The sequence below is a fragment of the Leifsonia sp. PARNA 1/14 genome (genome assembly GCF_055720965.1).
In genome coordinates, this window is the sequence record NZ_JBVQSP010000001.1 from 863,689 (window position 1) to 920,532 (window position 56,844).

59 protein-coding genes (1 of these 59 only partly in view) are annotated in these 56,844 nt (G+C 70.2%); 56 read left to right on the top strand and 3 right to left on the bottom strand.

Annotated features, from left to right (window positions below; genetic code table 11):
• The 12 genes from AC0HS0_RS04310 to AC0HS0_RS04365 form a co-directional block, all read left to right on the top strand.
• Nucleotides 1-342: beta/alpha barrel domain-containing protein (locus AC0HS0_RS04310; protein ID WP_472961880.1), on the top strand; the 342-nt coding region annotated here is incomplete at its 5' end.
• A gap of 10 nt (nucleotides 343-352) precedes the next feature.
• Entirely contained in the window at nucleotides 353-973 is a 621-nt protein-coding gene (pdxT, locus tag AC0HS0_RS04315) for a pyridoxal 5'-phosphate synthase glutaminase subunit PdxT (protein WP_472962129.1), read from the top strand.
• 39 nt (nucleotides 974-1,012) lie between these two features.
• A complete protein-coding gene (locus AC0HS0_RS04320) occupies nucleotides 1,013-2,674 on the top strand; it encodes an FAD-dependent oxidoreductase (protein WP_472961882.1) in 1,662 nt (553 codons plus the stop codon).
• Nucleotides 2,675-2,797: 123 nt separating this feature from the next.
• Nucleotides 2,798-3,559, top strand: coding sequence for a YebC/PmpR family DNA-binding transcriptional regulator (locus AC0HS0_RS04325; protein ID WP_472961884.1), 762 nt, complete (start codon nucleotides 2,798-2,800; stop codon nucleotides 3,557-3,559).
• A 15-nt stretch (nucleotides 3,560-3,574) separates the two neighbouring features.
• Nucleotides 3,575-4,168 carry a crossover junction endodeoxyribonuclease RuvC gene (ruvC, locus tag AC0HS0_RS04330; protein ID WP_472962131.1) on the top strand — a complete coding sequence of 198 codons (594 nt, stop codon included), beginning with the start codon at nucleotides 3,575-3,577 and terminating at the stop codon, nucleotides 4,166-4,168.
• Nucleotides 4,165-4,800, top strand: a complete 636-nt coding sequence (gene ruvA, locus AC0HS0_RS04335) for a Holliday junction branch migration protein RuvA (protein ID WP_472961885.1) — start codon at nucleotides 4,165-4,167, stop codon at nucleotides 4,798-4,800. The genes ruvC and ruvA overlap by 4 nt, the downstream gene beginning before the upstream one ends.
• A complete protein-coding gene (gene ruvB, locus AC0HS0_RS04340) occupies nucleotides 4,797-5,834 on the top strand; it encodes a Holliday junction branch migration DNA helicase RuvB (RefSeq protein ID WP_472961886.1) in 1,038 nt (345 codons plus the stop codon). Before ruvA ends, ruvB begins: the two co-directional genes overlap by 4 nt.
• 57 nt (nucleotides 5,835-5,891) lie before the next feature.
• Nucleotides 5,892-6,299 (top strand): preprotein translocase subunit YajC, encoded by a 408-nt coding sequence (gene yajC / locus AC0HS0_RS04345; RefSeq protein ID WP_472961887.1) that lies wholly within the window; start codon nucleotides 5,892-5,894, stop codon nucleotides 6,297-6,299.
• Between the two features lie 65 nt (nucleotides 6,300-6,364).
• Nucleotides 6,365-8,104 (top strand): protein translocase subunit SecD, encoded by a 1,740-nt coding sequence (gene secD, locus AC0HS0_RS04350; RefSeq protein WP_472961888.1) that lies wholly within the window; start codon nucleotides 6,365-6,367, stop codon nucleotides 8,102-8,104.
• On the top strand, nucleotides 8,104-9,120 hold the full coding sequence (gene secF / locus AC0HS0_RS04355) for a protein translocase subunit SecF (protein WP_472961889.1): 1,017 nt from the start codon (nucleotides 8,104-8,106) through the stop codon (nucleotides 9,118-9,120). Before secD ends, secF begins: the two co-directional genes overlap by 1 nt.
• 9 nt (nucleotides 9,121-9,129) lie before the next feature.
• On the top strand, nucleotides 9,130-9,471 hold the full coding sequence (locus tag AC0HS0_RS04360; protein ID WP_472961891.1) for a rhodanese-like domain-containing protein: 342 nt from the start codon (nucleotides 9,130-9,132) through the stop codon (nucleotides 9,469-9,471).
• A 21-nt stretch (nucleotides 9,472-9,492) separates the two neighbouring features.
• Complete coding sequence (locus tag AC0HS0_RS04365) at nucleotides 9,493-11,742, top strand: RelA/SpoT family protein (RefSeq protein WP_472961893.1); 2,250 nt, start codon at nucleotides 9,493-9,495, stop codon at nucleotides 11,740-11,742.
• Here AC0HS0_RS04365 and AC0HS0_RS04370 read toward each other — a convergent pair.
• The 3 genes from AC0HS0_RS04370 to AC0HS0_RS04380 form a co-directional block, all read right to left on the bottom strand.
• A complete protein-coding gene (locus tag AC0HS0_RS04370; RefSeq protein WP_472961894.1) occupies nucleotides 11,721-12,347 on the bottom strand; it encodes a type IV toxin-antitoxin system AbiEi family antitoxin in 627 nt (208 codons plus the stop codon). The genes AC0HS0_RS04365 and AC0HS0_RS04370 overlap by 22 nt on opposite strands.
• Nucleotides 12,348-12,457: 110 nt before the next feature.
• Nucleotides 12,458-13,636, bottom strand: a complete 1,179-nt coding sequence (locus AC0HS0_RS04375) for a DUF349 domain-containing protein (protein WP_472962132.1) — start codon at nucleotides 13,634-13,636, stop codon at nucleotides 12,458-12,460.
• A 107-nt stretch (nucleotides 13,637-13,743) separates the two neighbouring features.
• Entirely contained in the window at nucleotides 13,744-14,514 is a 771-nt protein-coding gene (locus AC0HS0_RS04380) for a peptidylprolyl isomerase (RefSeq protein WP_472961895.1), read from the bottom strand.
• A 142-nt stretch (nucleotides 14,515-14,656) separates the two neighbouring features.
• Here AC0HS0_RS04380 and AC0HS0_RS04385 point away from each other — a divergent pair, with 142 nt between their 5' ends.
• The 44 genes from AC0HS0_RS04385 to gltB all read left to right on the top strand — a co-directional run.
• Nucleotides 14,657-15,997: a replication-associated recombination protein A gene (locus AC0HS0_RS04385; RefSeq protein WP_472961897.1), complete on the top strand. Its 1,341-nt coding sequence runs from the start codon at nucleotides 14,657-14,659 to the stop codon at nucleotides 15,995-15,997.
• A gap of 196 nt (nucleotides 15,998-16,193) precedes the next feature.
• A complete protein-coding gene (gene rpsD / locus AC0HS0_RS04390) occupies nucleotides 16,194-16,817 on the top strand; it encodes a 30S ribosomal protein S4 (protein ID WP_472961899.1) in 624 nt (207 codons plus the stop codon).
• A 162-nt stretch (nucleotides 16,818-16,979) separates the two neighbouring features.
• Complete coding sequence (locus AC0HS0_RS04395; RefSeq protein WP_208039433.1) at nucleotides 16,980-17,357, top strand: DUF948 domain-containing protein; 378 nt, start codon at nucleotides 16,980-16,982, stop codon at nucleotides 17,355-17,357.
• A 49-nt stretch (nucleotides 17,358-17,406) separates the two neighbouring features.
• Entirely contained in the window at nucleotides 17,407-17,598 is a 192-nt protein-coding gene (locus AC0HS0_RS04400) for a hypothetical protein (RefSeq protein WP_055915845.1), read from the top strand.
• Nucleotides 17,599-17,673: 75 nt separating this feature from the next.
• Nucleotides 17,674-20,331: an alanine--tRNA ligase gene (gene alaS / locus AC0HS0_RS04405; RefSeq protein ID WP_472961901.1), complete on the top strand. Its 2,658-nt coding sequence runs from the start codon at nucleotides 17,674-17,676 to the stop codon at nucleotides 20,329-20,331.
• A 2-nt stretch (nucleotides 20,332-20,333) separates the two neighbouring features.
• A complete protein-coding gene (gene ruvX / locus AC0HS0_RS04410; RefSeq protein WP_472961903.1) occupies nucleotides 20,334-20,801 on the top strand; it encodes a Holliday junction resolvase RuvX in 468 nt (155 codons plus the stop codon).
• 1 nt (nucleotide 20,802) lies between these two features.
• Nucleotides 20,803-22,428: an endolytic transglycosylase MltG gene (mltG, locus tag AC0HS0_RS04415; protein WP_472961905.1), complete on the top strand. Its 1,626-nt coding sequence runs from the start codon at nucleotides 20,803-20,805 to the stop codon at nucleotides 22,426-22,428.
• Between the two features lie 6 nt (nucleotides 22,429-22,434).
• Nucleotides 22,435-23,670, top strand: a complete 1,236-nt coding sequence (locus AC0HS0_RS04420) for a shikimate dehydrogenase (protein ID WP_472961906.1) — start codon at nucleotides 22,435-22,437, stop codon at nucleotides 23,668-23,670.
• A 7-nt stretch (nucleotides 23,671-23,677) separates the two neighbouring features.
• The gene (locus AC0HS0_RS04425; protein WP_472961907.1) at nucleotides 23,678-24,181 is read left to right on the top strand and encodes a GNAT family N-acetyltransferase; all 504 of its coding nucleotides are present in this window, start codon (nucleotides 23,678-23,680) and stop codon (nucleotides 24,179-24,181) included.
• 41 nt (nucleotides 24,182-24,222) lie between these two features.
• Nucleotides 24,223-25,431: a chorismate synthase gene (gene aroC, locus AC0HS0_RS04430; protein ID WP_472961909.1), complete on the top strand. Its 1,209-nt coding sequence runs from the start codon at nucleotides 24,223-24,225 to the stop codon at nucleotides 25,429-25,431.
• A gap of 6 nt (nucleotides 25,432-25,437) precedes the next feature.
• Nucleotides 25,438-25,947: a shikimate kinase gene (locus tag AC0HS0_RS04435; protein ID WP_472961911.1), complete on the top strand. Its 510-nt coding sequence runs from the start codon at nucleotides 25,438-25,440 to the stop codon at nucleotides 25,945-25,947.
• Complete coding sequence (gene aroB / locus AC0HS0_RS04440; protein ID WP_472961914.1) at nucleotides 25,944-27,023, top strand: 3-dehydroquinate synthase; 1,080 nt, start codon at nucleotides 25,944-25,946, stop codon at nucleotides 27,021-27,023. Before AC0HS0_RS04435 ends, aroB begins: the two co-directional genes overlap by 4 nt.
• Nucleotides 27,023-27,412 carry a hypothetical protein gene (locus tag AC0HS0_RS04445; protein ID WP_472961915.1) on the top strand — a complete coding sequence of 130 codons (390 nt, stop codon included), beginning with the start codon at nucleotides 27,023-27,025 and terminating at the stop codon, nucleotides 27,410-27,412. Before aroB ends, AC0HS0_RS04445 begins: the two co-directional genes overlap by 1 nt.
• Nucleotides 27,413-27,417: 5 nt before the next feature.
• Nucleotides 27,418-27,855, top strand: coding sequence for a type II 3-dehydroquinate dehydratase (locus AC0HS0_RS04450; RefSeq protein WP_472961916.1), 438 nt, complete (start codon nucleotides 27,418-27,420; stop codon nucleotides 27,853-27,855).
• Nucleotides 27,856-27,954: 99 nt separating this feature from the next.
• Nucleotides 27,955-28,518, top strand: a complete 564-nt coding sequence (efp, locus tag AC0HS0_RS04455; RefSeq protein ID WP_055915862.1) for an elongation factor P — start codon at nucleotides 27,955-27,957, stop codon at nucleotides 28,516-28,518.
• Nucleotides 28,518-28,940, top strand: coding sequence for a transcription antitermination factor NusB (gene nusB / locus AC0HS0_RS04460; RefSeq protein ID WP_055915864.1), 423 nt, complete (start codon nucleotides 28,518-28,520; stop codon nucleotides 28,938-28,940). The genes efp and nusB overlap by 1 nt, the downstream gene beginning before the upstream one ends.
• Nucleotides 28,937-29,659: a DsbA family protein gene (locus AC0HS0_RS04465; RefSeq protein ID WP_472961919.1), complete on the top strand. Its 723-nt coding sequence runs from the start codon at nucleotides 28,937-28,939 to the stop codon at nucleotides 29,657-29,659. Before nusB ends, AC0HS0_RS04465 begins: the two co-directional genes overlap by 4 nt.
• Nucleotides 29,660-29,736: 77 nt before the next feature.
• Nucleotides 29,737-30,291 (top strand): bifunctional pyr operon transcriptional regulator/uracil phosphoribosyltransferase PyrR, encoded by a 555-nt coding sequence (gene pyrR, locus AC0HS0_RS04470; protein ID WP_472961921.1) that lies wholly within the window; start codon nucleotides 29,737-29,739, stop codon nucleotides 30,289-30,291.
• Nucleotides 30,288-31,280, top strand: coding sequence for an aspartate carbamoyltransferase catalytic subunit (locus AC0HS0_RS04475; protein WP_472961923.1), 993 nt, complete (start codon nucleotides 30,288-30,290; stop codon nucleotides 31,278-31,280). Before pyrR ends, AC0HS0_RS04475 begins: the two co-directional genes overlap by 4 nt.
• A complete protein-coding gene (locus AC0HS0_RS04480; protein WP_472961924.1) occupies nucleotides 31,277-32,620 on the top strand; it encodes a dihydroorotase in 1,344 nt (447 codons plus the stop codon). The genes AC0HS0_RS04475 and AC0HS0_RS04480 overlap by 4 nt, the downstream gene beginning before the upstream one ends.
• Nucleotides 32,613-33,140 (top strand): PH-like domain-containing protein, encoded by a 528-nt coding sequence (locus tag AC0HS0_RS04485; protein ID WP_472961926.1) that lies wholly within the window; start codon nucleotides 32,613-32,615, stop codon nucleotides 33,138-33,140. The genes AC0HS0_RS04480 and AC0HS0_RS04485 overlap by 8 nt, the downstream gene beginning before the upstream one ends.
• Nucleotide 33,141: 1 nt before the next feature.
• Nucleotides 33,142-34,335, top strand: coding sequence for a glutamine-hydrolyzing carbamoyl-phosphate synthase small subunit (gene carA / locus AC0HS0_RS04490; RefSeq protein WP_472961927.1), 1,194 nt, complete (start codon nucleotides 33,142-33,144; stop codon nucleotides 34,333-34,335).
• Nucleotides 34,335-37,616: a carbamoyl-phosphate synthase large subunit gene (gene carB, locus AC0HS0_RS04495; RefSeq protein WP_472961928.1), complete on the top strand. Its 3,282-nt coding sequence runs from the start codon at nucleotides 34,335-34,337 to the stop codon at nucleotides 37,614-37,616. The genes carA and carB overlap by 1 nt, the downstream gene beginning before the upstream one ends.
• Nucleotides 37,613-38,494: an orotidine-5'-phosphate decarboxylase gene (pyrF, locus tag AC0HS0_RS04500; protein WP_472961930.1), complete on the top strand. Its 882-nt coding sequence runs from the start codon at nucleotides 37,613-37,615 to the stop codon at nucleotides 38,492-38,494. The genes carB and pyrF overlap by 4 nt, the downstream gene beginning before the upstream one ends.
• Nucleotides 38,487-39,425 (top strand): guanylate kinase, encoded by a 939-nt coding sequence (gene gmk / locus AC0HS0_RS04505; protein ID WP_472961932.1) that lies wholly within the window; start codon nucleotides 38,487-38,489, stop codon nucleotides 39,423-39,425. Before pyrF ends, gmk begins: the two co-directional genes overlap by 8 nt.
• A gap of 103 nt (nucleotides 39,426-39,528) precedes the next feature.
• On the top strand, nucleotides 39,529-39,789 hold the full coding sequence (gene rpoZ / locus AC0HS0_RS04510) for a DNA-directed RNA polymerase subunit omega (protein ID WP_055915880.1): 261 nt from the start codon (nucleotides 39,529-39,531) through the stop codon (nucleotides 39,787-39,789).
• A gap of 103 nt (nucleotides 39,790-39,892) precedes the next feature.
• Nucleotides 39,893-41,176: a bifunctional phosphopantothenoylcysteine decarboxylase/phosphopantothenate synthase gene (locus AC0HS0_RS04515; protein ID WP_472962134.1), complete on the top strand. Its 1,284-nt coding sequence runs from the start codon at nucleotides 39,893-39,895 to the stop codon at nucleotides 41,174-41,176.
• Between the two features lie 58 nt (nucleotides 41,177-41,234).
• Nucleotides 41,235-42,428: a methionine adenosyltransferase gene (metK, locus tag AC0HS0_RS04520; RefSeq protein ID WP_472961934.1), complete on the top strand. Its 1,194-nt coding sequence runs from the start codon at nucleotides 41,235-41,237 to the stop codon at nucleotides 42,426-42,428.
• Between the two features lies 1 nt (nucleotide 42,429).
• Nucleotides 42,430-44,448, top strand: a complete 2,019-nt coding sequence (locus AC0HS0_RS04525; RefSeq protein WP_472961936.1) for a primosomal protein N' family DNA-binding protein — start codon at nucleotides 42,430-42,432, stop codon at nucleotides 44,446-44,448.
• 72 nt (nucleotides 44,449-44,520) lie between these two features.
• Nucleotides 44,521-45,429 carry a methionyl-tRNA formyltransferase gene (gene fmt, locus AC0HS0_RS04530; protein ID WP_472961938.1) on the top strand — a complete coding sequence of 303 codons (909 nt, stop codon included), beginning with the start codon at nucleotides 44,521-44,523 and terminating at the stop codon, nucleotides 45,427-45,429.
• Nucleotides 45,426-46,802 carry an RsmB/NOP family class I SAM-dependent RNA methyltransferase gene (locus AC0HS0_RS04535; protein WP_472961940.1) on the top strand — a complete coding sequence of 459 codons (1,377 nt, stop codon included), beginning with the start codon at nucleotides 45,426-45,428 and terminating at the stop codon, nucleotides 46,800-46,802. The genes fmt and AC0HS0_RS04535 overlap by 4 nt, the downstream gene beginning before the upstream one ends.
• Before the next feature lie 52 nt (nucleotides 46,803-46,854).
• Nucleotides 46,855-47,514, top strand: a complete 660-nt coding sequence (gene rpe / locus AC0HS0_RS04540) for a ribulose-phosphate 3-epimerase (RefSeq protein WP_472961942.1) — start codon at nucleotides 46,855-46,857, stop codon at nucleotides 47,512-47,514.
• 127 nt (nucleotides 47,515-47,641) lie between these two features.
• On the top strand, nucleotides 47,642-47,905 hold the full coding sequence (locus AC0HS0_RS04545) for a phosphoribosyl-ATP diphosphatase (RefSeq protein WP_208039408.1): 264 nt from the start codon (nucleotides 47,642-47,644) through the stop codon (nucleotides 47,903-47,905).
• 61 nt (nucleotides 47,906-47,966) lie between these two features.
• Nucleotides 47,967-48,806 carry an ATP phosphoribosyltransferase gene (hisG, locus tag AC0HS0_RS04550; RefSeq protein WP_472961944.1) on the top strand — a complete coding sequence of 280 codons (840 nt, stop codon included), beginning with the start codon at nucleotides 47,967-47,969 and terminating at the stop codon, nucleotides 48,804-48,806.
• On the top strand, nucleotides 48,806-49,570 hold the full coding sequence (hisF, locus tag AC0HS0_RS04555) for an imidazole glycerol phosphate synthase subunit HisF (RefSeq protein WP_472961945.1): 765 nt from the start codon (nucleotides 48,806-48,808) through the stop codon (nucleotides 49,568-49,570). Before hisG ends, hisF begins: the two co-directional genes overlap by 1 nt.
• Complete coding sequence (hisI, locus tag AC0HS0_RS04560) at nucleotides 49,567-49,959, top strand: phosphoribosyl-AMP cyclohydrolase (protein WP_472961947.1); 393 nt, start codon at nucleotides 49,567-49,569, stop codon at nucleotides 49,957-49,959. Before hisF ends, hisI begins: the two co-directional genes overlap by 4 nt.
• Nucleotides 49,956-51,497: an anthranilate synthase component I gene (locus AC0HS0_RS04565; RefSeq protein ID WP_472961948.1), complete on the top strand. Its 1,542-nt coding sequence runs from the start codon at nucleotides 49,956-49,958 to the stop codon at nucleotides 51,495-51,497. Before hisI ends, AC0HS0_RS04565 begins: the two co-directional genes overlap by 4 nt.
• A complete protein-coding gene (locus AC0HS0_RS04570; RefSeq protein ID WP_472961949.1) occupies nucleotides 51,487-52,209 on the top strand; it encodes a Trp biosynthesis-associated membrane protein in 723 nt (240 codons plus the stop codon). The genes AC0HS0_RS04565 and AC0HS0_RS04570 overlap by 11 nt, the downstream gene beginning before the upstream one ends.
• 86 nt (nucleotides 52,210-52,295) lie before the next feature.
• Nucleotides 52,296-52,526 carry a DUF6704 family protein gene (locus AC0HS0_RS04575; RefSeq protein WP_472961951.1) on the top strand — a complete coding sequence of 77 codons (231 nt, stop codon included), beginning with the start codon at nucleotides 52,296-52,298 and terminating at the stop codon, nucleotides 52,524-52,526.
• A gap of 3 nt (nucleotides 52,527-52,529) precedes the next feature.
• Entirely contained in the window at nucleotides 52,530-53,300 is a 771-nt protein-coding gene (gene trpC, locus AC0HS0_RS04580) for an indole-3-glycerol phosphate synthase TrpC (protein ID WP_472961953.1), read from the top strand.
• On the top strand, nucleotides 53,300-54,511 hold the full coding sequence (trpB, locus tag AC0HS0_RS04585) for a tryptophan synthase subunit beta (RefSeq protein ID WP_472961955.1): 1,212 nt from the start codon (nucleotides 53,300-53,302) through the stop codon (nucleotides 54,509-54,511). The genes trpC and trpB overlap by 1 nt, the downstream gene beginning before the upstream one ends.
• Nucleotides 54,508-55,305, top strand: coding sequence for a tryptophan synthase subunit alpha (gene trpA / locus AC0HS0_RS04590; RefSeq protein WP_472961956.1), 798 nt, complete (start codon nucleotides 54,508-54,510; stop codon nucleotides 55,303-55,305). The genes trpB and trpA overlap by 4 nt, the downstream gene beginning before the upstream one ends.
• A gap of 126 nt (nucleotides 55,306-55,431) precedes the next feature.
• A complete protein-coding gene (gene lgt / locus AC0HS0_RS04595; protein WP_472961958.1) occupies nucleotides 55,432-56,421 on the top strand; it encodes a prolipoprotein diacylglyceryl transferase in 990 nt (329 codons plus the stop codon).
• Nucleotides 56,422-56,633: 212 nt separating this feature from the next.
• Nucleotides 56,634-56,844, top strand: partial view of a glutamate synthase large subunit gene (gene gltB / locus AC0HS0_RS04600; RefSeq protein ID WP_472961959.1) — the 5' end (the start) only. 4,385 nt of this gene lie beyond the right edge of the window; the window shows 211 of its 4,596 coding nt (coding positions 1-211); it begins with the start codon at nucleotides 56,634-56,636; the stop codon falls past the right edge of the window.

A 56,844-nucleotide genomic window follows, 5' to 3' on the forward strand; every position in this document is an offset into this window, starting at 1 on the left:
CAGTACGTCGCCGCGAAGGACCTCCAGGCACCGTACGAGCTGGTCGCCGAGATCGCCGAGACCGGCAAGCTCCCCGTGGTGCTGTTCACGGCCGGCGGCGTGGCGACTCCTGCCGACGCGGCGATGATGATGCAACTGGGCGCCGACGGCGTGTTCGTCGGCTCGGGCATCTTCAAGTCGGGCAACCCCGAGCAGCGCGCGGCCGCGATCGTCAAGGCGACCACTTTCTACGACGACCCCAAGGTCATCGCGGAGGTCTCCCGCGGCCTGGGCGAGGCAATGGTCGGCATCAACGTCTCCGACCTCGCTGCCCCGCACCGCCTCGCCGAGCGTGGCTGGTAGCCCCGACGGGATGCCGACGGCTGCGGCGATCGGCCCCCGCGTCGGCGTCCTGGCCCTGCAGGGCGATTTCCGCGAGCACCTCGCGGTCCTGCGCGGCCTGGGCGCCGACGCCGTCCCGGTGCGGCGCCCGGAGGAGCTGCAGCAGGTCGACGGCCTGGTGATCCCCGGCGGCGAGTCGAGCGTGATGGACAAGCTCGCCCGCGCCTTCGGGCTCGCCGAGCCGCTGAAGGCCGCGATCGGGGAAGGTCTTCCCGTCTACGGCACGTGCGCGGGGCTCATCATGCTCGCCGACACGATCGTCGACGGGATCGCGGGCCAGCAGAGCCTCGGCGGCCTGGACGTCGCGGTGCGCCGCAACGCGTTCGGCTCGCAGGTCGACTCGTTCGAGACGGACCTCGACATCCCGCAGCTGGGCGAGGAGCCGGTGCACGCCGTGTTCATCCGCGCGCCCATAGTCGAGAGCGTGGGGGAGCGCGCGACCGTGCTGGCGCGCGTGCCGGACGGCCGCGTGGTCGCTGTCGAGCAGGGCGACCTCCTCGGCACCTCGTTCCATCCGGAGATCACCGGTGACACGCGCTTCCACGCCTACTTCCTCGCCAAGGTGCGGGCGCGGGTGGCCGCCCGGGTCTGAGGATGGTGCGGGCACGCCGCGCCGCTCTATGATCGCGGCGTGTCGACCCCTTCGGCCGAGCGGCCGCCGTTCCGTGTCCCGGTCGGAACCGCGGCCAACCCCGTCCTGGAGCAGGATGTGCTCGCGCGCCTGCTCGCGCTCGGCACGCCGGAGGAGTTCGCCGTCGGCGACACGCTGTTCCGCGCCGGCGACGACGAGCTCGACTTCTTCGTCATGGAGTCGGGTCGCGTGGACATCGTGCGCGAGGCCACGGCCGACTCTCCAGCCCGTGTCGTCGCCGAGTGGCAGGCGGGGGAGTTCCTCGGCGAGCTGAGCATGCTCACGGGCCAGGCCTCCCTGCTCACCGCGCGGATCGTGGAGCCGAGCATCGTGCGGCGGGTCCCGAACGCTGCGTTCAAGCAGCTGATGTCCAACGACGGGTCACTGTCGGAGACCCTGCTGGGCGCGTTCCGTGCCCGTCGCCGGCTGCTGATGGCCGCGGCGGGCCGTACGACCCAGATCTTCGGGACCGAGGGTTCGGCGGGTGCCATGGCGCTCCGCAGGTACGCCGCACGGATGGAACTGCCGCACCGGTGGAACGACGTCGCGACGGATCAGGGCCGTGCCGCGCTCCAGGCGTCCGGTCATGCTGACCTGCCCCTCCCGATCGTCGTCGCGCGGGACACCGTGATCGCGGGCGCGACCCCGCTCGCGCTCGCCGAGGCGGTGGGGCTCGCCTACCGCTATCGCGACGGCGACGAGTTCGACCTGGTCGTCGTGGGGGCCGGTCCTGCAGGACTCGCAGCCGGGATCTACGGCGCCTCGGAGGGGTTGTCCACGCTGGTGCTCGACGCGCTCGCCCCGGGCGGACAAGCAGCGGCGAGCTCCCGGATCGAGAACTACCTGGGGTTCCCGGCCGGAGTATCCGGAGGGGAGATCACCGAGCTCGGCCTCGTCCAGGCGCTCAAGTTCGGAGTGCGGCTCTCGGCTCCGGCCGAAGTCACAGCTCTCGCACCGTCGCCGAACGGGCACGAGCTGACCTTGGCCGAGGGGGAGAGCATCCGCGCCAGGGCGATCGTGGTCGCCACCGGCGCCCGGTACCGGCGCCTCCCGCTCGACCGCTGGGCGGATTTCGAAGGCGGCAGCATCTTCTTCGCGACCACCGAGCTGGAGGCGCGTACCGTCGCCGGCCGTCCGGCGGTCGTGGTCGGAGGCGCGAACTCCGCCGGGCAGGCCGCCCTGTATCTCGCCGGGCTGGGGAGCGAGGTCGCCCTGGTCGTGCGCGGCGCGGACATCGCGGCGAAGATGTCGACGTACCTGGTCGACCGCGTCCTGTCGCACGAGCGGATCTCGGTGCACCCGTCGTCGGACGTGACCGCACTGCACGGCGGCGAGCAGTTGGAGGCCGTGACGCTGACGTCGTCGGCGACGGGAGAGCGTGAGGAGCTCGCCGCGGCCGCTCTGTTCTGCTTCGTCGGCGCCGAACCGCGGGCCTCGTGGCTGAGCGGAGCGGCGGTCGACGGCAGCGGGTTCCTTCTCACCGACGTCGACCTCCCGCCGGTCGAGGCCGCCGGGCGCGGGCCGCTGCCGTTCGAGACCAGCATCGCCGGGGTCTTCGCAGCGGGGGATGTGCGCCACGGTTCGATGAAGCGCATCGCCGCGGCCGTCGGCGAGGGCGCGAGCGCGGTGGCGTCCGTGCACCGCGCGCTCGCGGCGCAATAGGTCGTTGCGCAGCAGGCCACGTCTCGCGCTCCGGTCCCCGACGCTCCGCCGCCCTCGCCTTCGGGCCGGCGCCGGCCGAGGCATTATTATGGACAGGTTCAAACGCAACTCGAGGGAGCACCAGTGTCCGGGCATTCCAAGTGGGCAACGACCAAGCACAAGAAGGCGGTCATCGACGCCCGTCGCGCCAAGTCGTTCGCGAAGCTCATCAAGAACATCGAGGTGGCGGCCAAGACCGGCGGCGCCGACCTCTCCGGCAACCCGACCCTGGTCGACGCGGTGCAGAAGGCCAAGAAGACCTCGGTGCCCAACGACAACATCGACCGCGCCATCAAGCGCGGCGCCGGCCTCACCGGTGAGTCGATCGACTACACGACGATCATGTACGAGGGCTACGGCCCCGGCGGCGTCGCCCTCCTGATCGAGTGCCTCACCGAGAACAAGAACCGTGCGGCCGCGGAGGTGCGCACCGCCATGACCCGCAACGGCGGCACCATGGCCGACCCGGGCAGCGTCGCGTACAACTTCCATCGCAAGGGCGTCATCGTGGTGCCGCACGCCGACGGTGTCGACGAGGACGCCGTGCTGTCGGCCGTGCTCGACGCCGGCGCCGAGGAGGTCACCGACCGCGGCGAGAGCTTCGAGGTGCTGACCGAGGCGACCGACCTCGTCGCCGCGCGCACGGCCCTCCAAGACGCGGGGATCGACTACGACTCGGCCGACGCCGAGTTCGTGGCCACGGTCAACGTCGAGGCCGACGCCGAGGTGGCGCGCAAGGTCTTCCGCCTCATCGACGCTCTCGAAGACTCGGATGACGTACAGAACGTCTACACGAACCTCGACATCTCCGCCGAGGTGCAGGCGCAGCTCGAAGACGACGAGTAAGGCGACGCCATGACGATCCGGGTTCTCGGCATCGACCCGGGTCTGACGCGATGCGGCGTCGGCGTGGTCGACGTGCGCCCCGACCGCCGTGCGACGCTGGTGGAGGTCACGGTCATCCGCACGCCCGCGGACATGCCGCTCGAGAAGCGGCTGCTGGCAGTCGGCACCGGGATCGACGAGCTGCTCGACGAGCATCGGCCGGAGGTCGTCGCCATCGAGCGCGTCTTCGCCCAGCACAACCTCCGGACGGTCATGGGCGTGGCCCAGGTCAGCGGCGTCGCGCTGCACTCGGCCGCGCGTCGCGGCCTCCCCGTCGCCCTGCACACGCCCAGCGAGGTCAAGGCCGCCATCACCGGCTACGGCTCCGCCGACAAGCGGCAGGTGCAGGCGATGGTCGCGCGCATCCTCGGGCTGGCGGAGGCGCCCAAGCCGGCCGACGCCGCGGACGCCCTCGCCATCGCCATCTGCCACGCGTGGCGAGGTTCGCCGGCGACCGACGGCCCGGGAGCCTCCAGCTCGGGTGACGCCCAGACTCCCGCCCAGGCGGCGTGGCGCGCCGCCGAGCGCTCCGCCCGGGCGTCGGCCGTGCCCCGTAGGCTTGCCAGGTGATCTCCTCCCTCCGCGGCACCGTGCTCTCGGCGATCGGCGGCACCGCTGTGATCGAGGTGGGCGGTGTCGGCTTCGCCGTGCAACTCACCCCCGATCACGTGCTGTCCCTGCGCGTCGGCGACGAGGCCTTCGTCCACGCGACCCTGATCGTGCGCGAGGACGCGCTGCAGCTCTTCGGCTTCGCCGACCTCGAGCAGCTGCAGGTCTTCGAGCTTCTCAACGGCGTGTCCGGCGTCGGCCCCAAGTCGGCGATCGGCGTCCTGTCCGTGCTCAGCCCCGATCAGGTCGCCGATGCCGTGGCGGCCGACGACGACGCGCCGTTCCGCAAGGTGTCCGGGATCGGGCCGAAGACCGCCAAGCTCATCGTGGTGTCCCTGACGGGCAAGCTCACCGCCACCCGCCGCGCACCGGCGCGCGCGATCAAGGCCGGGGGAGCGCCCTCGGCGGTCCCCGACAGCGTGCTCGTCGCGCTGGTCGGTCTCGGGTGGCCAGAGAAGATCGCTGCGGAGGCCGTCGCCGATGTGGTCGCCGAGACGGATGAGAGTGCGCGTGATTCGGTTCAGACGCTGCTGCGGCTGACGCTCGCCCGGCTCGGGCCGGCTGCCGCGGCCCCGAAGGGCGTCTCCCGATGAGCGACGACCTGACCGCCCCCGAGCTGGAATCCGAGTCGGAGCTCGCGTTCGAGGGAGCGCTCCGACCCCGCACGCTGTCGGAGTTCGTCGGGCAGGCCAAGGTCCGGGGCCAGCTGCAGTTGCTGCTGACGGCCGCGAAGATGCAGGAGCGCACGGCCGACCATATCCTGCTCGCGGGGCCTCCCGGGCTCGGCAAGACGACGCTCGCGATGATCGTCGCGCACGAGAGCGAGCGACCGCTCCGCCTCTCCAGCGGTCCGGCGATCCAGCACGCGGGCGATCTCGCCGCCCTGCTCTCGTCGCTCACGCCGGGGGAGGTGCTCTTCATCGACGAGATCCACCGAATGGCGCGTTCGGCAGAGGAGATGCTCTACCTGGCGATGGAGGACTTCCGCATCGACATCATGGTCGGCAAGGGCGCGGGCGCCACCTCCATCCCGCTCGACCTCGCGCCGTTCACGCTCGTCGGCGCCACCACGCGCTCCGGGCTGCTGCCCAACCCGCTGCGCGACCGCTTCGGCTTCACGGCGCACCTCGAGTTCTACGACGAGGGCGAGCTGACGCAGGTGCTCTCGCGGGCCGCCGCCATGCTGGAGTTCGCGATCGACCGCGAGGCCCTCGCCGAGATCGCCGGCCGCTGCCGCGGAACGCCGCGCATCGCCAACCGGCTCCTGCGCCGCGTGCGCGACTATGCCCTCGTCCACGGCCGCCGAGCCGACCTGGAGGCCGTGCGGGCCGCCCTGGAGCTGTACGACGTCGATGCGCTCGGCCTCGACCGGCTCGACCGCGCCGTACTGCACGCGATCCTGGAGCGTTTCGACGGAGGACCGGTGGGGCTGAACACGCTCGCCGTCTCGGTCGGAGAAGAGGCGGAGACCATCGAGTCGGTCGTCGAGCCGTTCCTTGTGCGCATCGGATTGCTGTCGCGCACCCCGCGCGGGCGGGTCGCCACGCCGGCCGCCTGGCGCCACTTCGGAATGTCCAGCCCGCAGCAGGGGCACTCACAGCAACCGTCCCTGATGGATGACCTATAATTCAAGCTGGCCATTCGCCTACCCCCCTTGACTTAACCGGAAGGTTCGGCAGACTTCATGCCCATTGATCCGTTGACCATTGTGATGGTCGTCATTCTGGCGGCCCTCGTGTTCTTCATGTTCCGCAACAGCCGCAAGCGCCGCAAGGAGCAGGACGAGACCCGTTCGAAGATGGTGCCCGGCGCCGAGGTCATGACCAACTTCGGCCTCTACGGCACCCTGCTGTCCGTCGACGAAGACGACAACACCGCGCTCATCGAGACCGGCCCCGGTCACGTCGTGAAGGTGCACCGTCAGGTGCTCGCCCGCGTCGTGGAGCCCAAGACTCCTGAGCTCGACGACACCGAGGTCGCCGGCCCCGAGCTCAACCAGGATCACGCGATCTCGGTCGAGTCGTCGGAGCCGGAGTTCGGCGAGCGGATCGACGACGCGCCGAAGAAGCCCGGCGCCAAGAGCGACGACTGATAGCATCCCTGTGCTCCGCGCGCCGAGAGGGTGCGCGGATCGCTCGTAGAAAGCTGAGTTCCTAGGTGGCAAAGTCGACCCCGGTCAAAAAAGCCTGGCGTTCGCTGACGTGGCTCGGCGTCATCGTGGTGGTCCTTCTCGGGACCCTCACGGCCGGCGTCCTGTTCAGCAATGCGACGTGGCTGCCCAAGCTCGCTCTCGACCTCGAGGGCGGCACCCAGATCATCCTCGCCCCGCAGGTCGAGAACGGTCAGTCGGTGCAGCAGCAGCAGCTCGACCAGGCGGTCTCGATCATCCGTCAGCGCATCGACGCGTCGGGTGTGTCCGAGGCGCAGATCTCCACCGAGGGATCGCGGAACATCGTCGTCTCGCTGCCGGGCAAGCCCGACCAGCAGACACTCGACCGCGTCAAGGCGAGTGCTCGCCTCGACTTCCGCGCAGTGCTGCAGACCAGCGGCCCGACCAACGAGGTCGTGGGCGCCGACGGCAAGTCGACACCGGCACCGAGCCCCGCGCCGGGTTTGCAGTCCACGCCGTCGACCAAGCCGACGAACGGCAGCGACCTCGCCTGGGTGACGCCCGAGCTGCAGGCGCAGTTCGACGCGTACGACTGCTCCGCCAACAAGAACAAAGACCTGAGCGCCGCTCCGACCGACAAGCCGCTGATCACCTGTGACGACGGCAACACGGTCAAGTACCTGCTCGGCCCGGTCGAGGTCAAGGGTCAGAACATCTCCGACGCGAGCGCCGGCATCATGCAGAGCTCGCAGGGTGTGACGACGGGTCAGTGGGCCGTCAACATCGTGTTCGACAGCACGGGGACCAAGCAGTTCGCCGACGTCACGACCCGTCTCATCGGCCTCCAGGGGGCGCAGAACCAGTTCGCGATCGTCCTCGACGGCCGCGTGATCTCGGCGCCGACCACGCAGGCGGCCATCACCGACGGCAAGCCGCAGATCTCGGGCAACTTCACCGAGCAGAGCGCGAAGACGCTCGCCGACCAGCTCAAGTTCGGTGCGCTGCCCTTCAGCTTCAAGGTGCAGAGCCAGGACGACATCTCGGCCACGCTCGGAACCTCGCAGCTCATCAGCGGTCTGATCGCCGGTCTGATCGGTCTGATCCTGGTCGCGATCTACACGTTCTTCCAGTACCGCCTGCTCGGTCTGGTCACGATCTTTTCGCTCGTGGTCGCCGGCGCGCTCACGTGGCTGACGATCTCGCTGCTGTCGTGGCACTACGACTACCGGCTCTCGCTCGCGGGCGTCGCCGGCCTCATCGTGGCCATCGGTTTCACCGCCGACTCCTTCATCGTCTACTTCGAGCGAATACGAGACGAGTTGCGCGATGGGCGCAGTCTCGAATCCGCGGTGGAGGCCGGCTGGGGCCGCGCACGACGCACGATCTACGCGTCCAAGGCCACCAACCTCCTCGCGGCCGTCGTGCTCTACGTGCTGGCGGCGGCGAACGTCCGCGGCTTCGCCTTCACGCTCGGCCTCACGACGATCATCGACGTGATCGTGGTGCTGCTGTTCACGCACCCGACATTGCAGCTGCTCGCGAAGACTCGCTTCTTCAGCACCGGCCACAAGCTGTCGGGCCTCGACCCCGACGCTCTCGGCGCGGTGTACCGCGGAGCCGCCCGCTTCCGCACTCCGGCGCAGACGTCGGTGCCGGCCGGCAAGGCCGCACGCAGCAGCGGAGAGGCCGCTCGTCGCCAGACGATCGCCGAGCGCAAAGCGGCGGAGCTCACCTCCGCCTCGACCTCCTCGTCGTCGGATCGCTCGTCCGAGGGGAAGGACAACTGATGGCCAGCCGTCTCACCAGGTTCGGAAACGACCTCTACACCGGTGCCCGCTCGTTCGACTTCGTCGGCAAGCGCAAGATCTGGTACTCGATCGCGATCGTTCTGGTCGTGCTCTCGATCCTGGTCCCGATCGTCAAGGGCGGGTTCAACTTCTCGATCGAGTTCCGCGGCGGGTCGCAGTTCCTGATCAGCGACGTGCAGAGCACCGACACGTCGAAGGCGCAGGGAGCTGTGCAGAGCGTCGTCCCCAACGCCGTCTCGCACGTGAGCGTCGTCGGCAACAACGCCATCCAGGTGCAGACCGATCAGCTCTCGGAGAGCCAGACGAAGGCGGTCGGCGACGCGCTCGCGAAGACGTACGGCGTCTCCTCCTCCGAGGTCTCGTCGACCTTCATCGGCCCGTCGTGGGGTGCGGATGTGACTCAGCAGACCATTCAGGGTCTGGTCGTGTTCCTCCTGCTCGCGTTCATCGCCATGGCGCTCTACTTCCGAACGTGGAAGATGTCGGCGTCCGCGATCGTCTCGCTGTTCCACGACCTCATCATCACGGCGGGCATCTACGCCCTCGTCGGATTCGAGGTCTCGCCGGCGACGATGATCGGCTTCCTGACGATCCTCGGCTACTCGCTCTACGACACCGTCGTGGTGTTCGACAAGATCCGCGAGAACACCAAGGAGGAGCTGGAGCTCACTCGGCGGACGTTCCCGGAGGCCGTCAACCTCGCTGTCAACCAGACGCTCGTGCGCTCGATCAACACCGCTGTCGTCGCGGTGCTGCCCGTCGCGTCGATCCTCTTCATCGGCGCCTACGCGTTCGGAGCGGCGACGCTGCGCGACATCTCGCTCGCGCTGCTCATCGGAATCATCGTGGGCACGTATTCGACGATCTTCCTGGCGGCGCCGATGTACTCGCAGTTCCGTGAGGGCGAGGCGGCGATCAAGAAGCACGACCAGAAGGTCCGTTCTGTCCGCCCGAAGGCCACAGTCGCCGCTGTCGAGCCGGTCTCGGCGGAATAGCGGGGACGAGTGAGCGGTTCCTACCTGTCGGACGACGAAGTGAGCGCCGCGCGTGCGCGTGAGCTCATCGACTCCGGAGCAGCCTGGCTGCTCGACGTCCGAGAGGTGGGCGAGTGGGAGGCCGGTCATGCGCCGGAGGCCCACCACATCCCGCTCGCGGAACTCGGGTATCGCCAGCACGAGCTTCCGGAGGACGCTCAGATCCTGGTGATCTGCCATAGCGGCGCCCGATCGCGGATGGTGACGGACGCCCTGCTGCAGGCGAACTATCCGGCGGCGAACGTCGCCGGCGGTATGCTCGCCTGGCAGGCTTCCGGGGGCGCGCTGTCCGGGCCGGACCACCGGCCATAATGGACGAGAGGAGGCGCGCACATGGTTGATACATCGACACCGCAGTCTGCTTCGCTGCGCCGCCTCGTTCCGCGCATCTTCTCGCGTGCCCAGCCCGCAGGCGCGGTAGACACGCTGATCCGCACGGTGCGCATGCACCACCCGAAGGCCGACCTGTCGCTCATCGAGCGTGCGTACGCTGTCGCCGAACGCGCGCACGACGGGCAGAAGCGACGGTCGGGTGAGCCGTACATCACGCACCCTGTGGCGGTCGCGCAGATCATCGCCGATCTCGGCATCGGTGCCAAGACGATCGCCGCGGCGCTCCTCCACGACACGGTGGAGGACACCAGCTACACGCTCGATGAGCTGCGCGATCAGTTCGGTGACGAGATCGCGATGCTCGTCGACGGCGTCACCAAGCTCGACAAGGTCAAGTACGGTGACAGTGCGCAGGCCGAGACCGTCCGCAAGATGATCGTGGCGATGTCGAAGGACATCCGTGTGCTGATCATCAAGCTCGCCGACCGGCTGCACAACGCGCGCACCTGGGGATTCGTCCCGGCCGCCAACGCCACTCGCAAGGCGACGGAGACCCTCGAGATCTACGCTCCGCTGGCGCATCGCCTCGGCATCCAGACGATCAAGTGGGAGCTCGAAGACCTCTCGTTCGCGGTGCTGTACCCCAAGCTGTACGCCGAGATCGAGAGCCTCGTGAAGCAGCGCACTCCGGAGCGCGAGCGTCTGGTGCAGCAGGTGATCGACGCGATCAATGACGACCTGAAGACCGCGAAGATCCGCGGCAAGGTCGTCGGCCGCCCCAAGCAGTACTACTCGATCTACCAGAAGATGGTCGTGCGCGGTCGCGAGTTCGACGACATCTACGACCTGGTCGGCATCCGCGTGCTGGTCAACACCGTGCGCGACTGCTACGCGGTGCTCGGCTCGATCCATGCCCGGTGGACGCCGATGCCTGGCCGCTTCAAGGACTACATCGCGACCCCGAAGTTCAACCTCTACCAGTCGCTGCACACCACCGTGATCGGTCCCCAGGGCCGCCCTGTCGAGATCCAGATCCGCACGGAGGAGATGCACCAGCGCGCCGAGTTCGGTGTCGCGGCGCACTGGAAGTACAAGGAGCAGACCACAGGCAAGAGCGCCGGAGGGCCGGGCAAGGTCGACACCGATCTGGCGTGGCTCGCGCACATCTCCGACTGGCAGGCCGAGACGGCCGACCCGTCGGAATTCCTCGACTCGCTGCGGTTCGAGATCGGCGCGAAGGAGGTCTACGTCTTCACGCCGAAGGGCCGCGTGATCGGACTTCCCGCCGGCGCGACCCCGGTCGACTTCGCGTACGCGGTGCACACCGAGGTCGGGCACCGCACGATGGGCGCCAAGGTGAACGGCCGGCTGGTGCCGCTGGAGAGCGCGCTCTCGACCGGCGACGTCGTCGAGATCTTCACGTCGAAGAACCCAGACTCCGGGCCGAGCCAAGACTGGCTGAACTTCGTCAAGAGCCCGCGGGCGCGCAACAAGATCCGCCAGTGGTTCACCAAAGAGCGCCGCGACGAGGCCATCGAGCAGGGCAAGGACGCGATCGCCCGCGCGATGCGCAAGCAGAACCTCCCGCTGCAGAAGCTGATGACGCAGGACGCCCTGGTGGAGGTCGCGTCGTCGCTCAAGCACCCCGACGTCTCGTCGCTGTACGCGTCGGTCGGCGAAGGGCACATCTCGACGCAGTCGGTGATCGAGAAGATCGTCGCCTCGCTGCAGAGCGAGGTCGAGTCCGACGGCGAGCTGGAGATCCCCGTCAAAGGTCGCGCCAAGCAGCTGCGCAACAGCGACTCCGGCGTGCTCGTGCGCGGCGCCCCCGATATCCTCGTCAAGCTCGCGAAATGCTGCACCCCGGTTCCGGGTGACCCGATCGTCGGGTTCGTGACCCGCGGCCAGGGCGTCTCGGTGCACCAGGCCAACTGTCACAATGTGCAGTCGCTGCTGCAGGAGCCCGACCGAATGATCGACGTCGAGTGGGCGCCCAGTTCGAAGAGCGTCTTCCTCGTGCAGATCCAGGTCGAGGCCCTCGACCGTTCCGGTCTGCTCTCCGACGTCACGCGCGTGCTCTCCGAGCACCATGTCAACATCCTCTCTGCGACGGTCACCACCTCGAGCGATCGCCTCGCGCTGAGCCGGTTCGTGTTCGAGATGGGGGACACCACCCACCTCGACCGCGTCCTGAACGCGGTGCGGCGGATCGACGGCGTCTACGACGTCTATCGGGTCAGCGGCGGCTGAGCCGCCTCCTCGACGGTTCGGGCCGAGACCGACGGTTCCGGCGGCTCCAGCGGCCGCGGTAGCGCTGTGCGCTCGATCAGCACTATGCGGAGGGCTGCCCGTGCGCTGCCGCGCCGGCGCGTGCGAGCGATCCGATTCCGGAGGTCGTCGGGCGACGCCCGCGCGATCGCGAGCAGGTGCCGCACCTCGAGTGCCTCCGGCGAGTCGAAGCCCGGGCTCGTGAGCACGAGGTCGAGGGCGGTGCGCAGTGGCGCTGTCAGCCGGACTGAGGCCAGCTCGACGGTGTCGCCCACGGCGAGTTCGTGCTGGTGCGCGTCGAAACCGATCGGCACCCGGCCGCGCCGTGCGCGTTCGATGCAGACCTGAGGCTGAACCGGCGGAGTGGAGCGCGTGCCGTGGATCCAGGCCGCGGTGCCGCGGTCGGCGACCAGGCGGCCGGGACGGAGCGCGGCGAACGCGTGGGCGCGCAGCTCCGGAGTGTCAGGCGTGTCCGGCGTCGCGAATGCGTCACCTACGCGATAGAGCTGGCCGTCGAGCACCAGGGCGAACAGCTCGGCGAGCGGGAGAACACTGCGGTCGATCAGGAGTGGGCATGCTGTGGTCATGCCTCCAGCCTGCTCTGCGGGCGGCCGCTATCGAGCGGTGATCGGTGAACCCGTGGAGACTTCGGCGGCGACTCCCTCTGTGGAGGACCGCCGCCCTGTGGAGGACGGACTCAACCGATTGCGTCGAGCCAGATCTTGCGGGCGTCGAGCGCCTCCTGGGCCGCTTTCACCTTGGCGGAGTCGCCGCTGGCCTTGGCGTCCTCGAGCTCTTGCTCCAGCTTCGCGATGGCCGCGTTGAGCTGGCTCGCGAGGCCCTCGGAGCGGGCCTTCTTCTCGGGATTGTTCCGCTCCCAGTGCTCCTCATCGAGTCGGCGCACCGCTGCCTCGACCTTGCGCAGACGATCCTCGATCGGGCGCACCTGGTCGCGCGGCACACGGCCGATGGCGTCCCAGCGCTCCTGGATCGACAGCAACTTCGTGCGGGCGGTCTCGCGGTCCTTCTCGTGGAGGAGGGGCTCCGCCTCATCGAGCAGTGCGAGCTTGAGCTCCAGGTTGGCCTGGTACTCCTCGCTGTCGCGGGCGTCGACCTCCGCCTTCGCCGAGTAGATCGCGTCGCCCGCAGCCTTGAATCGCGCCCACAGGGCGTCGTCGTTCTTCTTGCCCGCGCGACCGGCGAGCTTCCATTGGTCGAGCAGTCGCCGGTACTCCGGCACGCCGTCGGCGCCCAGTGGCACCAGGCGCTCCGCCTGCTCGATCAGCGCGTTCTTGCGGGATCGGACGTCGCGGTGCTGGTTGTCGAGGTCGGCGAAGAAGGCCTTGCGGTTGTGCTCGATCGTCGAGCGCGCCGCTCGGAACCGCTTCCACAGCTCGTTCGCGTCGTTCTTGGGCAGACGGGGGCCGTCGTGCTGGTGCGCCTGCCAGCTGGCGAACAGGGCGTCGAGCTCTGCGGTGGTCTGCTTCCACTGCGTGCGAGCCGGATCCTGCGCGGCGAGCGCCTCGGCCTGCTCGACGATCGCGGTGCGATCGGCGATGGCCTGCTCGAGGGCGGCCTTGGCCTCGGCGCTCTGCTGCTCGGTGAGCTCCTCGACGGTGCCGCCGAGCGCGTCCAGGCGCACCAGAAGCGAGGGGAGGTCACCGACGGCGTTCGCCCCCTCGACGGCCGTGCGGAGGCTCGCCACCGACTTGGCGACGTCGGCCGCGGGAGCGCCGCGGCGTGCACGCTGCTCGAGGAGGCCGACCTGGCCCGCGAGATCGGTGTACTTGCGCTCGAAGTAAGCGATCGCCTCCTCCGGAGTGCCGTCCGGGTACTCGCCGACGGCTCGTTCGCCATCGCCCTCACGGACGTACACGGTGCCGGTCTCGTCGACGCGACCCCAGGGGTGCTGTTCAGAAGTAGCCAAGAGCCTCACCTTGCTTGCGGTGCCACGTTGGGAATCAGCCTATTGCACGCGCAGGATCACTGCAGCGTGAAGCTGTCGATCTTCGTCGTCACTGCGGGCTTGCCGTCGGTGCCGCCGCCCTGCACACCCTTGTCGGCGACGTCGGTCACGAGCGTGTCGAGCCCGCTGGTGATCTCCCCGATCACCGTGTAGCCGCCCGCGGAGTCCGAGGGGATGGTGGTGTCCTTGTACACGATGAAGAACTGGCTGCCCTGGCTGCTCGCGTTGCCGCTCTGCCGCGCCATCGCGATCGTGCCCGCGGGATACTTGTCGTCCTTCGGGGCGTTCTCGATCGGGCCGTACGAGTAGCCGGGACCGCCCGTCCCGTCACCCTTCGGGTCGCCGCACTGCAGCACGTAGAAGCCGCCGTTGGTGAGCCGGTGGCAGGTGAGCCCGTCGTAGAACTTCTTCTGGGCCAGCGAGATGGTCGATGAGACGGCCTGCGGAGCGGCGGCGCCGTCGAGCGAGACGCCGAGCTTGATCCCGTTGACCGTGAGGTCGCCTGTCCAGGTCCGTCCCTCGGCGATCGACTTCGACGGGACACCGGCGGCCGACGACGCGGACGGGGACGGCGAAGCGGAGGCGCTGGTCGCCGACGGCTTGGCGAAGAAGAGGAGCTGCGTGCCGATCGCCAGCGCGACGATGACGATGACTGCGATGCCGCCGACCCAGTTGTCGCGCGTGCGGCGCTTGGCCTTCTGCTCGTGCACGGTCTGTCGCGCCTGATAGGCGCGCAGGCGCTCGCGAGCCTGTCGTGCGTCGCGGTCGTTCTGCTTGTTGGGTGCCACGTCTGTCCTCCGGGGGCGCCGTCGAGCGGGGGATCTCCATCGAGAGGGATGGAATGCTGCACGAACCTTATCCGTCGCGGCTATGAGCACCCAAACCCGAACCGCCGACGGGGATGTCGGTGGCTGCGACTAATCTTGTCGGGTGGTCGACGTGCAACCTGGGCTCCGGACGGGAGCGACGCCTCTCGCCGTGCGCATGCGGCCGAAGTCCCTCGACGAGGTCGCCGGTCAACGTCACCTGCTGCGCCCCGGTTCCCCGCTCGTCGCGCTCGCGAGCGACAAAGAGGGTCAGAGCGGTTCGGTCTCCGTCATCCTCTGGGGTCCTCCCGGCACGGGCAAGACGACCCTGGCGCAGGCCATCGCGCATTCGTCGGGGCGACGCTTCGTCGAGCTCTCCGCCGTCACGGCCGGTGTGAAAGACGTCCGGCTGGTCATGGACGAGGCGCTCTCCACCCGCGACCTGTACGGCGTCTCGACCGTCCTGTTCCTCGACGAGATCCACAGGTTCACCAAGGCGCAGCAGGACGCCCTGCTCCCGGGCGTCGAGAACGGTTGGGTCATCCTGGTGGCGGCCACGACCGAGAACCCCTCGTTCTCGGTCATCTCGCCGCTGCTCTCGCGGTCCCTCCTGCTCACGCTCGAGACGCTCAGCGACGACGACCTCGGCGTCGTGATCGACCGTGCGGTCGCCGACGACCGCGGCCTCGGCGGTCAGTACGCCCTCGACGACGAGGCGCGAGCGGCACTCATCCGGCTCGCATCCGGCGACGCGCGCCGCGCGCTCACGGCGTTGGAGGCCGCGTCGGTCTCCGCCGCTTCGGCGACGCCCGCGACCTCCAAGAAGAAGCCGGTCATCACCGCGGAGCTCGTGGCCCAGGCGGTCGACCGCGCCCTGCTGCGCTACGACCGCAACGGCGACGAGCACTACGACGTCATCAGCGCGTTCATCAAATCGGTGCGCGGTTCAGACGTCGACGCCGCCCTGCACTACCTCGCACGGATGATCGAGGCGGGGGAGGACCCCCGATTCATCGCCCGCAGAATCATCGTCTCCGCCTCCGAAGACATCGGGATGGCCGACCCGCAGGCCCTCGTCGTCGCGATTGCCGCCGCCGACGCCGTGCAGTACATCGGGATGCCGGAGGGGCGGATACCGCTCGCTCAGGCGGTCGTGCACCTCGCCACGGCCCCGAAGTCGAACGCGGCGTACATGGCCCTCGACGCCGCCATCGCCGACGTGCGTGCCGGCAAGATCGGGAGGGTGCCCAAGCACCTGCGCGATGCGCACTATCCGGGCGCCAAGAGGCTCGGCCACGGCAAGGGCTACAAGTATCCGCACGACGACGCGCTCGGCGTGCTGCAGCAGCAGTACCTCCCCGACGAACTGCGCGACACGACCTATTACGCGCCGACCGAGCACGGCAATGAGCGCGACGTGGCCGCACGGCTCGCGAAGCTGCGCCGCATCGTGCGCGGACGCTGACGGCGATCTGCTAGAATCGACGGGCCTAGAAGCGTGTCGAGGGTGCGGCTGCCTGACACACGCTTTCGATGGGAACGGCCCTGTAGCCGGGCGTCCCTGGCGTGAATCCCTCTCTCTTGCAGGTGAAAAACCCTGCGCAGTGCGCCCCTGTGCGCCCTGCGACCAACATTCGTAGAGAGAAAACCGAAAGGAAACCGTGTCTTCACGTTCCCGCAGCAAGACCCGCGAGTCGCGCGCCCTGGGCATCGCCCTGACCCCGAAGGCGGCCCGCTACATGGAGAAGCGCCCGTACGCTCCCGGTGAGCACGGCCGCACCAAGCGCAAGGCCGACTCCGACTACGCCGTTCGTCTGCGCGAGAAGCAGCGTCTGCGCGCCCAGTACGGCATCCGCGAGAAGCAGATCCGCATCGCGTTCGAAGAGGCGCGCCGCACCCAGGGCCTGACCGGTGAGAACCTGGTCGAGCTCCTCGAGATGCGTCTCGACGCGCTGGTGCTCCGCGCCGGCTTCGCCCGCACCATCTCCCAGGCGCGCCAGTTCGTGGTTCACCGCCACATCCTGGTCGACGGCAAGATCGTGGACCGCCCGTCGTTCCGCGTGAAGCCGGGCCAGCTCATCCACGTCAAGGCCCGCTCCGAGGGCACCGAGCCCTTCCAGGTCGCGGCCGCCGGCGGTCACGTCGACGTCCTGCCGAAGGTTCCGGGCTACCTCGAGGTCGAGATCGACAAGCTCCAGGCCCGCCTTGTGCGTCGCCCGAAGCGCGTCGAGGTCCCCGTCACCTGCGAGGTCCAGCTGGTCGTCGAGTACTACGCGGCCCGCTGAGACAACCGGACTCTCGATAGGGGAGACTCCCGCGAACGGGGTCGTGGCTTCGGCCACGGCCCCGTTCCGCATTTGCACGATCCTGACGAAGCGCGGGGTTCCGGTCGGCCGCGTTCCCGATACGCTGGGGCGTATGCCCGTCTCGGAATGAAGGGAGCCGACATGTCCGGAGGCGACATCGCTGGTCTGATCGCGGCGGGTGTCTTCGCCGTGCTGGTCGGGTTCATCGCGGTCCCGCTGCTCAAGCTGGGTCGCGTACTCGACTCGACGCGCGACGCCATCAAGGAGGCCAGCGACGGCATCACGCCCATCCTGGACGAGACGGCGACGACCCTGCAGGAGACCAACAAGCAGCTCGCGCGGGTCGACGTCATCACCAAGAACGTGGCGGATGTCACCGGAAACGTGTCCGCGCTCGTCGCCCTCTTCGCCGCGACGGTGGGAGGGCCTCTGATCAAGCTGGCGGGCTTCAGCGCAGCCGTCCGCGCGGCCTTCCGGGTGCCCGGCGCGACCGGCCGTTCCCGCCGCAAGGCGGACTAGACTTGCGCGAGTGCGCCCACGCACGCATCCACGGAGGGAAGATCCTGCAATGAAGAGTTTCCTGTGGCTCCTGATCGGCGTCGCCGTCGGCTTCGTCGTCGCCCACAAGGTCAACGAGACCCCCAAGGGTCGCGAGTTCTTCGGCACGCTCGACAAGAAGGCACGCGACTTCGGGGAAGCCGTCTCCGACGGCTACCGGCAGCGCGAGGCCGAGATCCGCTCGGCCATCGACGGGGACTGAGCCCCGTCCTCTCCGCTCCTCGTCTCTTCGCACCCCCACGACTGACGCTCGCACCACCTCGAATGACCGGAACCCATGCAGACTGCTGAAATCCACCGCCGCTGGCTCGACTTCTTCGCCACGCGCGGCCACACTGTCGTCCCGTCCGCTTCGCTCGTGAGCGACGACCCGTCTCTGCTTTTCACGGTGGCCGGGATGGTGCCTTTCGTGCCGTATCTGACCGGTGTGGTCCCCGCACCCTTCCCGCGCGCCACGAGCGTCCAGAAGTGCATCCGCACGCTGGACATCGAAGAAGTCGGCAAGACACCGCGGCACGGCACGTTCTTCCAGATGTGCGGCAACTTCTCGTTCGGCGACTACTTCAAGGAGCAGGCGATCACGTTCGCCTGGGAGCTGCTGACGTCGTCGGAGGACGAGGGCGGCCTCGCCTTCGACCCGAAGGACCTGTGGGTGACGGTCTACGAGGAGGACGACGAGGCCCGTGAGATCTGGAGCCGCGTCGCCGGCCTTCCCGCAGAGCGCATCCAGGGTCTGGGCAAGGACACCAACTACTGGTCGACCGGTCAGCCGGGCCCGGCGGGTCCCTGCTCCGAGATCTTCTTCGACCGCGGGCCGGCCTACGGTATCGACGGCGGCCCCGCGACGGACGACGACCGGTACGTCGAGATCTGGAACCTCGTCTTCATGCAATATCTGCGCGGCGAGGGGACAGGCAAGAAGGACTTCGACATCCTCGGCGACCTGCCGAAGAAGAACATCGACACCGGTCTCGGCCTCGAGCGCGTCGCGTTCATCAAGCAGGGCGTCGACAACATGTACGAGATCGACCAGGTGCGCCCGGTGCTCGACCGCGCGGCGGAGCTCGCCGGCAAGCCGTACGGCAACGAGGCGCACGAGGACGACGTGCGGCTGCGCGTGGTCGCCGACCACGTGCGCAGCGCGCTCATGCTCATGACCGACGGCGTGACGCCGTCGAACGAGGGCCGCGGTTACGTGCTTCGGCGGCTGCTGCGCCGCACGGTGCGCGCGATGCGCCTGCTGGGTGTGGAGACGGCGACGTTCCCCGAGCTGTTCCCCGCCTCGCGTGACGCGATGAAGGCGGCCTACCCCGAGGTGGAGGCCGAGTTCGCTCGCACGTCGCAGCTCGCCTACGCGGAAGAGGAGACCTTCCTCCGTACGCTCGCGTCGGGCACCAGCATCCTCGACACCGCGGTCGCGAATACGCGCAAGGCCGGCAGCGAGCAGCTCGCCGGCGACACCGCGTTCCTCCTGCATGACACGTACGGCTTCCCGATCGATCTGACACTGGAGATGGCGGAGGAGGCCGGCCTCAGTGTCGATCGCGCGGCGTTCGACACTCTGATGGCCGACCAGCGCGCCCGCGCCAAGGCGGACGCGAAGGCGAAGAAGACCGCTCTCGCCGACCTGTCGGTCTACAGCGCGTTCCGCGCGCAGGGCGAGACCGTATTCACGGGCTACACCGACCTCGAGACCGAGTCGAGCGTGCTCGGCCTGATCGTCGACGGCCAATCGGTCAACGTCGCCCGCGAAGGCCAGGTCGCCGAGGTCATCCTGGGCGCGACCTCCCTCTACGCGGAGTCCGGCGGCCAGAGCGCGGACGCCGGCACGATCGTCGGCCCGGGCTTCGAGCTCGACGTGCTCGATGTTCAGAAGCCGGTCAAGGGCCTGATCAGCCACAAGGTCCTTGTGCGCAGTGGCGAGGTCGGCGTGGGCGCCCCCGCGACAAGCCTGGTCGATGCGCAGTACCGGCGGGGTGCGACGCAGGCGCACTCCGGCACCCACATCATCCACGCGGCGCTGCGCCAGGTGCTCGGCCCCAATGCGCACCAGTCGGGATCGTTCAACAAAGCCGGCTATCTCCGGCTCGACTTCTCCTGGAACCAGGCGCTGTCTCCGGAGACGCGCAGCGAGATCGAGGAGATCTCGAACAACGCGATCCGCGACAACCTCCAGGTCACCACGCGTGAACTGCCGCTCGCGGAGGCGAAGGCGCTCGGCGCCATGGCCCTCTTCGGCGAGAAGTACGGCGACGTCGTGCGCGTGGTCGACATCGGCGGCCCGTGGTCGCGCGAACTCTGCGCAGGCACGCACGTGTCCACCAGCGCGGAGATCGGGATGATCAACCTGGTCAGCGAGTCGTCGGTCGGTTCGACCAACCGCCGTGTGGAGTCGCTGGTGGGACTGGAGGCCTTCCAGGACCTCGCGGTCGAGCGCACGATCGTCTCCCAGCTCTCGGGCTCGCTCAAGACGCCGCGCGAGCAGCTCCCCGAGAAGATCGCCGACCTCATGGCGAGCCTGAAGGCCGCGGAGAAGCGCATCCAGGCGTTCGAAGCGCGCGCCGTGCTCGACAAGGTTCCGTCGCTGCTGCAGTCGTCGACGCGACGCGGCGCTGTCACGGTGGTCGCGGAGGATGCGGGCGCGCTGAACTCAGCCGACGATCTGCGCCTCCTGGTGACGACCGTCCGCGAGCGCCTGGGGTCCGACCCGTCGGCCGTCGCTCTTGCGGCCCGTGCTGCGGGCAAGCCGGTGGTCATCGTTGCGACAAACCAGGCCGCACGCGACGCCGGCGTGAACGCCGGTGCGCTCGCCAAGACCGCGGCCGGGATCCTCGGCGGTGGCGGCGGCGGCAAGGCCGATCTCGCGCAGGGCGGCGGCACGGACGCCGAGGCGATCCCCGCTGCGCTCTCGGCAGTGGTCGCGGCGATCGGCTGAGCGTGCGGATCGGAGTGCGGCTCGGCATCGACGTCGGCAAGGTCCGGATCGGCGTGAGCCGATCCGACCCGCACGGGATGCTGGCGACACCGGTGGAGACGGTCGCACGCTCCGAAGACGCTGCGGATCGTCGCAGGATCGCTGCGATTGTGACCGAACTCGGAGTTTTCGAGATTATCGTCGGGTTACCCCTGGCGCTCTCGGGCGCGCAGACAGCGTCGACGGCGGATGCCGTCTCGTTCGCCGAAGCGCTCGAAGCCGAAGTCGAGGTGCCCGTGCGACTGGTTGACGAGCGGCTCTCGACCGTTTCGGCGCACTCGGCCCTCCGAGCGTCGGGCAAGAATTCGAAAAGCGCGCGTCCGGTGGTGGATCAGGTGGCCGCCACGATAATTTTGCAGCACGCCCTCGACGCGGAGCGCGCTTCAGGCCGTCCGCCGGGCCGTCCCGTCGAACCGAGCATTGGACCCTAGTTTGTCGCAGAACCCGCAGGAGAAGCCGGAGCCGCCCGCTTTCCCCGCCGTGAACCGGCAGCCGATGACCCGCCGCGAGGCACGGGAGGCCAGGGAGGCACAGCAGGCGCAAGACGCTTGGAATGCGCAGCAGGCCGAGCAGCAGCAGGCCCAGCAGCAGCAGGCTCCGCAGGCGCAGGCTCCGCAAGCCTCCGCTGCCCCCGAGTCGCCGGCCGACGAGCGCAACCCGCGCACACCCGGGCCGTGGACCCCGCCTCCCGCCGAGACCTCCGCCCAGCGTCAGACGCTCGCCGGGCTGGACTTCGACTCCGTTGTGACCGGTCCGATCTCGGTCGACGCCGAGTCCGAGGGCGTCTCGGATCGCGTGACCGTCGCCGCGTCGACGCGGCACGAGGCGACGCACGGCGCGGCCGCGGGCGAGCACGGGCGCTTCGACAGCCCGGTGCACGCCATCTTCTCTCCGCTGTCCGACGACCGCGGCGAAGTCGGCGGACGCGACTCCGAGCACCCGCTGGCGTGGCGCCAGCAGAACTACGTCTCGCACCAGAAGCCTCCCAAGCGCAAGCGGCGCTGGGTCAAGCCGGTCGTCATCACCGTCGTCATCGTCGCGGTCCTCGGCGGACTGGCCGGAGGTGCGTACGCCGCGTTCCAGCCGCAGGTCGCCAAGCTCATCACGGCGCTGTCGCCGGTCGACAACGACTACTCGGGATCGGGGACCGGCCAGGTCGTGTTCACGGTCAAGTCGGGTGACACCGGAGGCTCGATCGCGACCAACCTGCAGAAGGCCGGCGTCACGAAGAGCTACGACGCCTTCTATCAGCTGCTGCTCCGCCAGCATCCCGAAGTCGAGTTCCAGCCCGGCGTGTTCAAGCTCGCCAAGGGGATGAGCGCCCAGGCTGCGCTCACTGCTCTGCAGGATCCCGCGAACCGCATGCAGAACACCGCGGTCATCCCCGAGGGGACGGCCGAGAAGGACGCGCTGCAGACGGTGTCCGATGCGACGAAGATCCCGCTTGCCGAGCTCCAGCAGGCGGCGGCGAACCCAGCCGAGTACGGCCTCCCGGCGCAGGCGACGACCCTCGAGGGCTTCCTGTTTCCCGCGACGTACACCTTCGCTCCCGGTGCGACGGCCCATGACGTGATCAAGACCATGGTCGACCGGTCGTTCCAGTCGCTCGACGAGGCGGGGGTCGCCCCGGCCGATCGGTGGAACACCGTGGTGCTGGCGTCGATCGTGCAACGCGAGGCGGGCCTCAAGGACGACTATCCCAAGGTCGCGCGCGTGTTCCTCAACAGGCTCGCGCAGGGCTGGGACCTCCAGTCGGACGCCACCGTCGCGTACGGCACCGGCAACACGCAGCGGGTGGAGACGACGGACGCCGAGCGCGCGGACGCGTCGAACCCCTACAACACCTATGTGCACCCAGGGCTCCCGGTGGGGCCGATCTCGAACCCGGGCGATCTGGCGATCAACGCGGTCGTCCATCCGGCCGACGGCCCCTGGATGTTCTTCGTGACCTGGAACCTCAAGACCGGCGAAACGATCTTCTCGACGACGTCCGCCGAGCACGACGCGGCGGTCGCGAAGTGGCAGCAGTGGATGAAGGACAACCCCAGCTATGGATGAGAACCGATGACCCCGGCGGCGCGAGGCGGCGCGGGGAACCGCAATCCGGCGCGGACCCCGGCGGACGACGCTCCGGCGGATGACGCGTCGATCGAGGACGGTGTGTCGGAGGCCTCGGCGGAGGCTCAGATCGCGGCCCTGGTCGAGGCCGAGCGCGAGGCGGAGGCCGAGGAGACCGCGATCGCCGAGGCCGAGGCCGCGGCGGACAGCGAGGAACCGCTGGACGACGAGGCCGACGCTGACGACGACGCGGACGCTGACTACGAGGTCGCGACCGATGACGAGGCCGAGATCACAGCCCACGAGGAGACCGAGGTCGAGCTCGACGCCGAAGCGACCGAGGCCGTGGAGGCCACCGAGGCCACCCGTCGCCTGGCCGTGCTGGGATCGCCGATCGGCCACTCGAAGTCGCCGGCCCTGCATCGCGCGGCGTACGCGGCCCTCGGCCTGCCGTGGTCGTACGAGCCGGTCGACGTCACGGAGGACGGCCTCGCCGCCTTCCTCAACGGCCTGGGCCCGGAGTGGCGGGGCCTCTCGCTCACGATGCCGCTCAAGCAGACCGTCGTCCCGCTGCTGACCTCCGTCGACCGGGTCGCGGAGCAGACCGGTGTCGCGAACACCGTGCTGCTCGACGGCGAGGCCGTGGACGGGTTCAACACCGACGTCGCGGGGATCGTGCGTGCCCTCGGCGCCGCTGGCCTGGAGAGCGCCCGCTATGTGCACGTGCTCGGCGGGGGAGCGACGGCCGCGTCCGCGCTCGTCGCCGCGGCCGAGCTCGGGGCGGAGCGCGTCGACGTGCACGTCCGCGACCTCCAGAAGAGCGTGTGGCTGGAGCCGCTCGCGCACGAACTCGGCCTGATGGTCCGGATCCGCTCGTTCGCGCAGGCCGATCGTTCGCTCGACGTGCCGGAGCTCGTGATCAGCACGCTGCCGGGCGGCGCCTCGACGGCTGCCGTCTACACCGACTCGACCCGTCGCCGTGCGGTGCTCCTCGACGTCGCATACGACCCGTGGCCCAGCGCGCTCGGGCGCTCCTGGCAGCTGGTGGGCGGCACGGTGGTCTCCGGGCTGGCCATGCTGGCCCATCAGGCGCTCCTCCAGGTGCGGATCTTCGTCTCAGGCGATCCGCTGCAGCCGCTCCCGGACGAAGACGAGGTCCTCGCCGCCATGCTCACAGCGGTGGGGATCGCCACGGACGGCTCGCCGCTCGGTGACGGCTCCGACGCGGCCGAGGCCGAGTAGCCGCTCTGTGGCCCTCGTGGAGGTCCGTCGGGCCCGCCCGGACGAGTGGATCGTCGTGGGCGGGCTGCGGTGGGATTCCAACCGGGAGTTCGGGGGAGAGCCGGAGGACACCCGGGAGGCTTTCGCGGCGCGTTTCGCCGCCTGGGCCGCCGGCCGCCGCTCCCACGAGTGCTTCGTGGCCGTCGAAGACGAGCGCGTGCTGGGCATGGCCTGGCTGGCCATCGTCGACCGGGTGCCGAGTGCCCGGCTGTTCGAGCGGGCCTCCGGCGACCTCCAGTGCGCCTACGTCGTGCCCGACCGACGCGGCGTCGGCGTCGGAGGGCGCCTGATCGACGCCGTGCTGGCGCGCGCCGCCGAGCTCGGGCTCGAGCGTGTCACGGTGCACTCCAGCCCGCGCGCCGTCCCGGTCTACGAACGGCACAGGTTCACCTCGGAGGACGACCGGTTGCTCCACGCGTTCATCGAGCACACCGACATCTTCACGACCGGTCACCGGTCGAGCGGGGCGTAACCGCGCGAAGCGGCCTCCCGCCGCTGTGCCAGAATCGAAGCATGCTTCGTTGGCTCACGGCCGGGGAATCCCACGGCCCCGAACTCATCGCCGTCCTGGAGGGACTCCCCGCCGGAGTCCCCGTGTCGCTGGACGCGGTCCGCGCCGACCTCGCCCGCCGCAAGCTCGGCTATGGGCGCGGTGCGCGCATGAAGTTCGAGCAGGACGCACTGGACATCTCGGGCGGCGTGCGCCACGGGCTGAGCCTCGGCAGCCCCATCGCCCTCCGGATCGGCAACACCGAGTGGCCCAAGTGGGTCGATGTGATGAGCGCCGAGCCGGTGGACCCCGAGAAGCTCGCCACTGGTCGCGGGGCTGCACTGACGCGTCCGCGCCCGGGCCACGCCGACCTGGTCGGCATGCAGAAGTACGGCTTCGACGAGGCGCGTCCCGTCCTGGAGCGCGCCAGCGCCCGGGAGACCGCTGCGCGCGTCGCGCTCGGAGCCGTCGCCCGCTCGTTCCTCGCCGAGCTCGGCATCACGCTCGTCAGCCACACGCTGTCGATCGGGCCGGTGCGCGTCCCCGAGGACGCCCCTCTGCCCACGCCCGCCGACGTCGCGACGCTCGACGCCGACCCGCTGCGGTGCTTCGACCCGGCGACCTCCGAGCGGATGGTGGCGGAGGTCGACGACGCGCACAAGGACGGCGACACGCTCGGAGGCGTCGTCGAGGTGCTGGCCTACGGCCTCCCGCCGGGGCTCGGCTCGCACGTGCATTGGGACCGTCGCCTCGACGGCCAGCTCGCAGCCGCGCTCATGGGCATCCAGGCGATCAAGGGGGTGGAGGTCGGCGACGGCTTCCTCACGACGACCCGTCGCGGGTCCCAGGCGCACGACGAGCTGGTCGCGGAGGACGGCACGATCATCCGCACCAGCGACCGGGCGGGCGGCACCGAGGGCGGCATGAGCACCGGCGGCGTCCTGCGCGTCCGCGCGGGCATGAAGCCGATCGCGACGGTTCCGCACGCGCTGCGCACGATCGACATCGCGACCAGCGAGGCCGCGCCGGCGCACCACCAGCGCTCCGACGTCTGCGCGGTGCCGGCTGCGGGTGTCGTGGCCGAGGCCATGGTCGCCCTGGTGCTGGCGAACGCCGTGCTCGAGAAGTTCGGGGGAGACTCGGTGACCGAGACCGCCCGCAACCTCCGCGGCTACCTCGACGCCATTCCGGAGAACCTGGCGACGGAGCGCGTCAGCGCGCCCTACGCCTGAACGGCCGTGACGATCGTCCTGATCGGCCCACCGGCGGCGGGCAAGACGCGGCTGGGCAAGCGCCTGGCGCGGCGGCTCGGCCTGCCGTTCGTTGACACCGACGCCGTGGTCGTCGCCGAGCACGGCGCCATCGCGGAGCTCTTCGCCGAGCACGGCGAGCCCTACTTCCGCGCGCTGGAGCGCGCCGCCGTCGCCGAAGCGGTCGCGCGACCCGGAGTCGTCTCGCTCGGCGGCGGTGCTGTGCTCGACCCGGACACCCGGGCCGACCTCGCCGCGACGCGGGTCGTGCTGCTGACGGTTCGGCCCGACGCCATCGCCGCGCGGATCACCAACAGCAAACGCCCGCTCGTGACCGACCTGGAATCGTGGAAGCGGCTCGTCGAGGCGCGCACCCCGCTCTACGAGTCCCTCGCGGACTACACCGCCGACACCTCCACCCGGCCGATCGACACCATTGTGGAGGAGATCGCGCGCTGGGTCGAAGAAGCGCAGAGCACCGAAGAAGGAGAGCCATGACCGACCAGCCCACCGAGATCCTCGTCGCCGGCACGAACCAGTACCCGGTCGTCGTCGGGCGAGGACTGCGTTTCGGACTCGCGTCGCACCTCGGCTCCGGCGTGAACAAGGTGCTCGTCGTGCACCCGCCCACCCTCGGTGCCGCCGCGGCGGAACTGCGCGAGTCGCTGGCCGAGCAGTACGAGGTGCTGCTGGCCGAGGTGCCCGATGCGGAGGCGGCCAAGCGCGTCGAGGTCGCATCATTCCTCTGGGGCATCATGGGCCAGGCCGACTTCACACGGTCAGACGCCGTGATCGGCTTCGGCGGCGGCGCTGTGACCGACCTGGCCGGGTTCGTCGCGGCCACCTGGCTGCGCGGCGTCCGGCTGATCCAGGTTCCGACCACGGTGCTCGGCATGGTCGACGCCGCCGTCGGCGGCAAGACCGGCATCAACACTGCTGAGGGCAAGAATCTCGTCGGTGCCTTCTACGCCCCGGCCGCGGTGGTGTGCGATCTCGACACGCTGACCTCCCTCGGGCGCAACGAACTGCTGGCGGGCTTCGCGGAGATCGTCAAGTACGGCTTCATCGCCGAGCCCGAGATCCTGGACATCATCGAGCGCGATGTGGACGTCGCGACGAACCCCGAGTCGCCGGAGTTCCGCCGGCTGGTGGAGCTGTCGATCGGGATCAAGGCGCGCGTCGTCGGCGAGGACTTCACCGAGCAGGGCCTCCGCGAGATCCTCAACTACGGGCACACGCTCGGCCACGCCATCGAGCACGCCGAGCGCTACCAGTGGCGGCACGGCGCTGCGGTGTCGGTCGGCATGGTCTTCGCCGCCGAGCTCGCGCGCCTGAGCGGCCGGCTGAGCGACAGCGTCGTAGACCGGCACCGCCGGATCCTCGAGTCGCTCACCCTGCCGACGACGTATCCTGCCGGCCGCTGGCAGACTCTGCTGGCGACCATGCAGCGCGACAAGAAGGCGCGGGGGAGCCTCCTGCGCTTCATCGTCCTCGACGACCTCGCGCGGCCGACGATCCTCGCCGGACCCGATCAGAGCCTCCTCTTCGCCGCCTACCAGGAGATCGGCTCCTGATGGCCAAGACGATCGTCGAGAAGCTCCTCATCAAGGCCGGCGACGCACTGAGTCTCGTCGGTGCGGGTGACGACGAGCGCGCAGTGCTCGGCGCCCTGCCGGGCAGCGTCGTCGAGGTCGCGCCGACAGAGGCCGCCGTCTCCGTCACCTTCGTCCGCACGCGCGACGAGCTCATGACGCGGTTCGCCACCGAGCTCCCCGCCTTGACGGGGGCACGCGCGGTCTGGTTCCTGTACCCGAAGGGAGGCCGCGCAGACTTCAACCGCGACACCTTCATCCGGGAGGCCGGCTCGTTCGGCTGGCGCCCGATCAGCAATGTCGCGGTCGACGACGTGTGGTCGGCCGTGCGCGTCCGTCCGCTCGCCGACGGGGAAGCATCGGTAGGGTGATCGGCATGGCATCCGTCCTCGTCCTCAACGGCCCCAATCTCGGCCGGCTCGGCACGCGCGAGCCCGACGTCTACGGCGCGGGCACCCTGGACGACCTGCGCGCGCTGCTCCAGGAGGACGCGCCAGAACTGCAGGTCGAGCTCCGTCAGACCGACACCGAGGGAGAGCTGTTGGGCTGGCTGCACGAAGCTGCCGACAGCGGCGCTCCGGTCATCCTCAACGCCGGCGCCTGGACGCACTACTCGTACGCCCTGCGCGACGCCGTCTCGCTCGTGACCAAGGCGGGCGGCACGGTGATCGAGGTGCACCTGTCGAACCCGCACGCGCGTGAGGAGTTCCGGCACACGAGCGTCATCAGCGCGGTGTCGACGGGCGTGATCGCCGGTCTCGGGTTCGAGTCGTACCGCCTGGCTCTGGCGTTCATTCGCCGAAACGCGCGCTGACGTCTAGAATCTTCTGGGGCTCCGTACGCCGAGCCCGCTGTGGAGGGCGCTGAGCGCCGCATCCACCCGAATCTTCCGCAAACCGAATGGAACTCGCGCATGGCATCGACCGCTGACATCAAGAACGGCATCGTCCTCAACATCGACGGACAGCTCTGGAGCGTCATCGAGTTCCAGCACGTGAAGCCGGGCAAGGGTGGAGCGTTCGTCCGCACGAAGCTGAAGAACGTCACCACGGGCAAGACGGTCGACCGCACCTACAACGCCGGCGCGAAGATCGAGATCACCAACGTCGACCGCCGCGACTACCAGTACCTGTACCAGGACGGCGCCGACTTCGTGTTCATGGACACCAGCGACTACGACCAGATCACCATCCCGGGCCCGGTCGTCGGCGACGCCGCCAACTTCATGCTCGAGAACCAGAACGTCACCGTAGCGCTGCACGAGGGTTCGCCGCTCTACGTCGAACTGCCGGCCTCCGTCGTGCTCGAGATCACGTACACGGAGCCTGGCCTCCAGGGCGACCGCTCCACCGGCGGCACCAAGCCGGCGACCGTCGAGACCGGCTACCAGATCCAGGTCCCGCTGTTCCTCGAGACCGGCACCAAGGTCAAGGTCGACACCCGCAGCGGCGACTACCTCGGCCGCGTCAACGACTAGTGAGCGCCCGGACCAAGGCGCGCAAGCGCGCGCTCGATGTGCTGTTCAGCGCCGACCTGCGTCAGCTGACCCTCCCGCAGGCGTTGGCCGCCGAGGCGGAGCGCGCCGCGAACGAGCCGACGCGTGAGGCCTCCTGGCTGTACGCGCGCGAGATCGTCGACGGCGTGATCGACCACCAGGACGAGATCGACGAGCAGATCGAGACGTACGCGCAGGGCTGGACCCTCGCCCGCATGCCCGCCGTCGACCGCGCGATCCTGCGTATCGGCGTGTGGGAGCTGCTGTTCAACGACGAGGTGCCCGACGGCGTCGCGATCTCGGAGGCCGTCGAGGCGGCGACCGTGCTGTCGACGGACGACTCCGCGGGCTTCGTGAACGGTCTGCTGGCCAAGATCGCGCAGAACCGCTCGCAGCGCGCATGAGGATCCCGGCCTCCCGGAGGCTCGCTCGCATCGTCGCGGCGGCCGCTCTCGCGGTCGCGGTGACGGCCGGTGTGGCGTCGTGCTCGCTGCTCGGCGGCAACTCGAACGTCCCGGTCGCGTCCGCGAAGCCTCCGACCGGCACGGACGCCGCTGTCGACTTCGATGGCGGCTTCGTCTCGGCGGGCACCGGATCGAAGAAGGTCGACATCTGGTTCGACGCGATGTGCCCGGTGTGCGGCGCCTTCGAGAAGTCGAACGGCGAGACGGTGTCGAACGCGGTCAAGGACGGCTCCATCACGCTCCGCCTGCACCCGCTGACCTTCCTCGACCGTGCATCGAACGGCACCGGCTATTCGACGCGGGCGGCGGCGGCGCTCGTGTGCGTCGGGGTGCACGATCCTGATCATGTGCTCGACTACTACCAAGCGCTCTTCACCGACCAGCCGGAGGAGAACTCCAACGGACTGACGGACTCCGAGCTCGCCAAGCGCGCCACCGACCTCGGCATCACCGACATCTCCAGCTGCATCGACCGCGGCGGTCCGTACCAGGCGTGGGCGCAGGCGAACACCGCGCACTCCCAGTCCGGCCCGATCACGGTCGACGGCAAGAAGGCGCTCGACACCATCCAGGGCACGCCGACCGTCCTCGTGAACGGCAAGCAGTACACCGGCTCGATCAGCGACGAGAAGGAGTTCGCGAGCTTCCTCGGCGGGTAGTGGCGGCGCACCCTGCTAGGCTCATCCCAATTGGCATCCTTTAACAGCCGTCCTGTGAGGCGGGGAAGGAGGTCGGCATGACGGCGCGTACCGTGCTGCAGCAGGCTGACATCGCCCGGGCGTTGACTCGGATCTCCCACGAGATCCTCGAGTCCAACCGGGGAACGAACGATCTGGTGGTCCTGGGGATACCGACGCGCGGCGTCGTGCTCGCCCGGCGGATCGCCGAGAACATCCAGCGCATCGAGCCGCAGTCCGTGGCCTCGCCCGACGACATCGTCGGCGCGCTCGATGTGACCATGTACCGCGACGACCTGTCGCGCCATCCCACCCGCGCCCCGCAGCCCACCTCGCTGCCGGGGCCGATCGACGGCCGCACCGTCGTGCTGGTCGACGACGTGCTGTTCTCGGGCCGGACGATCCGCGCGGCCCTCGACGCGCTCAGCGACCTCGGGAGGCCGCGAGCCGTGCGCCTGGCCGTGCTGGTGGACCGCGGGCACCGCGAGCTGCCGATCCGCGCGGACTTCGTCGGCAAGAACCTCCCGTCGGCGGCGACCGAGCGCATCTTCGTGCGGCTTGACGAGATCGACGGTGAGGAGTCGGTGACCATCGACGAAGGAGTCCGCGCATGAGGCACCTGCTCAGCACCAAGACGCTGTCGCGCGACGACGCCATCACGCTGCTCGACGTCGCGGAGGACATGGCCGACGTGCAGGAGCGGGAGGTCAAGAAGCTCCCGACCCTGCGCGGCAAGACGGTCGTGAACCTGTTCTTCGAGGATTCGACGCGCACGCGGATCTCGTTCGAGGCCGCGGCCAAGCGGCTCTCCGCCGACGTGATCAACTTCTCCGCGAAGGGGTCGAGCGTCTCGAAGGGCGAGAGCCTCAAGGACACCGCGCAGACCCTCGCAGCGATGGGCGCCGACGCCGTGGTGGTGCGGCACAGCGCCTCGGGGGCGCCGCAGACGCTCGCGACCAGCGGCTGGATCGACGCCGGTGTGCTGAACGCCGGCGACGGGACGCACGAGCACCCGACTCAAGCCCTGCTCGACGCCTTCACGATGCGCAGGCGCCTGCACGGCCGCGAATCGCGGGGCCGTGACCTCGACGGGGTGAGCGTCACGATCGTCGGCGACATCCTGCACTCGCGGGTCGCGCGCTCGAACGTGTGGCTGTTGCAGACCCTCGGCGCGCAGGTGACGCTCGTCGCTCCTCCCACACTCCTTCCGGTGGACGTGTCGAGTTGGCCGGCCACGATCGGCTACGACCTCGACCGCGCGATCGCCGCGCAGCCGGACGTGGTGATGATGCTCCGGATCCAGGGCGAGCGCATGCACGCCGCCTACTTCCCGACCGAGCGCGAGTACGCCAGGCGTTGGGGGCTCGACGAGGAACGACTGGCGCGGCTCGGGGCGGATAGCATTGTGATGCACCCCGGACCCATGAACCGCGGGCTGGAGATCTCGGCGGCAGCAGCCGACTCGCCGCGGTCGACGGTGCGGGAGCAGGTCGCCAACGGCGTGTCCGTGCGAATGGCGGCGCTGTACCTGCTGCTGTCCGGTGGCGACCGGGACGGGCAGAGGACGAAAGAAGTGCCGCCGGTGGATGGCGGTGCGCGATGAATGACGGTGTGTACAGGAGTGACAAGGTGAGCCAGCAGTACCTGATCAGAGGCGCGTCCCTGGCCGACGGCACCCGCACCGACCTCCTCCTCGCCGACGGGCGGATCGCCGCGACCGGCGCCGAAGCGTCAGCGGCCGGCGCCACCGTGATCGACGCGGACGGCCTGATCGCGCTGCCGGGGCTGGTCGACCTCCACACGCACCTGCGCGAGCCCGGCTACGAGCAGAGCGAGACCGTGCTCACCGGCACGCGCGCGGCCGCGGCGGGAGGGTTCACCGCGGTCTTCCCGATGGCGAACACCTCCCCGGTCGCCGACACCGCCGGCGTGGTCGAGCAGGTGCTCAGCCTGGGCGAGGCGGCCGGCTACGCGACCGTGCAGCCGATCGGCGCCGTGACCGTCGGCCTCGCGGGCGAACGGCTCGCCGAGCTCGGCGCCATGGCCGACTCGCGCGCCAAGGTGCGGGTGTTCTCGGACGACGGCAAGTGCGTCTCGGACCCGCTGCTGATGCGTCGCGCGCTCGAGTACGTCAAGGCGTTCGGCGGCGTCATCGCCCAGCACGCGCAGGAGCCGCGGCTCACCGAGGGCGCGCAGATGAACGAGGGCGCACTGTCCGGTGAGCTGGGCCTCACCGGCTGGCCCGCCGTGGCGGAGGAGTCGATCATCGCCCGCGACGTGCTGCTGGCCGAACACGTCGGTTCACGCCTGCACGTCTGCCACGTGTCGACGGCCGGCTCGGTCGACGTCATCCGCTGGGCCAAGGCCCGCGGAGTCGACGTCACCGCGGAGGTGACGCCGCACCACCTGCTGCTGACCGAGGAGCTGGCCTCCGGCTACGACGCGCGCTACAAGGTGAACCCGCCGCTGCGCCGCGCCGAAGACGTGGAGGCGCTGCGCGCCGGCCTCGCCGACGGCACGATCGACATCGTCGCGACCGACCACGCCCCGCACCCGGTCGAGTCGAAGGACTGCGAGTGGGACGCCGCCGCGTTCGGTATGGTCGGCCTGGAGTCGGCTCTGTCGGTCGTTCAGGCCTCCGTGGTCGACAACGGGCTGCTCGGCTGGACCGACATCGCCCGTGTGCTCGCGGCCGCACCCGCGCGCATCGGCCGTCTGGACGGCCACGGCCTCCCGCTCGAGGCGGGCGCGCCGGCGGAGCTCTTGCTGTACGACCCGGCCGCATCGCGGGAGTTCTCGACCGGCGACCTCGCCGGCAAGGGCGTCAACTCGCCCTACCTGTCGATGGCGCTCCCCGGCCGGGTGGTGGCGACGTTCCATCGCGGCTACGCGACCGTCCTCGACGGCACGGTCGTCGACCAGCTGGAGGTGGCCCGTGGATAAGCTCCTTCCGACGATCGGCATCCTGCTCGTCGTCATCGTGGTGCTCGCACTCGCGATCGTCGGCTGGCGCCGGCGTGTGCGTCGCGATGCGCCGGCCGGCGGCGGGTACCCCGCGCCGGAGATCGCGTCGGCTGCGACCGCGACCTCCGAGGTGCTCTACGTCGCCACGACGAAGGCGGGGGAGCCGCTGGAGCGCCTCGCCCTGCCCGGTCTGTCGTACCGCGGCAGAGGCACGCTGGAGGTCACGGCCGACGGCGTGCAGCTGCGGGTGACGGGGGAGCAGCCCGTGTTCATCCCCGCCGCGGCGCTCACCGGAATCGGTGCATCGAGCGTCGCGATCGACCGCGCCGTCGAGCGGGACGGCCTGGTCCGCCTCGGCTGGACCACCAGCGGCGGCGCGGCCGCCGACAGCTACTTCCGGGTCGTGGACCCGGCCGGCCGGAGTCTGCTGACCTCGGCCGTCGAAGACATCGTCCCGGCGGACAGCACGCCGGGTGACAGCACCGAAAGGGAGGTGTGACGTGGTCGCAGCAGAGCCTGCCGTCCTCGTCCTCGAAGACGGGAAGCGCTATGTGGGCCGGGCGTACGGCGCCCGCGGCCGCACACTCGGCGAGGCGGTCTTCGCCACCGGCATGACCGGCTACCAGGAGACCCTGACCGACCCGTCGTACGCGGGCCAGATCGTCCTGATGACGGCGCCGCACATCGGCAACACCGGCACCAACGACGAAGACATGGAGTCCCGGCGGATCTGGGTCGACGGCTTCGTCGTCCGCGAGCCCAGCCGCGTCGTCTCCAACTTCCGCGCGCAGCGCAGCCTCGACGACGACCTCGTCGAGCAGAACGTCGTCGGCATCAGCGGCATCGACACGCGCGCCGTCACCCGCCACATCCGGTCGGCCGGCGCGATGCGCGCCGGGATCTTCTCAGGCGACGACTTCGGCCTGAGCGACGCGGAGCAGCTGGAGCTCGTGCTCTCCGGCGCGAAGATGTCGGGCCGCAACCTCTCGGCCGAGGTCTCCACCGTGGAGCCCTACACCGTCCCAGCAGTCGGCGAGCGGATCGGCTCCGTCGCGGTCCTCGACCTGGGCGTCAAGAAGTCCACCCTCGAGAACCTTGCGGGCCGCGGCCTCGACGTCCACGTCCTCCCGCAGCAGGTCACCGCCGAGCACGTGCTCAGCCTGAAGCCGTCCGCACTGTTCTTCTCGAACGGTCCGGGCGACCCGCAGGCCTCCGACAAGCACGTCGCCCTCCTGCAGGAGACGCTGCGCGCCGGTCTGCCGTACTTCGGCATCTGCTTCGGCAACCAGCTGCTCGGCCGCGCGCTCGGGCTGACCACGTACAAGCTCCCCTTCGGCCACCGCGGCATCAATCAGCCGGTGCTCGACAAGCGCACCGGGCGCGTCGAGATCACGGCGCAGAACCACGGGTTCGCGGTCAAGGCGCCGATCGACGCGACCTTCGACTCGCCGGCCGGATTCGGCACGGTGGAGGTCAGCCACTTCAGCCTCAACGACAACGTCGTGGAGGGGCTCAATTGCCTCGACATCAACGCGTTCAGCGTGCAGTACCACCCGGAGGCGGCGGCAGGTCCCCACGACGCCAACTACCTCTTCGACCGGTTCCTGGACATGATCCGCGCGCGCCACGGCGTGGGCACTCCGGAGTCGGCCATCGAGAACACCACCGACGACCAGACCCAGGAGAACGACTGATGCCCAAGCGCGACGACATCCACTCCGTCCTGGTCATCGGGTCCGGCCCCATCGTCATCGGCCAGGCCTGCGAGTTCGACTACTCCGGCACGCAGGCGTGCCGGGTGCTCAAGCAGGAGGGCGTTCGCGTCATCCTGGTCAACTCCAACCCCGCCACGATCATGACCGACCCCGACTTCGCCGACGCCACCTACGTCGAGCCGATCACCTGGCAGGTCATCGAGACGATCATCGCCAAGGAGAAGCCCGACGCCATCCTGCCGACCCTGGGCGGCCAGACGGCGCTCAACGCCGCCATGCAGCTGCACGAGCACGGGATCCTCGAGAAGTACGGCGTCGAGCTGATCGGCGCGAAGTTCGAGGCGATCCAGAAGGGCGAAGACCGCCAGATCTTCAAGGAGCTCGTGATCGAGGCCGGCGCGGAGGTCGCCCGCTCGTACATCGCGCACACCGTCGAGGAGGCGCTCGGGTACGCCGAAGACCTGGGCTACCCGCTCGTCGTCCGGCCCTCGTTCACGATGGGCGGCCTGGGTTCCGGCTTCGCGTACACGCCAGAGGAGCTGCGCCGCATCGTCGGCGACGGCATCCACCAGAGCCCGACCAGCGAGGTGCTCCTCGAGGAGTCGATCCTCGGCTGGAAGGAGTACGAGCTCGAGCTGATGCGCGACACCTCCGACAACACGGTGGTCGTCTGCTCCATCGAGAACGTCGACCCGGTCGGCGTGCACACCGGCGACTCGATCACGGTCGCTCCGGCGCTCACGCTCACAGACCGCGAGTACCAGAAGCTGCGTGACATCGGCATCGACATCATCCGTGCAGTGGGCGTCGACACCGGCGGCTGCAACATCCAGTTCGCGGTGAACCCCGAGAACGGCCGCATCATCGTCATCGAGATGAATCCGCGCGTCTCCCGCTCGTCGGCGCTGGCCTCCAAAGCGACCGGCTTCCCGATCGCCAAGATCGCGGCCAAACTCGCGATCGGCTACCGCCTCGACGAGATCCCCAACGACATCACGCAGGTGACCCCGGCGAGCTTCGAGCCGACGCTCGACTACGTCGTCGTCAAGGTCCCGCGGTTCGCGTTCGAGAAGTTCCCGGCCGCCGACCCGACGCTCACGACGACCATGAAATCGGTCGGCGAGGCGATGGCGATCGGCCGCAGCTTCACGAGCGCGCTGCAGAAGGCGCTGCGCTCTCTCGAGAAGCGCGGCTCGTCCTTCCACTGGGGAGCCGAGTCGCGTAGCGTGGAGGAGCTGCTGGAGTCGATCGCGACGCCGACCGACGGCCGGATCGTCGACGTGCAGCAGGCCCTGCGCCTGGGCGCGACGCCCGAGCAGGTCTTCGAGGCCACCAAGATCGATCCCTGGTTCATCGACCAGATCGTCCTGATCAACGAGGTCGCCGCGCAGATCCGCGACGCGCAGACCCTCGACACCGACACGCTGCGGTACGCGAAGGACCACGGGTTCTCCGACGCCCAGATCGGCGAGCTGCGCGGCTTCGGCGAGGCCGATGTGCGCGAGGTGCGTCACATCCTCGGCGTCCGCCCCGTCTACAAGACGGTCGACACCTGCGCCGGCGAGTTCCCCGCACTCACGCCGTACCACTACTCGAGCTACGACGAGGAGACCGAAGTCGCGCCGAGCGAAGCGCGCAAGGTCGTCATCCTCGGCTCCGGCCCGAACCGCATCGGGCAGGGCGTCGAGTTCGACTACTCCTGCGTGCACGCCTCGTTCGCCCTGCACGACGCCGGGTTCGAGACGATCATGATCAACTGCAACCCTGAGACCGTGTCGACCGACTACGACACCTCCGACCGCCTGTACTTCGAGCCGCTCACGCTCGAGGACGTGCTGGAGGTCATCCACGCCGAGTCGCAGTCCGGTGAGCTCGTGGGTGTCGTCGTGCAGCTGGGCGGCCAGACGGCGCTCGGTCTCGCGAAGGGCCTGGAAGCCGCGGGCGTCCCGATCCTCGGCACCACCCCCGAGGCGATCGACCTGGCGGAGGAGCGCGGCCTGTTCGCCGAGATCCTCGAGAACGCCGGTCTGCTGGCCCCGCGCAACGGCACGGCCGTCGACTTCCCGAGCGCCGCCCACGCGGCCGAGCAGATCGGCTATCCGGTGCTGGTGCGCCCGAGCTTCGTACTCGGCGGCCGCGGCATGGAGATCGTCTACGACACCGCGTCGCTCGCGGACTACTTCGAGCGCGTGGCCGGTCAGGGCATCGTCGGACCCGCACACCCGCTGCTGGTCGACCGCTTCCTCGACGACGCGATCGAGATCGACGTCGACGCGCTCTTCGACGGCGTCCGGCTCTACATCGGCGGCGTCATGGAGCACATCGAGGAGGCCGGCATCCACTCCGGCGACTCCAGCTGCACCCTCCCCCCGATCACGCTCGGTCGCCGCGAGATCGATCGCGTGCGCGAGGCGACGCTGAAGATCGCCGAGGGCATCGGCGTGCGCGGACTGCTGAACGTGCAGTTCGCGATCGGCGCCGGCGTGCTCTACGTGCTGGAGGCCAACCCGCGCGCGTCGCGGACCGTCCCGTTCGTCTCGAAGGCGCTGGGCATCCCGCTCGCGAAGGCCGCCTCGCGCGTCATGGTCGGCGACACGATCTCCGGCCTGATCGAGGAGGGGCTCCTGCCGGAGACCGACGGCTCGGTCATTCCGATGGACTCCCCGGTCGCCGTCAAGGAGGCCGTGCTCCCGTTCAAGCGTTTCCGCACCCGCGAGGGCAAGATCGTCGACTCCGTGCTCGGCCCGGAGATGCGCTCGACCGGTGAGGTCATGGGCATCGACCGCGACTTCCCGACGGCGTTCGCCAAGAGCCAGGCTGCGGCCTACGGCGGCATGCCGCTGGAGGGGACCGTCTTCGTCTCGGTCTCCGACCGCGACAAGCGCGCGATCGTCCTCCCGGTGCTCCGGCTTCAGCAGCTCGGCTACGACATCGTCGCGACCGAGGGCACGGCCGAGGTGCTCAACCGCAACGGCATCGCCGCGCGCGTCGTCCGCAAGTTCAGCGAGGCGCCGGAGGAGGACTCGGTCGTCGGGCTCATCACGCGCAACGAGGTCGACGTCGTCATCAACACGCCGAGCGGCCGTTCTGCGCGTGCGGACGGCTATGAGATCCGCGCGGCCGCGGTGGCCGGCGACAAGCCGCTGTTCACCACGATCGCCGAGCTGAGCGCCGCCGTGGCCTCCCTCGACGCGGTCCGCGAGGGCTTCGAGGTGACGTCGCTGCAGGAGTACGCGCTGCAGAGGGCCGCGCGCGCGTGACCGACGGCACGACTACCGCAGCCGTTCCGTTCGGCGACCGCCTCGCGGGCGTGTTCGCCGAGCGCGGGCGGCTGTGCGTCGGCATCGACCCGCACGCGCACCTGCTGGCGGACTGGGGGCTGGACGCCTCCGCCGCCGGAGTGCGGGAGTTCGGCCTGCGCACGGTGGAGGCCGCAGCGGGCCGCGCCGGTATCGTCAAGCCGCAGGTCGGGTTCTTCGAGCGCTACGGGTCGGCAGGCTACGCGGCGCTCGAGGACGTGATCCGCGCAGCGCGCGACGCCGGCCTGCTCGTGATCGCCGACGCCAAGCGCGGAGACATCGGCACGAGCGTCGCCGCCTACGCCGAGTCGTGGCTTGCCCCAGGCTCGCCGCTGGAGGCCGACGCGCTGACGGTCGCCGCGTTCCAGGGCGTGGGCTCCCTCGCCGAGCCGATGCGGCTCGCGGAGCAGACCGGCAAGGGCCTGTTCGTGCTCGCAGCGACCTCCAACCCGGAGGCCGCGGCCGTGCAGCAGGCGGTCGTCGCGGACGGACCCCGTGACGGGATGACCGTGGCCCGTGCGATCATCGAAGACGTGCACGCGTTCAACCAGGCTCAGCCTCCGCATCCCTTGGGTACGGTCGGCCTGGTGCTCGGCGCCACCGTCGCGCTCGGCGACTACGGCATCGACACCGCGGTCGCGCTCGATCCGGCATTCCCGGTGCTGGCGCCCGGGTTCGGGCACCAGGGCGCGCGGGTCGAAGACGTCGACCGTCTCTTCGGCGCCTACGCGCCCGGAGTGATCGTGAGCGAGTCCCGCGGCCTCCTGAGCGCAGGCCCGCACGGGTTGGCCGGCGCCATCGCGCGTCGGGCGGAGGAGGTGCGCGCCAGCCATGGCTGAACCTCAGCCCGCTTCGGCATCGGCCCGTCCGGCCCCGCCGGAGGTCGACCGCGCAGCGGCGTCCGCCGCGGCTGTCGCAGCCCGCCGGGCGCGCGCCGCCGTGAAGAACGCGATCGCCGCCCGCGAGATCTCTCCGCTGGTGGTGCTCGACCACGCGACCGCGGCGCCCGACGGCGTCGAGGGCCGGCTCCGCGTCACCGAGTTCCTGCTCAGCGTCCCGGCGATCGGAACGACCAAGATGCAGGAGGCCCTGCAGAAGCTGGCGATCTCTCCGGCCAAGCGCCTCGGCGGCCTCGGCCGCCATCAGCGCCTCAAGCTGCGCGAGTTCCTGATCGAGCGCGAGAACAAGGTCGGCCGGCGTCGCAACCAGTTGGTGGTCCTGGCCGGGCCGACCGCCGTCGGCAAAGGCACGGTGTCCACCTACATCCGCGAGAACTACCCGGACGTGCTGCTCTCGGTGTCGGCGACGACCCGCGCGCCGCGGCCCGGCGAGGTCGACGGGGTCAACTACTACTTCGTCGACGACGCCGAGTTCGACCGCATGATCGCCGAGGGCGAGCTGCTGGAGCACGCGACCGTGCACAACGCCTACCGCTACGGCACGCCGCGCGCCCCCATCGAGGACGCACTGGAGCAGGGCAGGAGCGTCCTGCTCGAGATCGACCTCCAAGGCGCACGCCAGGTGCGCGAGTCGATGCCGGAGGCGCGGCTCATCTTCCTGCTGCCTCCCACCTGGGAGGAGCTGGTGCGCCGGCTCATCGGGCGTGGCACCGAAGACTCCGCGGAGCAGCAGCGCCGGCTGGAGACCGCGAAGGTCGAACTGGCCGCCCAGGACGAGTTCGACTACCGGGTCGTCAACCACACGGTCGCCGAGGCCGCTCGCGAGGTCGTAGACTTGATGAAGGTCCGCTCGGCGCCGTCGCGCCCGTAGACCGCCGAGTCTCCAGAAAACACCGCGTAGCGCCGCCTTCCGGCGTCTTCCGCAGGTTCTCCGCGCTCACCGGGCCGGATTCACAATCAGAGAGGGTTTCCGCATGGCAACCAGCAACAACGGCATCATCGACCCGCCCATCGACGACCTCCTGGCTCGCGTCGAGTCCAAGTACGCGCTCGTCATCTTCGCCTCCAAGCGCGCGCGCCAGATCAACGACTACTACGCCGACCTCCACGAGGGCAGCCTGTTCGACAACGTCGGCCCGCTGGTCGACTCGTCGGTCGACGACAAGCCCCTGTCGGTGGCGCTGCACGAGATCAACGAGGACAAGCTCGTCATCAAGCCGCTCGCGGCCGAGTAACCTGTCGCCCGAGCCGTCGCAGACTGAGAGCCGCTGACCCAGCGCCACCGTTCGACCGCAGCCGGATCCCGGCAGATGTGGAGATGCCGCCGTGAGCCCACGATTGACCATCGTCGTCGGAGTGACCGGCGGCATCGCCGCGTATAAGGCCGTGGGCGTCATCCGCGCGCTCGTCCTCGAAGGGCACTCGGTGCACGTCGTCGCGACGGAGGCCGCGCTGCGGTTCGTCGGCCGGCCGACGCTCGAGGCGATCAGCCGCAACCCGGTGGCGACCGACCTCTACGAGGGCGTCGCCGAGGTGCGGCACGTGGCCATCGGCCAGTCCGCCGACCTCATCGTGATCGCGCCGGCGACCGCCAACACGCTCGCCAAGCTGGCGGCCGGCCTCGCCGACGACCTGCTCGGCAACACCGTGCTGGCCTCCACGGCGCCGCTCGTCGTCGCGCCGGCGATGCACACCGAGATGTGGCGCAATCCGGCCACGGTCGCCAACGTCGCGACCCTCCGCAGCCGCGGCGTCACCGTGGTGGGTCCCGCCTCCGGCCAGCTCACCGGCGCCGACTCCGGCCCGGGCCGCATGGAGGAGCCCGATGTGATCGTGCGGGCCGCCCTCCGTGCTGCCGGGATCTCGCCGCGTCTCGCCGTCTCGGCCGTCCCCGAGCCGGTCGCCGACGTGGTCGTGCTCTCCGAGCGGCGGCGCGCGAACGAGGCGTCCCGGCTGCCGCGCGGAGGCGTGGATCTCGCAGGCAAGCGCATCGTCGTGACGGCAGGCGGCACCCGCGAGCCGCTGGATCCCGTCCGCTTCCTCGGCAATCGGTCGAGCGGGAGGCAGGGCGTGGCCGTGGCCGCCGCGGCCCAGGCCCGCGGCGCCGACGTCGTGCTGATCGCCGCGCACCTGGAGGTCGACCCTCCCGAGGGTGTCGAGGTCGTCGACGTGCAGACGGCACTCGAGCTCCAGGAGGCCGTGACCGAGGCCGCGCGGTCGGCAGACGTCGTCGTGATGACGGCCGCGGTGGCGGACTACCGGCCTGCGGTCACCCGCAACAGCAAGATCAAGAAGTCCGAGGCAGGCGACACCCTGACCATCGAGCTGGTCGCCAACCCCGACATCCTCGCCGGGCTCTCGGCCGAGCGCCGCGACGGCCAGGTCGTCGTGGGCTTCGCGGCGGAGACCGAGCCGGACCCGTCCACCCTGATCGAGCTCGGCCGCACCAAGCTCGCTGCGAAGGGCAGCGACTTCCTGGTGCTCAACCAGGTGGGCTGGGAGCAGGGCTTCGCAACGGAGAGCAACGAGGTCGTCGTGCTGCGCAGGGGCGGCGATATAGTGATGGAGGCCTCGGGGAGCAAGCTGTCGGTGGCCGACCGTATCCTCGACGTCGTCGTCTAGTCGACGACCGGGCCACGGCATCCCGAGACACCCCTCCGCGCCGCGATCAAGGAGAACAATGGCAGATCTGCGCCTCTTCACGTCCGAGTCGGTCACCGAGGGTCACCCGGACAAGATCTGCGACCAGATCTCCGACAGCATCCTCGACGCGCTCATCGCGGTAGACCCGCACAGCCGGGTCGCGGTCGAGACGCTGGTCACGACCGGTCTGGTGCACGTCGCGGGCGAGGTGACGACAAACGGCTACGTGGAGATCCCCGCGCTGGTGCGCGAGAAGATCGTCGAGATCGGCTACGACTCGTCCGACGTGAGCTTCGACGGCACCCAGTGCGGCGTCTCGGTCTCCATCGGCGCCCAATCGCCCGACATCGCCCAGGGCGTGGACAACGCGCTCGAGTCGCGCGCCGAGCAGAGCGTCGACGACCTCGACCGTCAGGGTGCCGGCGACCAGGGCATCATGTTCGGCTTCGCCACCACCGAGACCCCGCAGTACATGCCGCTGCCGATCTGGCTGGCCCACCGCCTGGCCGAGCGGCTCGCCGCCGTACGCAAAGACGGCACGCTCGACTACCTCCGGCCCGACGGCAAGACCCAGGTGACGATCGGCTACGAGGGCTACACGCCGCGCTCGGTCGAGACGGTGGTCCTCTCCACGCAGCACGCGCCGCACGTGTCGAGCGAGCAGCTGCAGGCGGAGGTCATCGAAGAGGTCATCGCGCCGGTCATGCACGCCGCGGGGCTCGAGACCGCGCACATCCGCACCCTCATCAACCCGACAGGCCGATTCGAGATCGGCGGCCCCAAGGGCGACGCCGGCCTCACCGGCCGCAAGATCATCGTCGACACGTACGGCGGCGCGAGCCGTCATGGCGGCGGAGCGTTCTCGGGCAAGGACCCGTCGAAGGTCGACCGCTCGGCGGCCTATGCGATGCGCTGGGTCGCCAAGAACGCCGTCGCCGCCGGCTTCGCGGAGCGGCTCGAGGTGCAGGTGGCGTACGCGATCGGCAAGGCGGCGCCGGTCGGCCTCTACGTCGAGACGTTCGGCACAGGCACCGTCCCGGACGAGCGCATCATCCGCGCCATCCGCGAGGTGTTCGACCTGCGGCCCGCGGCGATCGTGCGGGATCTCGACCTGCTCCGGCCGATCTACGCCCAGACGGCGACCTACGGCCACTTCGGCCGTGAACTCCCCGACTTCACCTGGGAGCGGCTGGACCGCGTCGACGACCTGCGCTCCGCCGCAGGGCTCTAGCGTGGAGGCGGCCGCGACGGTCGCCCGTGTCGTCCTCGACTCGCCGCTGCCGCAGCTCGACCACCTGTTCGACTACAGCGTTCCCGAAGAGCTCTCCGAGCAGGTGCTGCCGGGAGTGCGGGTGCGGGTGCCGTTGCGCTCTGCGGGCCGGGTCGCCGACGGGTACGTCGTGGAGCTCGCCGAGCCGGACGCGGCGTTCTCGGGCACGTTGAGTCCGATCGAGGCCGTCGTCTCGCCGGTGCCCGTCCTGACGGACCCGGTGTGGCGACTCGCCCGCAAGCTCGCCGACCGGAGCGCGGGCACGGCGAGCGACATCCTGCGGCTCGCCGTGCCGCAGCGCATGGTTCGAGTCGAGAAGGCCTGGCTGGCGGCGCGTGAGCACGACGGCGACGCGGCCGCAGAGACCGACACCACCCCGCCGGCCGAGGCGACGGCGGCCTTCCCGGTGCGCGGCTATGCCGCCGGCGCCGTGGAGGCTGCGGTCGCGGCAGGAAAGCGCCTCGCGCTGCGGCCGATCCCGCGCCTGAGTCGCCTCCCGGACGGCACCTGGGTCGGTGAGTGGGCCATCACGCTCGCGGCGCTCGCCACCGCGACCTGGCGGCGCGGGGCCACCGCGATCGTCGCCGTCCCCGATCATCGTGACCTCGACCAGCTGGCGGCGGCGCTGGGAGCGATCGCCCCGGAGGACGCCGTGGTGCGGGCCGACGCGTCCCAGTCGAACCCCGACCGCTACAAGGGCTTCCTCGCGGCGCTCTCCGGCCCGCGGATCGTGATCGGCAACCGGTCGGTGGTCTACGCCCCGGCCACCGACCTCGGCCTCATCGCGGTCTGGGAGGACAGCGACCCGTTGCTGGCGGAGCCCCTGAGCCCGTACGTCCACGCCAGGGACGCAGCGCTGGTGCGTCAGGAGCTGGAGGGCTGCGCACTCGTCCTGAGCGGTCTGGTGCGCAGCGTGGAGGCGCAGCGCCTCGTCGAGCTCGGCTGGCTGCGCGACGTCGGTCCGGAGCGCACCTCTTCACCCAAGGTCGTGCTGACCGCCAATCAGAGTGCCTCCGAGCCGGCAGCACGCGCGGCGCGCATCCCGTCGTCGGCGTGGCGGGCAGCGCGCGAGGCGCTCAGCGGCGACAGCGGCAGGCCGCGGGGGCCGGTGCTGGTGCAGGTCGCACGGCCGGGCTACCTGCCGGTGCTGTCGTGCGCGCACTGCGGCCAGGCCGCCCGGTGCGCGAAGTGCTCGGGCCCGCTCGGCCAGCGCCGCGCCGGTGCGACGCCGTCGTGCGGCTGGTGCGGCGCGCTGGCGACCGAGTGGAGCTGCAGCCGCTGCGAGCACACGAAGCTGCGGATGGTCACGCCCGGCTCGGGCCGCACGGCGGAGGAGCTGGGACGGGCGTTTCCGGGCACCCGGGTCATCCTCGCCGACGGCGACCACCCCGTGCTGCGCGTCGGGCCGGCTCCCGCGCTCGTGGTCGCCACCCGTGGCGCCGAGCCGATCGCCGACGGCGGCTACCAGGCCGTGCTGCTGCTCGACGGCGAGCGCATGCTCGCGCGGGAGACCCTCCATGTCGCGGAGGACTGCCTGCGCTGGTGGACGAGCGCGTCCGTGCTGGCCGCGCCCGGAGCGCCGACGCTCCTCGTGGGCGTCTCCGGCGATCTCGCACGCGACTTCGCGACCGATCGGCTCGTCGACTTCGCCCGGGAGGAGCTGACCGACCGGCGCCAGCTGCGTTTCCCGCCGGCGGTGCGGCTCGCCTCCGTAAGCGGTGCGGAGGCCTCGGTGCGTGCAGTGCTGGAGGCGGTGGACCCGGGCCTCCTGATCGATGTGCTGGGTCCCGCGGACGTCGACGAGAAGACCGTCCGCGCCATCCTCCGCTTCGAGTACGCGCGAGGGGCGGAGGTCGCCGCCGCCGTGCGTGCGGCCGTGGTGCGCAACGCCACCCAGCGGCGCAAGGCTCCGGGAGGCCGTCCCGGCTACCGTCCGGCGCCCACCCTCCGCGTCCGCTTCGACGACCCGGAGATCCTCTGAACCCCTTCGCCGGGAGCCAGAGCGCCCACCGCGGGTAGACTCGGTCGCTGACCCCACCGAAAGAACCTTGCCATGCGCCTCGTCTTCGCCGGCACGCCCGCCGCCGCCGTCCCCTCGCTGACCACCCTCGCCGAGCATTTCGAAATCGCCGCCGTCATCACGCGCGAGGACGCCCCCCTCGGCCGTAAGCGTGTGCTGACTCCGTCGCCGGTCGCGGAGGCCGCGGCCGGACTCGACCTGCCCGTCATCAAGGCGAACCGGCTGGGGGACGACGTCACCGAGCAGGTCGCCGACCTTCGCACCGACCTCGGCGTCATCGTCGCCTACGGCGGTCTGGTGCGCGAGCCGCTGGTCTCCACTCCGCGGCTCGGCTGGGTCAACCTGCACTTCTCGCTGCTTCCGCGCTGGCGGGGCGCCGCGCCGGTGCAACGGGCCGTGATGGCCGGCGACACCGAGACCGGCGCCGCCGTGTTCCAGCTGGTGGCCGCACTCGACGCCGGTGACGTCTTCGCACAGCTGCGGCGACCGATCCCGGCCGACGCGACCGCGGGAGAGCTGCTCGAATCGCTGGCGGACGACGGCGCCACCCTGCTCGCCGACACGGTTTCCGCGATCGCGGACGGCACGGCCGTAGCGGTACCGCAGAGCGGTGACGCCGTGCTCGCGCCCAAGCTCACGATCGACGACGCGCGCCTCGACCTGACCGTCCCGGTCGACGACGTCTACGCGCGGCTGCGTGGCGTCACGCCGGAACCGGGCGCCTGGGTGCTGCTCGACGGAGAGCGCTTCAAGGTGCACTCGGCCCGCCCCACCGAAGGCCTGTCGTTGCCGCCGGGTGTCGTCGCCGAGGTCGACGGCCGCATCGAGGTGGGCACCGGTACGACGCCGCTCGAGCTCGTCACCGTGCAGCCGGCGGGCAAGCGAGCGATGGCGGCCGCCGACTGGTGGCGCGGCGCCGGGGGATCGGCGGTGCTCTCATGAACGACCGCACCAAGGTCCAGCCCGCACGCCGGGTCGCCTACGACGTGCTCTCGGCCGTCAGGGAGTCCGACGCGTACGCGAACCTCCTGCTGCCCGGCCGTATCGCACGGGCGGGGCTGTCGACGGCCGACGCCGCGCTCGCGACAGAGCTGACCTACGGCACCCTGCGGATGCAGGGCTACTACGACCGCGTCATCGCCCGGGCCGCCGGGCGCACGGTCGACAAGATCGATCCGCCGCTCCTCGACGTGCTCCGGCTCGGCGCCCATCAGCTGCTGTCGACGCGCGTGCCGTCGCACGCCGCCGTCAACGAGTCTGTCGCACTCGCACGCCTGGTCGGCAGCCGGTCGGGCACGGGATTCGTCAACGGCGTGCTGCGCGAGATCGGCCGCTCGACGCCCGACGAGTGGCGAGAGCGCGTGCTCGCGGACGCCAAGAACGAGGACGAGCGGCTCGCGGCCCTCTCTTCGCACCCCGCGTGGATCGTGCGGGCGTTCCGCCGCTCCCTCGAAGCGGAGGGCCGGGAGACGGAGCTGGAAGCCCTCCTGGAGGCCGACAACACCGCACCGCGCGTCAACATGATCGCTCTGCCCGGCCTCGCCGAGCCGCCCAGCGGAGCGCGTCCGGACCGCTTCTCGCCCGTCGGCTTCACCGCGGGCGGGGGAGACCCGCAGGGGCTGGTGACCGAGGCCGAGGGCCGGCTCCGCGTACAGGACGAGGGCTCGCAGCTCGCGGCGCTCGCGCTCACGCGCGCGCGCCCGATCGTGGAGGGCGAGCGCTGGCTCGACCTCTGCGCCGGGCCCGGCGGCAAGGCGGCACTCCTCGCAGCCGAGGCGCTCGCGGGCGGCGCGACCCTGGTCGCCAACGAGGTGGTGCCCGCGCGGGCTGAGCTGGTGCGACGAGCCCTTGCGTCCGTCCCGCTCGACGTCCCGGTCTGGGAGCGTGACGGCGTCGAGCTCGGGAGCAGCGACCCGGAGGCTTTCGACCGCATCCTCCTCGACGCACCGTGCACCGGCCTCGGCGCGCTGCGTCGGCGACCCGAGGCGCGCTGGCGGAAGACGCCCAGAGACGTCGCAGAGCTGACCGGGCTGCAGGCGCGCCTGATCGACTCCGCGGTGGAGGCGCTCAAACCGGGCGGTGTCCTCGTCTATGTGACGTGCTCGCCGCACGTGGCCGAGACCCGCGCCGTGGTCGCGGACGCCCTCGACCGCCACCGCGGCGTGCTGAGCACGGGCGACAGCGCGGAGATCGTGCAGTCGGTCGCGAACGAGCGACTCGATCTGGCGGGCGACCCCGAGCTGGTGCAGCTCTGGCCGCACCGCCACCTGACCGACGCCATGTTCATCGCCGTGCTGGAGAAGGCCGCCTCGTAGCCGCTCGGCCCGTCCGGCCGGGGGGAGTGCCCCGCGCCAATAGGCTGGCCGCATGGCGACGCGCATCAATCCGAGCATCCTGGCGGCCGACTTCGTGAACCTCGAGCGCGATCTCGGGACGATCGCCACCGCCGACCTCGTGCACGTGGACGTCATGGACAACCACTTCGTGCCCAACCTCACCTTCGGTCCGCAGATGGTCGGACGCATCCAGGACGTCAGCCCGATTCCGCTCGACGTGCATCTGATGATCGACGACCCCGACCGCTGGGCCCCCGGTTACGCCGAGCTGGGCGCCTTCTCGGTGACCTTCCACGCGGAGGCCGCTGCCGATCCCGTGGCGCTCGCCCGCCGCCTGCGCGCGATCGGCGCACGAGCCGGGATCGCGCTCAAGCCGGGGACTCCGGTCGACGGCTACCTCGACCTGCTCCCGGAGTTCGACCAGGTGCTGGTGATGACGGTGGAGCCGGGGTTCGGCGGCCAGTCGTTCATGGTCGAGACGATGCCGAAGCTGCGTTCGCTCCGAGCGGCCGTCGAAGCGCGCGGCCTCGACGTCTGGCTGCAGGTCGACGGCGGCATCACCGAGGAGACGATCGTCACGGCCGCCGAGAACGGCGCCGACACGTTCGTCGCAGGTTCCAGCGTCTTCCGCGGAGAGCCCGCGGAGCGGATCGCCGGGCTGCGGGCCGCCGTCGTGGCCCACCTCCACTGAGAACGCCAGTGACGACGCCTCCACTTCTGCGCCGGAACCGGCTCGGCGACGATGTGCGCGAAGCAGACCGCGGTGCGCAGCCGTCGCGCGCGCACCGGCCGCGCTCGGCGACTAGTACGCTGTAACGGTGAAAACCTTCGACGACCTCTTCGCCGAGCTCAGCGAGAAGGCCGAGACCCGCCCGGAAGGCTCCGGGACGGTTCGCGAGCTCGACGCGGGCGTGCACGCCATCGGGAAGAAGATCGTGGAGGAGGCCGCAGAGGTCTGGATGGCCGCGGAGTACGAATCCGACGAGGCCACCGCCGAGGAGATCTCCCAGTTGCTGTACCACCTGCAGGTGCTGCTGATCGCGAAGGGCCTCACCCCGGCCGACGTGTACCGACATCTGTGATGACCGCTCCCGGGTCCCCGGATCCGTGCCTCCGTCCGTCACGTCACGAAAGTCACAACGCATGCTGAAGATCGCCGTCCCCAACAAGGGCTCCCTCTCCGAGACCGCGGCGCAGATGCTCCTCGAAGCCGGCTACCACGGTCGCCGCGATCCCAAGGAGCTCATCGTCGCCGACCCGCGCAACGGCGTGGAGTTCTTCTACCTCCGCCCCCGCGACATCGCGACCTACGTCGGCTCCGGCGCACTCGATGTCGGCATCACCGGTCGCGACCTCCTGCTCGACTCGAGCTCGCCCGCCGCCGAGATCGCCGCGCTCGACTTCGCCGCATCGACGTTCCGCTTCGCCGGACCGGCCGGGTCGTACACCGACCTCGCCGACCTGGAGGGCAAGCGCGTCGCGACGAGCTATCCGGGGCTCGTCGGTCAGTTCCTCACCGACAACGGCGTGGATGCGTCACTCATCAAGCTCGACGGCGCGGTGGAGTCCGCTGTGCGCCTCGGCGTCGCCGACGCCGTCGCCGACGTGGTCGAGACCGGCACGACATTGCGCAAGCAGGGCCTGGAGATCTTCGGCCCGGTGATCCTCGAGTCGGAGGCCGTGCTCGTGTCGTCGCCGTCGCCCGCGGCCGGCGTCGACACCCTGCTGCGCCGCCTCCAGGGTGTGATGGTCGCCCGGCAGTACGTGCTGATCGACTACAACCTCCCCGTCGCGCTGCTCGAGCAGGCCGTCGCCCTGACGCCGGGCGTCGAGTCGCCCACCGTGTCGCCGCTCGGGGAGCCGGACTGGGTCGCGGTCCGGGTCATGATCAAGCGCGACAGCACCAACCAGGTCATGGACGAGCTCTACGAGCTGGGCGCCCGCGCGATCCTGGTCACCTCGATCCACGCGGCACGGATCTGATGAGCGTCGCGGTCCGGGTCATCCCCTGTCTCGACGTGGCCGCCGGACGCGTCGTGAAGGGCGTCAACTTCCAGAACCTCCGCGACCAGGGCGATCCCGTCGAACTCGCGCGCCGGTACTTCGAGCAGGGTGCGGACGAGCTGACCTTCCTCGACGTCACGGCGACGGTCGATGACCGCTCGACGACCTACGACGTGGTGCGCGCTACGGCCGAGCAGGTCTTCATCCCGCTCACCGTGGGCGGCGGCGTGCGCAGCACGGAGGACGTCGCGAAGCTGCTGGGCAGCGGTGCCGACAAGGTGGGTGTCAACTCCGCGGCGATCGCGCGGCCGGAGCTGGTCGGCGAGATCGCCGAGCGTTTCGGCGCCCAGGTGCTCGTGCTCTCGCTCGACGTGAAGCGCTCGGCCGACACGGCCTCCGGGTTCGTGGTGACGACGCACGGCGGGCGCACCGAGACCGGGATCGATGCCCTGCACTGGGCGGAGCGCGCGATCGAGCTGGGCGCGGGGGAGCTGCTGGTCAACTCCATCGACGCCGACGGCACGAAAGAGGGCTTCGACCTGGAGCTCATCCGCGAGATGCGCGCGATCAGCCGGGTGCCGGTCATCGCCTCGGGTGGCGCGGGCGCCGTCACCGACTTCGTGCCGGCGATCGACGCCGGCGCCGACGCGGTGCTGGCGGCGAGCGTGTTCCACTCGGGCGAGATGACCATCGGCGACGTGAAAGACGAACTGCGACGAGCAGGTCTGGAGGTGCGTTCATGACTGCGATCGACGACGTGATCGGGCGGATCCGGTTCACCGACGCGGGGCTGGTCCCCGCCGTCATCCAGCAGTGGGACTCCCGCGAGGTGCTGATGATGGGCTGGATGGACGCCGAGGCGGTGCGGCGCACCCTCAGTGAGGGCCGCGTGACGTTCTGGTCGCGCTCCCGCCGTGAGTACTGGCGCAAGGGCGACACCTCCGGACACGTTCAGTACGTCAAGGGGGCGGCACTGGACTGCGACGGCGACACGCTGCTCGTGACGGTCGAGCAGCTCGGTGCCGCCTGCCACACCGGCACGCGCACGTGCTTCGACGCCGACGTGCTGGAGCCGGTGGTCGCCGACGCCGAGAGCGCGCGGCTCGCCGCCGAGATGGGCACCGACCTGTGATCGCCACCGCAGGCGGGACGACCGGGCGCGGGGAGTTCGCGGCGCTGGCCGCCGCGCATCGCGTCGTGCCAGTGGTCCGCGAGCTGTTCGCCGACGGGGAGACGCCCGTCGGCATCTACCGCAAGCTCGCCGCGGGACGGCCGGGCACCTTCCTTCTGGAGTCCGCCGAGCAGGGCGGCATCTGGTCGAGGTTCTCGTTCGTCGGCGCCGCGTCGTTCGGCATGCTGACGCAGAACGGCGACGAGGTCCGCTGGCTCGACTACGGGCTGTCGGCGCAGCGCGCGCTCGGCGCGGAGGCCTCCGGGACGCCGCTGGAGGCCCTCGCGGCCCTGCACGAGCGCTGGAGCACCCCGCGGATCCCCGGCCTGCCTCCCCTCACCGGTGGTCTGGTCGGCTTCATCGGCTGGGAGGCCGTGCGGCAGCTGGAGCGGCTGCCGCAGCGTCCGCCGGCCGACTACGACATCCCGGGTCAGGCGATGGCGTTCGTCGCCGACCTGGTCGTGATCGATCACCGCTCCGGCACGGTCAAGCTGATCGCCAACGCGCTGGCCGACGGCGAGCACGACGTCGACGCCCTGTGGGCCGACGCGCAGGAGCGCCTCGACCGCATGCAGACCGAGCTCGCGCAGCCCTCGGAGGCCTGGCTCGCCGACGTGGACCTCACGGCCGTCGGCAGTCCGGTGTCGCGCACCCGCCAGGAGGACTTCCTCGCGTCGGTCGAGACCGCCAAGGAGCGGATCGTCGACGGCGACATCTTCCAGGTCGTGATCTCTCAGCGCTTCGAGCTCGAGTGCACGGCGTCCGCTCTCGACGTCTACCGGGTGCTTCGCTCGCTCAACCCGAGCCCGTACATGTATCTGCTTTCGCTGGAACGCCCGGACGGCCGGCCGTACCAGATCGTCGGTTCCTCGCCCGAGGCGCTGGTCAAGGTGCAGGACGGGCGTGCGTTCACGCACCCCATCGCCGGCTCGCGCCCGCGCGGCGCCACCCCCGAAGAGGACCTCGACCTGGAGGCCTCCCTGCTGGCCGACGACAAAGAGCGGGCGGAGCACCTGATGCTCGTCGACCTCGCCCGCAACGACCTGCTCAAGGTGTGCGCGGCGGGCAGCGTCGAGGTGACCGAGTTCATGCGCGTCGAGCGCTTCAGCCACATCATGCACATCGTCTCGTCGGTGGAGGGCGACCTGCTGCCGGAGTCCGGCGCGATCGACGTGTTCCGCGCGACCTTCCCCGCCGGCACACTCTCGGGCGCGCCGAAGCCGATGGCCCTTCGGATCATCGACGAACTCGAGCCCGCGCAGCGGGGGGTGTACGGGGGAGTGATCGGCTACTTCGATTTCGCCGGAGACGCCGACCTCGCCATCGCCATCCGCACGGCCACGATCATGGACGGCGTGGCCCGGGTGCAGGCGGGAGGCGGCCTGGTCGCCGACTCCGTGCCCATCATGGAGTTCCAGGAGTCGCAGAACAAGGCGGCGGCGCCCCTGCGGGCGGTGGCGGTGGCCAACGGCATGAAACGGGTGCAGGGTGCGCGCTGAGAACCGTCGCGTCAAGTACCTGACGCTGCTCGCGCTGGTCGTGGGGAGCGGCCTCGGGCTGCTCGCGGCGACGCAGACCTGGTTCGTCATCGACGTCAAGGACGTCGCCAACCACGCGGGCACGGTCACGGTCGCCGGGTCGGCCGCGGCTCCCGCGCTCACCGCGCTCTCTTTGGCCGGGCTCGCCCTGACGGCGGCGCTCGCGATCGCCGGCCCCGCCTTCCGCGTCGTGCTGTCGATCCTCGGCATCCTGCTCGGCGTCTCGATCGTCTTCTCGGCCGTCTCCGTCGTGGGCGACCCGCTGCGTGCAGCAGGCGGGGCGATCACCTCGGCGACGGGCGTCGCAGGGGAGGCCTCCCTGCGCAAGCTCGTGGAGAGCACGACGACCGAGTTCTGGCCGTGGCTCGCCGTGGTCGGCGGCGTGCTCGTCGTCGCCGCGGGCATCCTGGCCATCGAATTCGTGCGGGCCTGGCCCGGCGCGTCGCGGCGGTACCAGGCGCGGTTCGCCGGGGAGGACGGCCGCTCGGCCGAGGAGGCCGTCGCCGAGCTCTCCGAGGGCGACGACGGGGCGCCCGCCGACACGGCCGACGACGACGAGGAGGCGCGCGAGGCGGCCGAGGCCGACACGCCCCCCAGCCCCACCGCGCTCGACCGCGACACCGCGATCGACAGCTGGGACGAGCTGAGCCGCGGCGACGATCCCACGCGCTGAGCCACTAGACTTGTTCCCGATCCACCAACCGTGCGCCGCCCTGTCCTGACGGGCGAGCGGAGGCGCACCCGACGTGCAGGAGTCCCATGAGCACCGAGTCAGTCGAGCCAGGCCACGGTCATTCACCGGCGGCGTGGACGGCCGTGATCATCATGCTGATCGCCTTCACCATCGGAGCCGTCGCGTTCTTCTACGACGCTCCGATCATCGTGTGGCTGTCGGCCGGTCTCGCCGTGATCGGACTGATCGTGGGCTGGATCATGAAGCGCGTGGGCTACGGAGTGGGCGGCTCCAAGTACCAGCCGAAGGGCCACTAACCCGTGCTCGCCGACCTCGTCGCCGGCGCGCTGGAGGATGCGGAGCGACGACGCGCTGAGCGCCCGCTCGCCGTGGTCGAGGCGGCTGCGACCGCCCGCGAGCCCGCCATCGACGCGCTGGCCGCGTTGGCCCCGGCCGATCGGGTGAAGATCATCGCCGAGGTCAAGCGGGCGAGCCCGTCGCGCGGCGATCTGGCCGAGATCCCCGACCCGGCCGCCCTCGCCTCGCTCTACGAGACCGGTGGCGCGAGCGCCATCAGCGTCCTCACCGAGGAGCGCCGCTTCAAGGGGTCGCTCGCCGACCTCGAAGCCGTGCGCGCCGCCGTGTCGCTGCCCGTGCTGCGCAAGGAGTTCGTCGCGGATGCGTACCAGGTGTTCGAGGCCCGCGCCGCGGGCGCCGATCTGGTCCTGCTGATCGTGGCCGCCCTCGACCAGCCGCGCCTGGTCGAGCTGCACGGCCTGATCTCCGACCTGGGCATGACCGCCCTGGTCGAAGCGCACACCGAGGAGGAGCTGAGCCGTGCATTCGACACCGGTGCGCAGCTGGTGGGCGTGAACGCGCGCAACCTCTCGACGTTCGAGCTGGATCGGGACCTGTTCGGCCGCCTGGCCGACCGGTACCCGTCCGGCGTCATCCGCGTGGCGGAGTCGGCTGTGAAATCGGCCGCCGACGTCGCGCACTACCGGGCGGCGGGCGCGGATGTCGTGCTCGTCGGCGAGGCGCTCGTCACGAGCGATCCCGTCGCCACGCTCGGCGAGTTCCTGGGAGCCTGATGTCCCTTCGTTCTGAACACGGACCCTACTTCGGCGAGTTCGGCGGGCGCTTCGTCCCCGAATCCCTCGTCGCCGCCCTCGACGAGCTGACGATCGCATGGGAGGAGGCCAAGGCCGATCCCGCGTTCCACGCCGAGCTCGACGAGCTGCACCGCAGTTATACCGGTCGCCCGAGCATCATCACCGAGGTGCCGCGATTCGCCGCCCACGCCGGGGGCGCCCGCGTCATCCTCAAGCGGGAGGACCTCAACCACACCGGCTCGCACAAGATCAACAACGTTCTCGGCCAGGCCATCCTCACCAAGCGCATCGGCAAGACGCGCGTGATCGCCGAGACCGGCGCAGGCCAGCACGGCGTCGCGACCGCGACCGCTGCTGCGCTGTTCGGCCTCGAGTGCACCATCTACATGGGCGAGGTCGACACCGAGCGGCAGGCGCTGAACGTGGCGCGCATGCGGCTGCTCGGCGCGGAGGTCGTGGCCGTGAAGACCGGCTCGCGCACCCTCAAAGATGCGATCAACGACGCGATGCGCGACTGGGTCACGAATGTCGAGAACACCAACTACATCTTCGGCACGGTCGCGGGTCCGCACCCATTTCCTGAGATGGTGCGCGACCTCCAGAAGATCATCGGCGAGGAGGCCCGCGAGCAGGTCCTCGCGCTGACCGGGCGTCTGCCCGACGCCGTCGCGGCCTGCGTCGGCGGCGGCTCCAACGCCATGGGCATCTTCCACGCGTTCCTCGACGACGAAGACGTGCGTCTGGTCGGGTTCGAGGCGGGAGGAGAGGGTGCGGAGACGCCTCGCCACGCGGCGACCATCACCAAGGGTCGCCCCGGCGTCCTGCACGGCGCACGCAGCATGCTGCTGCAAGACGAGGACGGCCAGACGATCGAGTCGCACTCGATCTCGGCGGGCCTCGACTACCCGGGCGTCGGTCCCGAGCACGCCTGGCTCGCACAGCTCGGCCGTGCCGAGTACCGCCCGGTGTCCGACGCCGACGCCATGCAGGCGCTCAAGCTGCTGAGCCGCACCGAAGGCATCATCCCGGCCATCGAGTCGGCGCACGCCCTCGCCGGCGCGCTCGAGCTCGGCAAGCAGGTGGGCCCCGACGGCATCGTGCTCGTGAACCTCAGCGGTCGCGGCGACAAAGACATGGAGACCGCCGGACGCTACTTCGGCCTGATCGACGATGGAGCAGTGCAGTCGTGAGCCGTGTTGCAGACACCATCGCGCAGCGCAACGCGGAGGCCGGCGGAGCTCTCGTCGGCTACCTGCCGGCGGGCTTCCCCGACCTGCAGACCAGCATCGACGCGGCGGTCGCCCTCGCCGAGAACGGCGTCGACGTCATCGAGCTCGGCCTTCCGTATTCCGATCCGGTCATGGACGGCGCGGTCATCCAGGCCGCGACGCAGCAGGCCCTCTCGAACGGCTTCCGACTGCGCGACGGCTTCACGGCCGTGCGCGAGATCACGCAGCGCGTCGACGTCCCGGTGCTCGTCATGACGTACTGGAACCCCGTGCTGCAGTACGGCGTCGACCGCTTCGCCGACGACCTCGTCGAAGCAGGGGGAGCGGGGCTCATCACTCCCGACCTCATCCCCGACGAAGGAGCCGATTGGCTCGCCGCCTCCGACCGCACCGGTCTCGACCGGGTGTTCCTCGCGGCGCCTTCGTCGACCGACGCGCGCCTGCGCACGACCATCGAGAGCAGCCGGGGGTTCGTCTACGCCGTCTCCACGATGGGCATCACCGGTGCGCGCAGCGACGTCGACTCGGCCGCCCGCTCGCTCGTCGGCCGCCTGCGCGACGCCGGAGCGACGAGCACCTGCGTCGGCCTCGGCATCTCGACCGCCGCCCAGGTGGCGGAGGTCCTCGAGTACGCCGATGGTGCGATCGTCGGGTCAGCACTCGTCAAGGCCCTCGCCGACGGCGGGGTCGCAGAGGCCGGTCGCATCGCGGCCGAGCTCGCCACCGGCACCGCGCGGCAGGGCGCGTCGGCCTGAGGGCGGCACCGACCAGCACCTGAGCGGGTCGGTGGCATCGCAGACCTGCATTTAGACTGGAGGCCGTGCGCCGTTCGGCGCCGGACTCCATAGGACACGAAAGGTAGTCATCGCGTGGTCGCGACGATGAGCAGCTGGGTCGCCAGCATCCCGAGCCCGGGGCCCGAATGGCAGCAGATCCCGATCGACATCTTCGGCCTGCACTGGCGTATCCAGACCTACGCGATCATGATCCTGATCGGCATCGTGGTCGCAGCCCTCTGGACCTCCCGTCGCCTCAGCAAGCGCGGGGCCGAGCCGGGTGTGATCCTCGACATCCTGCTCTGGGCCGTCGTCCTCGGCATCATCGGTGCCCGCCTCTACCACGTGTTCACGCACCCGTCCGATTACTTCTACCCGGGCGCGAACCTCTGGAACGTGTTCGCGATCTGGGAGGGCGGCAACGCCATCTTCGGCTCGCTGATCGGCGGCGCCGTCGGCATCTGGATCGCCTGCCGCATCAGCGGCCTGCGGTTCTGGAGCGTGGCTGACGCGCTGGCTCCCGCGCTGCTGCTCGCTCAGGCGATCGGCCGGCTCGGCAACTACTTCAACCAGGAGCTCTTCGGACTTCCCACGAACCTGCCGTGGGGCCTGCAGATCGACGCGGGCAACAAGGCGATCCCGGTCGGCCTGCCCGACAACACGCTGTTCCAGCCGCTGTTCCTCTACGAGATCATCTGGAACGTCATCGGCGTCGCCGTCATCCTCTTCCTGGAGCGCAAGTTCCGCCTGCAGTGGGGCAAGACGCTGGCCGTCTACCTCATCTGGTACGGTGTCGGCCGCTCGTACCTGGAGTCCATCCGCATCGACCCGAGCGAGTTCTCGTTCCTCGGCATCCAGAGCAATGTGTGGGCCGCGTTCCTCGCCGTCGTGCTCGGCATCGTGATCTTCATCGTGCAGTCCCGCCGGCACACCGGACTGGAGCCGAGCGTCTACCGACCGGGTCGTGAATGGGTTCGCCCGGATGCTGAGGTAGACTCTGACGACACGGACTCGGATGACGAGGACTTCGTCGATGGCGACGGGGAGCCCACCGCGTCCGCAGGAGCCAAGGCCACAAGCCCTTCCCACGGATGACCTCCGTCGGCTCATGACAACACGGCATCATCACACATACCCGTCAAGGCACACACCCGTCGAGGCGATCCCGTAACCATCATCTGACCGCACGGACGTCCCGGGCCGCACACCAGCCCGGCGCAACAGCGGCGGAACCCTCCCAGCAACGGGCCGAAGGCGTCCCCGCACTCCAATCCCCACATCCACGACACTGTGAGGACGGTCGACATATGGCGCTCACGCCTCCCCATACCCGGTTCAGCATGATCCCCGGCAAGCAGGGTCTCTACGACCCTGCCGCCGAGAAGGACGCCTGCGGTCTCGCCATGGTCGCGACCCTGCGCGGAACCGCAGGGCACGACATCATCGACGCGGCGCTCGAGGCGCTGCGCCACCTGGAGCACCGCGGCGCGGTCGGCTCCGACGCCGGAACGGGCGACG

Bases quoted from the DNA above. Each gene is read 5' to 3' on its own strand.
- AC0HS0_RS04465 (WP_472961919.1), top strand. From the start codon at position 28,937: ATGAGGATCCCGGCCTCCCGGAGGCTCGCTCGCATCGTCGCGGCGGCC.
- carB (WP_472961928.1), top strand. From the start codon at position 34,335: ATGCCCAAGCGCGACGACATCCACTCCGTCCTGGTCATCGGGTCCGGC.
- AC0HS0_RS04365 (WP_472961893.1), top strand. From the start codon at position 9,493: ATGGTTGATACATCGACACCGCAGTCTGCTTCGCTGCGCCGCCTCGTT.
- ruvB (WP_472961886.1), top strand. From the start codon at position 4,797: ATGAGCGACGACCTGACCGCCCCCGAGCTGGAATCCGAGTCGGAGCTC.
- lgt (WP_472961958.1), top strand. From the start codon at position 55,432: ATGAGCAGCTGGGTCGCCAGCATCCCGAGCCCGGGGCCCGAATGGCAG.
- aroB (WP_472961914.1), top strand. From the start codon at position 25,944: ATGACCGACCAGCCCACCGAGATCCTCGTCGCCGGCACGAACCAGTAC.
- efp (WP_055915862.1), top strand. From the start codon at position 27,955: ATGGCATCGACCGCTGACATCAAGAACGGCATCGTCCTCAACATCGAC.
- pyrR (WP_472961921.1), top strand. From the start codon at position 29,737: ATGACGGCGCGTACCGTGCTGCAGCAGGCTGACATCGCCCGGGCGTTG.
- hisI (WP_472961947.1), top strand. From the start codon at position 49,567: ATGACTGCGATCGACGACGTGATCGGGCGGATCCGGTTCACCGACGCG.
- AC0HS0_RS04480 (WP_472961924.1), top strand. From the start codon at position 31,277: ATGAATGACGGTGTGTACAGGAGTGACAAGGTGAGCCAGCAGTACCTG.
- alaS (WP_472961901.1), top strand. From the start codon at position 17,674: ATGCAGACTGCTGAAATCCACCGCCGCTGGCTCGACTTCTTCGCCACG.
- pdxT (WP_472962129.1), top strand. From the start codon at position 353: ATGCCGACGGCTGCGGCGATCGGCCCCCGCGTCGGCGTCCTGGCCCTG.
- hisG (WP_472961944.1), top strand. From the start codon at position 47,967: ATGCTGAAGATCGCCGTCCCCAACAAGGGCTCCCTCTCCGAGACCGCG.
- AC0HS0_RS04535 (WP_472961940.1), top strand. From the start codon at position 45,426: ATGAACGACCGCACCAAGGTCCAGCCCGCACGCCGGGTCGCCTACGAC.
- yajC (WP_472961887.1), top strand. From the start codon at position 5,892: ATGCCCATTGATCCGTTGACCATTGTGATGGTCGTCATTCTGGCGGCC.
- secF (WP_472961889.1), top strand. From the start codon at position 8,104: ATGGCCAGCCGTCTCACCAGGTTCGGAAACGACCTCTACACCGGTGCC.
- fmt (WP_472961938.1), top strand. From the start codon at position 44,521: ATGCGCCTCGTCTTCGCCGGCACGCCCGCCGCCGCCGTCCCCTCGCTG.
- rpe (WP_472961942.1), top strand. From the start codon at position 46,855: ATGGCGACGCGCATCAATCCGAGCATCCTGGCGGCCGACTTCGTGAAC.
- rpoZ (WP_055915880.1), top strand. From the start codon at position 39,529: ATGGCAACCAGCAACAACGGCATCATCGACCCGCCCATCGACGACCTC.
- AC0HS0_RS04400 (WP_055915845.1), top strand. From the start codon at position 17,407: ATGAAGAGTTTCCTGTGGCTCCTGATCGGCGTCGCCGTCGGCTTCGTC.
- AC0HS0_RS04420 (WP_472961906.1), top strand. From the start codon at position 22,435: ATGACCCCGGCGGCGCGAGGCGGCGCGGGGAACCGCAATCCGGCGCGG.
- AC0HS0_RS04575 (WP_472961951.1), top strand. From the start codon at position 52,296: ATGAGCACCGAGTCAGTCGAGCCAGGCCACGGTCATTCACCGGCGGCG.
- aroC (WP_472961909.1), top strand. From the start codon at position 24,223: ATGCTTCGTTGGCTCACGGCCGGGGAATCCCACGGCCCCGAACTCATC.
- hisF (WP_472961945.1), top strand. From the start codon at position 48,806: ATGAGCGTCGCGGTCCGGGTCATCCCCTGTCTCGACGTGGCCGCCGGA.
- AC0HS0_RS04370 (WP_472961894.1), bottom strand. From the start codon at position 12,347: ATGACCACAGCATGCCCACTCCTGATCGACCGCAGTGTTCTCCCGCTC.
- metK (WP_472961934.1), top strand. From the start codon at position 41,235: ATGGCAGATCTGCGCCTCTTCACGTCCGAGTCGGTCACCGAGGGTCAC.
- AC0HS0_RS04395 (WP_208039433.1), top strand. From the start codon at position 16,980: ATGTCCGGAGGCGACATCGCTGGTCTGATCGCGGCGGGTGTCTTCGCC.
- trpB (WP_472961955.1), top strand. From the start codon at position 53,300: ATGTCCCTTCGTTCTGAACACGGACCCTACTTCGGCGAGTTCGGCGGG.
- gmk (WP_472961932.1), top strand. From the start codon at position 38,487: ATGGCTGAACCTCAGCCCGCTTCGGCATCGGCCCGTCCGGCCCCGCCG.
- AC0HS0_RS04445 (WP_472961915.1), top strand. From the start codon at position 27,023: ATGGCCAAGACGATCGTCGAGAAGCTCCTCATCAAGGCCGGCGACGCA.
- AC0HS0_RS04450 (WP_472961916.1), top strand. From the start codon at position 27,418: ATGGCATCCGTCCTCGTCCTCAACGGCCCCAATCTCGGCCGGCTCGGC.
- AC0HS0_RS04475 (WP_472961923.1), top strand. From the start codon at position 30,288: ATGAGGCACCTGCTCAGCACCAAGACGCTGTCGCGCGACGACGCCATC.